The 57671-nt window shown below is 37.2% G+C and carries 60 protein-coding genes, 1 tRNA gene, 1 other RNA gene and 2 pseudogenes (1 of these 64 running past the window's edge); 18 read left to right on the top strand and 46 right to left on the bottom strand.

Going from position 1 to position 57671, the window contains the following annotated elements:
- Positions 1–262: 262 nt before the first annotated feature.
- Complete coding sequence (locus A6J74_RS18960) at positions 263–1228, top strand: DUF4822 domain-containing protein (protein WP_001036596.1); 966 nt, start codon at positions 263–265, stop codon at positions 1226–1228.
- Between the two features lie 340 nt (positions 1229–1568).
- On the opposite strand, the gene A6J74_RS18955 is transcribed toward A6J74_RS18960, so the two are convergent.
- Positions 1569–2000, bottom strand: coding sequence for an Lrp/AsnC family transcriptional regulator (locus A6J74_RS18955; protein ID WP_002039967.1), 432 nt, complete (start codon positions 1998–2000; stop codon positions 1569–1571).
- 166 nt (positions 2001–2166) lie between these two features.
- Between A6J74_RS18955 and A6J74_RS18950 the strand changes: the two genes are divergently transcribed.
- From A6J74_RS18950 to A6J74_RS18940, 3 genes are all read left to right on the top strand, one after another.
- Positions 2167–2748, top strand: coding sequence for a beta-class carbonic anhydrase (locus tag A6J74_RS18950; RefSeq protein ID WP_000926486.1), 582 nt, complete (start codon positions 2167–2169; stop codon positions 2746–2748).
- Positions 2749–2779: 31 nt separating this feature from the next.
- The gene (gene cynS, locus A6J74_RS18945) at positions 2780–3229 is read left to right on the top strand and encodes a cyanase (RefSeq protein WP_001081568.1); all 450 of its coding nucleotides are present in this window, start codon (positions 2780–2782) and stop codon (positions 3227–3229) included.
- 127 nt (positions 3230–3356) lie between these two features.
- A complete protein-coding gene (locus tag A6J74_RS18940) occupies positions 3357–4637 on the top strand; it encodes a purine/pyrimidine permease (protein ID WP_001037029.1) in 1281 nt (426 codons plus the stop codon).
- Positions 4638–4805: 168 nt separating this feature from the next.
- Here the strand turns inward: A6J74_RS18940 and A6J74_RS18935 are convergent, their stop codons facing one another.
- From A6J74_RS18935 to A6J74_RS18870, 13 genes are all read right to left on the bottom strand, one after another.
- Entirely contained in the window at positions 4806–5171 is a 366-nt protein-coding gene (locus A6J74_RS18935; protein WP_000871137.1) for a YxeA family protein, read from the bottom strand.
- A 769-nt stretch (positions 5172–5940) separates the two neighbouring features.
- A complete protein-coding gene (locus tag A6J74_RS18930) occupies positions 5941–6693 on the bottom strand; it encodes an iron ABC transporter ATP-binding protein (RefSeq protein ID WP_000590045.1) in 753 nt (250 codons plus the stop codon).
- Positions 6690–7754 (bottom strand): iron chelate uptake ABC transporter family permease subunit, encoded by a 1065-nt coding sequence (locus A6J74_RS18925; protein ID WP_000631247.1) that lies wholly within the window; start codon positions 7752–7754, stop codon positions 6690–6692. The genes A6J74_RS18930 and A6J74_RS18925 overlap by 4 nt, the downstream gene beginning before the upstream one ends.
- On the bottom strand, positions 7751–8767 hold the full coding sequence (locus A6J74_RS18920) for an ABC transporter permease (RefSeq protein ID WP_000041828.1): 1017 nt from the start codon (positions 8765–8767) through the stop codon (positions 7751–7753). Before A6J74_RS18920 ends, A6J74_RS18925 begins: the two co-directional genes overlap by 4 nt.
- A gap of 19 nt (positions 8768–8786) precedes the next feature.
- A complete protein-coding gene (locus tag A6J74_RS18915) occupies positions 8787–9803 on the bottom strand; it encodes a siderophore ABC transporter substrate-binding protein (RefSeq protein ID WP_000749444.1) in 1017 nt (338 codons plus the stop codon).
- A 385-nt stretch (positions 9804–10188) separates the two neighbouring features.
- Positions 10189–10866 carry a response regulator transcription factor gene (locus A6J74_RS18910; protein WP_000815822.1) on the bottom strand — a complete coding sequence of 226 codons (678 nt, stop codon included), beginning with the start codon at positions 10864–10866 and terminating at the stop codon, positions 10189–10191.
- A gap of 440 nt (positions 10867–11306) precedes the next feature.
- Positions 11307–11661, bottom strand: a transfer-messenger RNA (tmRNA) gene (gene ssrA, locus A6J74_RS18905).
- A 126-nt stretch (positions 11662–11787) separates the two neighbouring features.
- On the bottom strand, positions 11788–12255 hold the full coding sequence (smpB, locus tag A6J74_RS18900; protein ID WP_001123917.1) for an SsrA-binding protein: 468 nt from the start codon (positions 12253–12255) through the stop codon (positions 11788–11790).
- A 307-nt stretch (positions 12256–12562) separates the two neighbouring features.
- Entirely contained in the window at positions 12563–14950 is a 2388-nt protein-coding gene (gene rnr, locus A6J74_RS18890; RefSeq protein ID WP_370115456.1) for a ribonuclease R, read from the bottom strand.
- Positions 14951–15139: 189 nt separating this feature from the next.
- Positions 15140–15880 (bottom strand): carboxylesterase, encoded by a 741-nt coding sequence (gene estA / locus A6J74_RS18885; RefSeq protein WP_000761983.1) that lies wholly within the window; start codon positions 15878–15880, stop codon positions 15140–15142.
- A 162-nt stretch (positions 15881–16042) separates the two neighbouring features.
- Positions 16043–16276 carry a preprotein translocase subunit SecG gene (gene secG / locus A6J74_RS18880; protein ID WP_000557263.1) on the bottom strand — a complete coding sequence of 78 codons (234 nt, stop codon included), beginning with the start codon at positions 16274–16276 and terminating at the stop codon, positions 16043–16045.
- Between the two features lie 94 nt (positions 16277–16370).
- A complete protein-coding gene (locus tag A6J74_RS18875; RefSeq protein ID WP_000078356.1) occupies positions 16371–17063 on the bottom strand; it encodes an LrgB family protein in 693 nt (230 codons plus the stop codon).
- Complete coding sequence (locus tag A6J74_RS18870; protein ID WP_000673221.1) at positions 17063–17428, bottom strand: CidA/LrgA family holin-like protein; 366 nt, start codon at positions 17426–17428, stop codon at positions 17063–17065. The genes A6J74_RS18875 and A6J74_RS18870 overlap by 1 nt, the downstream gene beginning before the upstream one ends.
- Positions 17429–17780: 352 nt before the next feature.
- On the opposite strand from A6J74_RS18870, the gene A6J74_RS18865 reads away from it, so the two are divergent.
- A complete protein-coding gene (locus A6J74_RS18865; protein ID WP_001125061.1) occupies positions 17781–18731 on the top strand; it encodes a nucleoside hydrolase in 951 nt (316 codons plus the stop codon).
- A 51-nt stretch (positions 18732–18782) separates the two neighbouring features.
- Here the strand turns inward: A6J74_RS18865 and eno are convergent, their stop codons facing one another.
- From eno to rpoN, 8 genes are all read right to left on the bottom strand, one after another.
- Positions 18783–20078 carry a phosphopyruvate hydratase gene (eno, locus tag A6J74_RS18860; RefSeq protein WP_000103945.1) on the bottom strand — a complete coding sequence of 432 codons (1296 nt, stop codon included), beginning with the start codon at positions 20076–20078 and terminating at the stop codon, positions 18783–18785.
- Between the two features lie 30 nt (positions 20079–20108).
- Entirely contained in the window at positions 20109–21638 is a 1530-nt protein-coding gene (gpmI, locus tag A6J74_RS18855; protein WP_001231145.1) for a 2,3-bisphosphoglycerate-independent phosphoglycerate mutase, read from the bottom strand.
- A complete protein-coding gene (gene tpiA / locus A6J74_RS18850) occupies positions 21635–22390 on the bottom strand; it encodes a triose-phosphate isomerase (protein WP_001231042.1) in 756 nt (251 codons plus the stop codon). Before tpiA ends, gpmI begins: the two co-directional genes overlap by 4 nt.
- A 32-nt stretch (positions 22391–22422) precedes the next feature.
- Positions 22423–23607 carry a phosphoglycerate kinase gene (locus tag A6J74_RS18845; RefSeq protein WP_001036333.1) on the bottom strand — a complete coding sequence of 395 codons (1185 nt, stop codon included), beginning with the start codon at positions 23605–23607 and terminating at the stop codon, positions 22423–22425.
- 139 nt (positions 23608–23746) lie between these two features.
- Positions 23747–24751: a type I glyceraldehyde-3-phosphate dehydrogenase gene (gap, locus tag A6J74_RS18840; RefSeq protein ID WP_000161234.1), complete on the bottom strand. Its 1005-nt coding sequence runs from the start codon at positions 24749–24751 to the stop codon at positions 23747–23749.
- Positions 24752–24777: 26 nt separating this feature from the next.
- Entirely contained in the window at positions 24778–25806 is a 1029-nt protein-coding gene (gene cggR / locus A6J74_RS18835; RefSeq protein ID WP_001258184.1) for a gapA transcriptional regulator CggR, read from the bottom strand.
- Between the two features lie 136 nt (positions 25807–25942).
- Entirely contained in the window at positions 25943–26188 is a 246-nt protein-coding gene (locus A6J74_RS18830; RefSeq protein WP_000869745.1) for a glutaredoxin family protein, read from the bottom strand.
- Positions 26189–26197: 9 nt separating this feature from the next.
- Positions 26198–27505: an RNA polymerase factor sigma-54 gene (gene rpoN, locus A6J74_RS18825; protein ID WP_000647943.1), complete on the bottom strand. Its 1308-nt coding sequence runs from the start codon at positions 27503–27505 to the stop codon at positions 26198–26200.
- A gap of 370 nt (positions 27506–27875) precedes the next feature.
- On the opposite strand from rpoN, the gene A6J74_RS18820 reads away from it, so the two are divergent.
- Complete coding sequence (locus A6J74_RS18820; RefSeq protein WP_001169541.1) at positions 27876–29333, top strand: glycosyltransferase family 39 protein; 1458 nt, start codon at positions 27876–27878, stop codon at positions 29331–29333.
- Positions 29334–29423: 90 nt separating this feature from the next.
- On the opposite strand, the gene A6J74_RS18815 is transcribed toward A6J74_RS18820, so the two are convergent.
- The 3 genes and pseudogenes from A6J74_RS18815 to A6J74_RS30475 form a co-directional block, all read right to left on the bottom strand.
- Positions 29424–29499, bottom strand: a tRNA-Arg gene (locus A6J74_RS18815).
- A gap of 209 nt (positions 29500–29708) precedes the next feature.
- A pseudogene (locus A6J74_RS30480) lies at positions 29709–29765 on the bottom strand (YxeA family protein); the annotation flags it as partial.
- 51 nt (positions 29766–29816) lie between these two features.
- Positions 29817–29993, bottom strand: coding sequence for a hypothetical protein (locus tag A6J74_RS30475; protein WP_000522888.1), 177 nt, complete (start codon positions 29991–29993; stop codon positions 29817–29819).
- Between the two features lie 203 nt (positions 29994–30196).
- On the opposite strand from A6J74_RS30475, the gene A6J74_RS18805 reads away from it, so the two are divergent.
- From A6J74_RS18805 to clpP, 8 genes are all read left to right on the top strand, one after another.
- Positions 30197–30403 carry a DUF1657 domain-containing protein gene (locus tag A6J74_RS18805; protein ID WP_000216160.1) on the top strand — a complete coding sequence of 69 codons (207 nt, stop codon included), beginning with the start codon at positions 30197–30199 and terminating at the stop codon, positions 30401–30403.
- A gap of 106 nt (positions 30404–30509) precedes the next feature.
- Entirely contained in the window at positions 30510–30998 is a 489-nt protein-coding gene (locus A6J74_RS18800) for a YhcN/YlaJ family sporulation lipoprotein (protein ID WP_001228524.1), read from the top strand.
- Positions 30999–31026: 28 nt separating this feature from the next.
- Positions 31027–31503 (top strand): stage V sporulation protein AC, encoded by a 477-nt coding sequence (gene spoVAC / locus A6J74_RS18795; protein WP_000095411.1) that lies wholly within the window; start codon positions 31027–31029, stop codon positions 31501–31503.
- On the top strand, positions 31504–32520 hold the full coding sequence (gene spoVAD, locus A6J74_RS18790; RefSeq protein WP_000938947.1) for a stage V sporulation protein AD: 1017 nt from the start codon (positions 31504–31506) through the stop codon (positions 32518–32520).
- A complete protein-coding gene (gene spoVAE, locus A6J74_RS18785) occupies positions 32517–32867 on the top strand; it encodes a stage V sporulation protein AE (RefSeq protein ID WP_000575919.1) in 351 nt (116 codons plus the stop codon). Before spoVAD ends, spoVAE begins: the two co-directional genes overlap by 4 nt.
- Before the next feature lie 11 nt (positions 32868–32878).
- The gene (locus A6J74_RS18780) at positions 32879–33085 is read left to right on the top strand and encodes a DUF1657 domain-containing protein (protein ID WP_000215895.1); all 207 of its coding nucleotides are present in this window, start codon (positions 32879–32881) and stop codon (positions 33083–33085) included.
- A gap of 20 nt (positions 33086–33105) precedes the next feature.
- The gene (locus A6J74_RS18775; protein ID WP_000018941.1) at positions 33106–33975 is read left to right on the top strand and encodes a DUF421 domain-containing protein; all 870 of its coding nucleotides are present in this window, start codon (positions 33106–33108) and stop codon (positions 33973–33975) included.
- A gap of 241 nt (positions 33976–34216) precedes the next feature.
- On the top strand, positions 34217–34798 hold the full coding sequence (gene clpP, locus A6J74_RS18770) for an ATP-dependent Clp endopeptidase proteolytic subunit ClpP (RefSeq protein ID WP_001049156.1): 582 nt from the start codon (positions 34217–34219) through the stop codon (positions 34796–34798).
- A 400-nt stretch (positions 34799–35198) separates the two neighbouring features.
- Here clpP and A6J74_RS18765 read toward each other — a convergent pair whose 3' ends face one another.
- The 21 genes and pseudogenes from A6J74_RS18765 to A6J74_RS18665 form a co-directional block, all read right to left on the bottom strand.
- Positions 35199–35447, bottom strand: a complete 249-nt coding sequence (locus A6J74_RS18765; protein ID WP_000250300.1) for an HPr family phosphocarrier protein — start codon at positions 35445–35447, stop codon at positions 35199–35201.
- Between the two features lie 23 nt (positions 35448–35470).
- Positions 35471–36421, bottom strand: a complete 951-nt coding sequence (gene whiA / locus A6J74_RS18760; RefSeq protein WP_000006571.1) for a DNA-binding protein WhiA — start codon at positions 36419–36421, stop codon at positions 35471–35473.
- A gap of 89 nt (positions 36422–36510) precedes the next feature.
- The gene (locus A6J74_RS18755) at positions 36511–37464 is read right to left on the bottom strand and encodes a gluconeogenesis factor YvcK family protein (RefSeq protein ID WP_000712174.1); all 954 of its coding nucleotides are present in this window, start codon (positions 37462–37464) and stop codon (positions 36511–36513) included.
- 3 nt (positions 37465–37467) lie between these two features.
- On the bottom strand, positions 37468–38349 hold the full coding sequence (rapZ, locus tag A6J74_RS18750) for an RNase adapter RapZ (RefSeq protein WP_000138467.1): 882 nt from the start codon (positions 38347–38349) through the stop codon (positions 37468–37470).
- A gap of 20 nt (positions 38350–38369) precedes the next feature.
- A complete protein-coding gene (locus A6J74_RS18745) occupies positions 38370–38828 on the bottom strand; it encodes an NUDIX hydrolase (protein ID WP_001190080.1) in 459 nt (152 codons plus the stop codon).
- 230 nt (positions 38829–39058) lie between these two features.
- Positions 39059–39865, bottom strand: coding sequence for a DUF368 domain-containing protein (locus tag A6J74_RS18740; protein ID WP_000455191.1), 807 nt, complete (start codon positions 39863–39865; stop codon positions 39059–39061).
- Between the two features lie 162 nt (positions 39866–40027).
- Complete coding sequence (trxB, locus tag A6J74_RS18735) at positions 40028–40984, bottom strand: thioredoxin-disulfide reductase (protein WP_001288066.1); 957 nt, start codon at positions 40982–40984, stop codon at positions 40028–40030.
- Between the two features lie 85 nt (positions 40985–41069).
- Positions 41070–42581: a tetratricopeptide repeat protein gene (locus A6J74_RS18730; RefSeq protein WP_000517710.1), complete on the bottom strand. Its 1512-nt coding sequence runs from the start codon at positions 42579–42581 to the stop codon at positions 41070–41072.
- A gap of 145 nt (positions 42582–42726) precedes the next feature.
- Positions 42727–43233, bottom strand: a complete 507-nt coding sequence (locus A6J74_RS18725; protein ID WP_001255056.1) for an acyltransferase — start codon at positions 43231–43233, stop codon at positions 42727–42729.
- A 17-nt stretch (positions 43234–43250) separates the two neighbouring features.
- Positions 43251–43901 (bottom strand): pyrophosphatase PpaX, encoded by a 651-nt coding sequence (ppaX, locus tag A6J74_RS18720; RefSeq protein WP_001166732.1) that lies wholly within the window; start codon positions 43899–43901, stop codon positions 43251–43253.
- 67 nt (positions 43902–43968) lie between these two features.
- Positions 43969–44781, bottom strand: coding sequence for a prolipoprotein diacylglyceryl transferase (lgt, locus tag A6J74_RS18715; protein ID WP_000924230.1), 813 nt, complete (start codon positions 44779–44781; stop codon positions 43969–43971).
- A gap of 24 nt (positions 44782–44805) precedes the next feature.
- Positions 44806–45735, bottom strand: a complete 930-nt coding sequence (hprK, locus tag A6J74_RS18710) for an HPr(Ser) kinase/phosphatase (RefSeq protein ID WP_001127251.1) — start codon at positions 45733–45735, stop codon at positions 44806–44808.
- Between the two features lie 156 nt (positions 45736–45891).
- Entirely contained in the window at positions 45892–46272 is a 381-nt protein-coding gene (locus A6J74_RS18705) for a phage holin family protein (protein WP_001267312.1), read from the bottom strand.
- A gap of 114 nt (positions 46273–46386) precedes the next feature.
- Positions 46387–46835, bottom strand: a pseudogene (locus A6J74_RS18700) (DUF4275 family protein).
- A 59-nt stretch (positions 46836–46894) separates the two neighbouring features.
- A complete protein-coding gene (uvrA, locus tag A6J74_RS18695; protein WP_000030985.1) occupies positions 46895–49765 on the bottom strand; it encodes an excinuclease ABC subunit UvrA in 2871 nt (956 codons plus the stop codon).
- An 11-nt stretch (positions 49766–49776) separates the two neighbouring features.
- Positions 49777–51753, bottom strand: a complete 1977-nt coding sequence (gene uvrB / locus A6J74_RS18690; RefSeq protein ID WP_000401002.1) for an excinuclease ABC subunit B — start codon at positions 51751–51753, stop codon at positions 49777–49779.
- Between the two features lie 240 nt (positions 51754–51993).
- Entirely contained in the window at positions 51994–52614 is a 621-nt protein-coding gene (locus A6J74_RS18685; protein ID WP_000025214.1) for a hypothetical protein, read from the bottom strand.
- On the bottom strand, positions 52611–53372 hold the full coding sequence (locus A6J74_RS18680; protein WP_000268449.1) for a MerR family transcriptional regulator: 762 nt from the start codon (positions 53370–53372) through the stop codon (positions 52611–52613). Before A6J74_RS18680 ends, A6J74_RS18685 begins: the two co-directional genes overlap by 4 nt.
- A 99-nt stretch (positions 53373–53471) precedes the next feature.
- Positions 53472–53705, bottom strand: coding sequence for a hypothetical protein (locus A6J74_RS18675; protein ID WP_000524133.1), 234 nt, complete (start codon positions 53703–53705; stop codon positions 53472–53474).
- A 148-nt stretch (positions 53706–53853) separates the two neighbouring features.
- A complete protein-coding gene (locus tag A6J74_RS18670; RefSeq protein ID WP_000538368.1) occupies positions 53854–54051 on the bottom strand; it encodes a helix-turn-helix transcriptional regulator in 198 nt (65 codons plus the stop codon).
- 292 nt (positions 54052–54343) lie between these two features.
- Positions 54344–55366: a YeiH family protein gene (locus A6J74_RS18665; RefSeq protein WP_000438410.1), complete on the bottom strand. Its 1023-nt coding sequence runs from the start codon at positions 55364–55366 to the stop codon at positions 54344–54346.
- A gap of 152 nt (positions 55367–55518) precedes the next feature.
- Here A6J74_RS18665 and A6J74_RS18660 point away from each other — a divergent pair, with 152 nt between their 5' ends.
- From A6J74_RS18660 to abc-f, 4 genes are all read left to right on the top strand, one after another.
- A complete protein-coding gene (locus A6J74_RS18660) occupies positions 55519–56412 on the top strand; it encodes a LysR family transcriptional regulator (RefSeq protein WP_001099968.1) in 894 nt (297 codons plus the stop codon).
- A 51-nt stretch (positions 56413–56463) separates the two neighbouring features.
- The gene (locus A6J74_RS18655; RefSeq protein WP_001219224.1) at positions 56464–56832 is read left to right on the top strand and encodes a MerR family transcriptional regulator; all 369 of its coding nucleotides are present in this window, start codon (positions 56464–56466) and stop codon (positions 56830–56832) included.
- Positions 56833–56836: 4 nt separating this feature from the next.
- Positions 56837–57382: a flavodoxin family protein gene (locus A6J74_RS18650; protein ID WP_000497644.1), complete on the top strand. Its 546-nt coding sequence runs from the start codon at positions 56837–56839 to the stop codon at positions 57380–57382.
- Positions 57383–57646: 264 nt separating this feature from the next.
- Positions 57647–57671, top strand: the start of a protein-coding gene (abc-f, locus tag A6J74_RS18645; protein WP_000153742.1) for a ribosomal protection-like ABC-F family protein. 1610 nt of this gene lie beyond the right edge of the window; 25 of the gene's 1635 nt are visible here — the first part of the coding sequence; its start codon is at positions 57647–57649; its stop codon lies off the right edge, out of view.

Raw genomic sequence — 57671 nt, 5'->3', positions numbered from 1 at the left:
TCCCTGCTGCAAACTAGCGATTGCTTTTTTATAAATATGAAAATTTTTTAGGAATTAGTTTATCTTTTTTTAATGTTTTATTTAGAGGGAGTTTATACTCTGAGATTAACATAATAAACGTAGCAACTAAGTTCATTGATTCAACCTAAATCTTTTCATATAACAAAGATTCAGAAGGATGAACTACTACTATAATCACAAACCGCACTACTTAAAACCATGTGAATAACATGAAAATCATAAAATGAGGAGACGATAAAAAATGAACAAAAAAACGAAAGCACTATCATCAATACTGCTCGGATTCACATTAGCATTAACAGGGTGTGCTGGTACTAAAGCCGAAGAAAATCATGGTAAACAAAAACAAGAACAAGCTGCTAAAGAGACGAAAAAGGAAAACAAGTTAACGAAAGGCCAAAAAATGGCTAACATTCTTAGCGATACTAATTGGCAAGGTACAAGAGTATATGACAAAGATAAGAATGACTTAACAAAAGAGAATGCAAACTTCATTAGTCTTGCAAAATATGATGCGAAGTCCGGCAGATATGAATTCTTTGATGCTAAGACAGGTGCAAGTCGTGGCGATAAAGGAACTTTCTTTGTCACAAATGATGGGAAGAAGAGAATATTAATTTCAGAATCAATGAAGTATCAAGCTGTTGTTGACATGACAAAACTAAATAAAAATGTATTTACTTATAAACGAATGGGGAAAGACGCTAACGGTAAAGATATAGAAGTTTTCGTTGAACATGTTCCATATAAAGAAAAAGAACTTTCTTTCACTGATCCGGACAAGCAACTAAACACTACTACAGGCGATATTGTTAAAAATGGTGATGGAGATAAAATTTTAGGCGGCACCCTTTGGCATGGAACAAAGGTATTAGATGAAGCTGGTAATGATGTAACACAGTTTAATTCTAATTTTATAAGTCTAGCAAAATTTGATGACAAGTCTAATAAATACGAGTTCTTCAATAGCGAAACAGGTCAAAGCCGCGGTGACTATGGTTACTTCGATGTTGTACACGAAAATAAAATAAGAGCTCATGTATCAATTGGAAATAATAAATATGGTGCGGCTCTTGAACTTACTGAACTGAACAATAAGAAATTTACGTATAAAAGAACTGGTAAAGACCAATCTGGTAAAGACATAACTATATTCGTTGAACATGAACCTTATAAAGGTAATGTTAAACCACAATTTAGTTTTTAATTAGTTTGATTAAAAATCCTGTACTGAACTACAGGATTTTTCTTATGAGTCTACTTTTTATATTCGAAACATGAATTAGCTGTAAAATGAAATAGGATCATGCCCTCAAATAAGTAATAATAGAACCCCCTGTTGCATACAGCGCAGGGGTTTTGATGTTAAAAAATTCCCCTTCACTAGTCAAAGGCAAATAATGAAAAAAGAAAAATCAGATGTAAAATAATCAATAATTATTAAAAACAAATAAAAGGAGTATCTCTTATTTAATAAGAGATACTCCTTTTATTTTTGGAAACATGTCTTAGCCACAAGCAAAAGGAACCATAAACTTACATAAAGTTTATTTTAACTTCCCTATTGATAGGTTAACACGGTAATTCCCATACTTTAATAGTCGTCCTAGAAAGTTATCCAATTCTTCATTGGAAGCAAAATGTGTTTTTAATAAATAACATCCGTCACCACTTATACGATGTACTTCAGAAATCCCTTCTTCTCCTTGAAAGAAATTCATAAACTCTTGATGGTTAGCTGTTGTTACGAACAAAGTAACAAACGCAGTCACTACTTGTCCTAATTTGATTCGGTTTATTGCGATTGTGTATTGCTCAATAATCCCTAAATCCTCTAACCTTCGAATTCGATTTCCTACCGCCTGTCCCGTCATATGTATTTTTTGACCAAGTTCTTTCCATTGTATTCTTGAGTTTTCTCCTAATAATTTCAGTATCTCAAAATCTGTTTGATCAATGATATAAACCAATCCTTTCACCGTGAAAGTAGAAAGCCAGAAAGTGTTTCGCCAGCTTATTCTGCTTATCGATACAATTCACTATACTTAGTTTATCCTCTTACATCACATTGTTTATCAGTTATATTCACTTATAACATAGAGGACGCAACAAAAAATACATCTAGATTTAAAGGAGGTTACAAATATGTTATTACAAGAAATCCTATCGTTCAATGAACAATTTGTAGAAAATAAGGAATACGCTCCTTTTGAAGCGACAAAAATGCCTAAAAAACGTATGGTTGTTGTTTCTTGCATGGATGCTCGTTTAATTGAGCTACTTCCAAAAGCTTTAGATATACACGATGGTGATGCAAAAGTTATCAGAAATGCAGGTGGTAAAATTGCTTCTCCTTTCGATAGCGTTATGCAAAGTGTTATAGCATCAGTATATGATCTAAATGCAGATGAAATCTTTCTTATCGGACACCATAAATGTGGTGCAAGCCAAACTAATCCAAAAGGAACACTTCAAAAAATATTAGATCGTGGAGTAGCTTCATCCGAAATTTTATCAGCAATTGAATATGCTGGTGTTGATCTTGAAAATTGGTTATTTGGATTCGATGATGTCTGCGACTCAACTCAAGCTAATGTTGATTTAGTAAGAAATCATCCACTTATTCCAAAAGATGTTCCTGTACATGGTTTAGTCATTGATCCCCACACAGGTAAATTAGATTTAGTAGTTGATGGATATAAAACATTAAATGGTATGAAAAATTAATTATTACTCAAATGAAGGGAAGTTATTAAGTATGAATAGACAAGAAGCTACACAAAAAATTATGGAAGCAAAAATTGCAAAAGGTTTAACATGGGAAGAAATTTCAAAAGTAAGCGAAAACTCCGAGACTTGGGTTGTAACAGCATTATTAGGACAAGCTACAATGACACGTCCGGAAGCAGAAAAAATCGGTAAACTATTAGAATTAGATGAGGAAGTGGTTCAGGCATTAACAGTAGTTCCACTTAGAGGTCAAGTAATGCAAATGCCTCCTACTGACCCAATCTTATATCGATTATATGAAATGATGTTACAATACGCACCAACTCTTAGAGAATTAATCTTAGAAAAAGCTGGCGAAGGTGTAATGAGTGCAATTAACTTCAATCTAGGTGTGAATACACAAGAAGATCCAAAAGGTGGCGATCCTCGTATCGTTATTACACTTAACGGTAAATTCTTACCATTCCGTACATGGTAATTAATTTTAAATCTATATATATAATTAAAATAATTTTATAGATTTACAAAATCCATCCTTTTTAATCTAACTGTATAGAAAGGATGGATTTTTACTATGAGATTCTTTTTCGACAAAGGAGAATAATATGAACAAAAAATACTTTAATACGAGCTTTAGTATTCTACAGTGGTTTGTGTTTCTATTAGCAAATGCAATTGCATTGCCTATCATTATTGGTGGCATATTTCATTTATCAATAGAAGATATCTCAACATTAATGCAGCGAACTTTTTTAGTCGTGGGAGTAAGTTCATTTATACAAGCATGGTTTGGGCATCGCTATCCCATAGCAGATGGTCCAGCAGGTTCATGGGTAAGTATATTTGTCATACTGGGACAAGTTGCTATGCATCAGGGACAAAGTGCAAAAGACGTGTTGCAAATTTTAGAAGGCGGGTTAATTATTGCAGGTATATTACTCTTCGTACTTGGTATAACAGGGCTTGTACATCGAATCTTACGTTTATTTACCCCTTTAGTTACAGGAACTTTTCTTTTAATCTTAGCACTTCAGCTTAGTGGTGTGTTACTAAAAGGAATGATGGGATTACAAGGATCTGTAACTCATCCTGATTATACAACAACTACTATTGCACTCTTTGTTTTTACCATGGTTACCTTCTTATCAATTAAAGGGAAAGGCTGGATGAAAAGTTACGCTGTGTTACTTGCCATTTCATTTGGTTGGCTTTTGTATGCTTTATTAGAAAAATCGTCTCATATGCCTTCACACACACCGTTAGTTAAGTTACCACAGATATTTGCTTGGGGCATGCCTAGATTCGATATTGGAATGACTCTAACTGCAATTTTATTTACATTTCTTTTAGTTGCAAATACGATTGCTGCTATTTCGGCTGTAAAACAAGTGGCTCCATTATCTAAAGAAAATGAAAAGCAAACACTGAACCGTGGTGTATGGGTCGGAGGTATATCACATATTATCTCGTCGTTGTTTTCTACAATTGGAATTGTACCATTACCTGCATCAGCAGGATTTATTCAACTAACAGGACAAAGAAAAGTGAAGTCATTCCTTATAGCAAGTCTCATATTAGCAGGAATTTCTTTTATCCCCTCAATTGTAAGCTTTATATCCTTACTTCCAGGCCCTATTGCTAATGCTGCACTTTTAGCAACATTTGTCCAAGTAATAGGCCTTTCATTTCAATCAATTTTACGTGAAGAATTAAATCAACGCCGATTAACTATATTAGGAATTACATTATTAATCAGTTTAGGAATAATGTTTCTTCCAGAAAGTGCATTTAGCGGTATTCCTTCTTCCTTACAATATGTTTTAAGTAACGGATTACTCGTAGGCACTATGATCAGTATTCTGCTAGAACAGTTTTGGAAAGAGTAAAGGGTTTATACAATGCAATAATACTCCTTGCTCAGTCCTAACAAAAAGGGATCACACCAGACGGTTGATCCCTTTTGTTTTATAATAACCTCTCTTATTTTTCTACAATATCTTTTGCTTATAAAGCTTTATGTTAACACAGCTATTGGTTTAGCTTGTCCTGACATATTATGAATTTCCGTTCAATTTATCTAAGATACTCTTATCTATTTTTGTTTGATCCACTTTAGCTATTTTAGAAACAATCCCACGGCGATCTTCCCAATCAATCAAATAATATTGATTTTTTTCCAATTTATTTTGCACGGAAATTTTCAGTTTTCTTTCTTCCCCTTTTTTATCGTACACCTTCTCATCGTAAACATGATACGTAAGAATTTCTCCATTACTCAATTTTTCGTTTTCTACTGTAGAATCAGTCATTACCTTTACATAATATTCTTTAGTTGAATAGTACCCATTACCTGATTTCAGATAGTAGAAAGCACCTCCTATTATAGCTAATAACACAAAAATCCTAATGATCCATTTCATATGATAATACCTAACCTTTCTATCCTACTTGTAAAATTTATATTCATTCACATATAAATCTTCCTTACTTTAAGTATGCTTTATCTAAAAAGAGGGTACAATCCAGTTTCCTTACACCCACATTACACTTTTGTAATCCTATCATTTTGGATTAAAACATTTTTATCATTTTACAAAGCAAGCATAATTTTTTCGCAAACAAAAGAACCATACCCCTGCCAACCTGGAAAAGTTATGGTTCTTATCATATAAAATTGTAATTTGAATATTATTGCCGTAAACGCCAATCTCACAGGATTATTTGCATAAGGTGTTCAGCAATTTTGTCTCCACTTATCTTTTTATTTTTTTCTTTTCTACCAGGGCTGCCGCCCACATTTTAACGAAAATATACGCTAAGGATTATCTTGCAGCGTAACAAGCTACTTCTCCCTTACATGTAGACACACTATACCGAATCCTAACTACATCACAACTTCTTATATGAGAACGGACGAGACCTACTTTGTCTAACACAATTGTGTTAGCTTATGAGTGGATAACCAAACCAGAATATAATGATTCCCTTACATTCACCGTCCGAGTGTTCAACACGTCGCAGGACTGGGAGTAATGACATATCTGTGGAGCTATTACCAACAGCCAGAAAAATTAAGAGTTATCACGATGGGCAATCGCATAAAAAAAGCTGCTGCCTATAAAATACAGACAGCAACTTCAACTAGAGTAGCTAGCATAATTTACGCAAGCTACAGTATACATTTTGTAACTAATAAACAGCGATTGGCCCATAAGGACCCTTGATAATTTCTATTTTTGTTTCAAAAATATCTGTCAAAAGTGTTGGATCCATTACCTCTTCTACTGTTCCAAAAGCAGCAATTTGACCATCTTTCATAGCACAAATTTTGTCAGAGTACTTAGCCGCAAAATTTATATCATGCATAACTGTCAAAATTGTTCTTCCAAATTCATTAGCTGCACGTCTCAAATGCTCCATCATTTGAACAGAACGAGCAACATCAAGGTTGTTCAGAGGCTCGTCCAAAAGTACATATTCCGTCTCTTGGCACAATACCATCGCTACATATGCCCTTTGTCTTTGACCACCAGAAAGTTCATCTAAATATCTATTCTCTAAATTAGTTAAATCCAAAAAATCGATATATTTAGAAATAATAGATTCATCCTCTTTCGTTAATCTTCCTTTTGAATAAGGAAAGCGCCCAAATCCAACTAGTTGTCTAACAGTAAGCCTAGTTACAAAATGATTTTCTTGTCGCAATATAGTCAAAACTTTTGCTAAGTCTTTTGATTTGGATTCAGAAACATCCATATTTGCTACTTGAATGTGACCTTCATCCATATCTAAGAGTCTTCCAATCATCAAAAGTGTCGTGGACTTTCCAGCGCCATTTGGTCCAATTAAAGAAGTAAAGCCTGCTTTTGGTATTTCAATATCCAAAGGTCCTATTTTTACCTTATCACTATAGAACTTTTTAACGTTATCAATTTTTATCATAAAGCCCTCTTCCTTAAAACTATAGTTAAGAATATGATTCCACCAAATAATTCAATAATAACTGAAACTACACCTTGAGCATGGAATACATGATACATTAAAAAGTATGCACTCGTCATTATCAAAAATCCTATTGCAAAAGCCATTGGAAAAATATATCTATGATCATAAGTTGACGCCGCCTGATAACTCAAAGTTGCTACTAAAAAGCCATAGAAAGTAAGTGGCCCAATTAGAGCTGTTGAGATGGACATTAAAATAGCTACTAATACAAGCGTATAAATTACACTAGGTTGATATTTAACCCCGAAAGAAGTAGCAACATCCTTTCCTAGTGACAAAACATTCAAATTCTTAGAATGAGCAAAAATTAATACTGCTACAATTATGATCATAGGAATTACAATAGGAAAATATGCAGGATCTGCATGATTAACAGAACCAAATAATCTTGCTTGTAAAATATCAAATTCTGAAGGCGCAAGTAGTTTTCTCATAAAAGTTGACACAGAATTTAGCCCGGTACCAATAATAATTCCAACTAAAAGCATAAGTTGTAAATTCCCGTATTTACCGGAAAGTAACCATCCATAAAGTATCAAACTCATGAAGACCATAACAACAACTTGGAATAAAAATGATCCAATTCCATTAAAATTTATCAACGCACTAGCACCAAAGAAGAATACTGTACTCGTTTGAATTGCTGAATAAAGTGATTCGAAACCTAAAAGTGAAGGAGTAATAATTTTATTATTCGTAATAGATTGGAAAGCAACTGTCGACAAGCTATGGCAAACCGCAGCAATAATCATTGCAACAATAGCTACTATCCTTCTCTTAACAACTGGGATAAAAGATGGTGAATCTATCGGAACTGGATTGTTATACACTAAAAGTCCATATGAAGAAAGGAGACCTAAACCAATCAATGTTATCAGTAAAATCCAATAACGTCTTGCTTCCTTCTTAGAACGAAAAGCGCTAGCTGATCTACTTTCATTATGAAGGCTAGAATCGATTTCGACATTTTCTTTTTTTCTATATTCTAATGTGATCATCGTAGCCTCCTTGGTTTTCTTTGTCTCAATAAAATAGTAATAAACACGACTGCTCCCACTGTTGCAAGTATTAAAGAAACAGGTAATTCAAAAGGCTGTATAATTGTTCGAGAAATGATGTCACAGGCAGTTATTGATCCCATTCCGATCACACAAACCCAAGGTAAATTACTCCTAAGATCATCACCTCTAAACATTGAAACGATATTTGGCACAATTAATCCTAAGAAAGGTAAGTGTCCAATAACAGCTGCAACAATTCCAACTGCAACAGAGATAAGACCAGTCCCAAAAAGAACAATTCTATTGTAATTAACTCCAAGGCTTGTTGCGACATCTTCTCCTAGTCCAGCTAAAGTCAATCTATTAGCATACATAAAAATAAGAAAAGTAATGATAACAATCAGCCATAAATATTCATATCTTCCCACCTGAATGTTAGCAAATGAACCTACGAACCAAGTTTCAATACTTTGTGTCTTTTGAAAAAGGAGTCCCAAAAAAGTAGACACTGCAGAAATAACTGCTCCAAGCATCAATCCAATAATCGGGACAATTAAAGACGAACGAAGTTTAACTCTTCTTAAAAATAAAAAGAAAATCATAGTTCCTATAAAAGAAAAAATGATTGCACCAGTCATTCTTTGCACTAAAGTCGGGGCAGGGAATAATAAATATACAAAAAGCAGGCCTAAGCCTGACCATTCAATAGTCCCCGTTGTAGTAGGTTCAACAAAACGATTCTGTGTAATAAGTTGCATGACGAGCCCTGCCATCGCCATTGCAGCTCCAGTAAGCATTAATGCAACTGTTCTCGGAACACGAGTTATGAAAAACATCTCCATTCCGTCCTCTTGTCCACGTATATCATAAACTCCAGTAAACAGTGATATAATCCCTAAAATTATAACAACTATAATCGCTATTATAAAAGATTTTGTCCATAATTTATTGTGATTATAAAACTGGGGTTGAGAAATATTCTCAACCCTAGAAATTATATTTTTTGACACTGTTTCGTACTCCTTTACACTACTTAGCTAAAGTTTTTGCAAGATTTCCAAACAACTCTATATAAGTCTGAATTGATTCATTTGTGTAAGTATCTTCTGGTGCATAAACAACTTGTTTTTTAGAAACAGCAGTTGTGTTTTGAAGAGCTGGTGATTTAGAAATAACATCCTTAGCAGGTGTTGAAGTAGCTGCATCAGATGTTGCAGCATCACGATCTAATACGAAAAGCCAATCAGGATTTGTTTGTGCAATAGCTTCAACAGAAACGTCATCACCTTTATGACCTGCAGTAGAATTTGAAACTTCTAGTGCTGGAACCCAACCGAAAATTTCATACATTGGTCCCCAAACACGACCAGAATGTGGAGCAGCAAAACCAATATTCCCACCAGTAACGATAACACTCATAACTTTATCTTTCCCGTTATAAGCAGATTTTGCAGTTTCAATAGATTTATCAAAATCAGCCACTAATTTTTTAGCTTCTTTATCTTTATCAAAGATTTTCCCTAAAGTAATTGTAGAATCTTTAAGTCCTTTTACTAAGTTTTTCCCAGGCGTAGTAGATTTCTCAGAAACATCAAAATTAAGATCAATAACAGCTGCTTTTGGCACTAATTTTTTGATCTCTTCGTAATGATCAGCAAATCTTTGACCAACGATTACAAGGTCAGGGTTTGCAGCTGCAATAATTTCTAGATTTGGTTCACGGTGATTCCCAATATTTTGAACTTTTTCATCCTTTTTATATGCTGAATCAGCAGGCATGATATCCTTTGGAGCAGCCGCTAATTTAATTCCCCAATCAGATAAAGTTTCAAAAGTTCTGTTATCCAAAGCAACTACATTCTTTGGGTTTACAGGGACTTTAACAGTTCCATGAGCATCAGTGATTTCAACCGTTTTTGGCTTATCACTACCATTATCTTTATTATTAGCCTTCGAAGTTTCTTTACTTGAATCTGAGCAAGCTACTAACATTAAAGTGAAAACTGCTAGAATACTCACTAATTTTAAAAGCATAGATTTTTTCATATGTATACTCCTTATAGTGTGATTTATTTCGAAAATGATGACATCCATAGATTGAATTAGAAGGTAACTTTTATTCAATTGAATCGCTATTGATAATCATTTTCATTTGAACATCCTGTTAATTAGTATAGTCATTAATTCTGTGAAAATCTTGTGAATGGTGTGAATTCATAAAATCAGGCATAAAAAGTAATATGTGACGTCAGGCGTGTTGATTAACCATGATTTCCTCTACAAAACACGCTCATTAATAGCTAATATTTTCATAATCCATTTTTTTACGTCTTTTAATACTTCTAAGAAACTATTTGATTATCACATTTAATAAAAAAACGAGTAAAACGGAATGAAATAGTTTTACTCGTTTTTTATTATCTTATTTTTATCAGTCAATCATTGAATAGCCTCTGCCATGTATCGTTTGAATATATCTGTCTTTCTTCTCGCACTTTAACTTTTTTCTTACATACCCAATATATAAATCTACTACATTTGGATTTACTACTACGTTATATCCCCAAACTTGATTCAAAAGCATCTCACGGCTCAATATTGTGTTTTTGTTTTTAATTAAAAATACAAGTAAATCATACTCGCGCTTAGTAAGTGAGAGATTTTCGCCACCTTTTTTCACAATATTGCTAGATGCATCAACAAAGAGATCTTTAAACTGAAAAAAATTCATCTCATTTTGCTGGATATAGTCACTTCTCCTTAAAATTGCTTGAACCCTTGCTACTAATTCTTCTTTCACAAATGGTTTTCTTATATAATCATCTGCTCCTGCTTGTAGCCCTGCTATGCAATCCTTACTAGAAATATTGTCGGTCACAATAATGATCGGTGTCGTTTTAACAAGTCGTATTTGTCTGCAAATTTCTGGTCCCGATATACTTAATGAGTCCCAATCCAATATGATAATATCCCAATCTTGTTCATATATTATATTTAAACCTTGGTTTTCATTGTGAAGTTTTAAAATGAAATAGCCTTCTTGCGTTAGACCGCTTACAATTTTCTTTGCTGAAGACCGTTCATTTTTAATCACCAACACCTGCTTCACCGATGGTTCACCTCTACTTCAATATAACTTATTTAGATAAAAAATTATCCCCAAAAAACAATTTAAGATTTATAAATTTAAAACCCCTAATTAATCCACTAAAACAGTTTATTAGGAGAACTCTATATAATCTTACAATAGGTATGGATAAAAACACAAAACATATGAAGATTCAAATAAAGCGAAGTGTTAATTAAATAGAGATGTTCATCCCCCACTGCTTATGAGTCCTCACCAATCAGGCTTTTACTGGATAAAATTGTGATAGTTAAGGGATAACACACAAGATGCATTGATGATGTAATTGAAAGAACCAAGAAATTAGATACATTCTATTTTTAGAACCATAACTTTGCCACAAACAAAAAGAACCATAACCTCGCCAACCTGGCAAAATTATGGTTCATATCACAAAAATAAAAAAACCACCAAATATGTATTGGTGGAGACGGTGGGAGTCGAACCCACGTCCAAAAATATCGGCACTTAAGCTTCTACGAGTGTAGTCGATATATTAGCATTTCGCAAACTCTTCGGCCTATCGACAGGCTTCCAAGTTGCTAGTCTGATTGTTCTCTTCCTTCGCCCTCAGACGGCGAACTCCGGCGTAGTCCACTTAGTTTGAGTCCCTTACCCTACCACATGGACGATGGAGGGAGGAACCTTTAGTGCAATTAAGCAGCTAAAGAAAGATTGTTTTGTTTGCCAATTATAGGCTTTGACGTTTTAACGAGGCCGATCCCCTCGACTCGCAACCTAAGCTCGAACTATCCCTGTCGAATCCGTAACGTCCCCATGATAAAAATGGAGCATACGAAGAAAATATCGTGATAGCTACTAAGAGCTGTTTTTCAATGTGCAATAACCTTACATAAGTTATTATATCATACGCGCGCCGTTTTACAAATGTAAATATCTGTATTACATCTTTTGGCGATCACGGAACACGCGTGCAATTTCACGTTTCGCTTCTTTCTCTTTTAAATCATGACGTTTATCATATTGTTTCTTACCTTTTGCTAAACCAAGTGCCATCTTTGCAAATCCATTTTTCAAATAGATTCTAAGTGGAACTAATGCGTAACCTGTTTCTTTTGCAGCTCCCGCTAGTTTATCAATTTCTTTTTTATGAAGAAGTAATTTTCTCGTGCGAAGCGGATCATGGTTGAAACGATTCCCTTGCTCGTACGTATTAATATGCATATTATGAACCCATACTTCACCATTATGTATACGTGCAAACGCATCTTTCAAGTTCACGCGACCAGCGCGAATCGACTTAATTTCCGTTCCTTGAAGGACAAGCCCTGCTTCGTATGTTTCTTCGATGAAATAATCATGAAATGCTTTTTTATTTTGTGCAATAACCTTACCTGTACCTTTTGGCATATAACGTCCCTCCTCTATTTTTACTATTGTAACAAATGTAAACAAAAAGCGAAAGTGGCTCGTTCAGAATGTGAGGTGGATGGAGCTTCTGACCTTGAGGCGCCCTTTGCCTCTGGGGAAGAAGCGAAGTCGCCAAACATTCTAGCCACTGTAGCTGGATTACACAAAAAGCGAAAGTAGCTCGCTCAGAATCTTTGGACATTGGAACTCCCGACAGAGAAGCGCTTTTTGCTTCGTTCGAGGGAGTGAAATGACCAATAAAAAGAAAAACGGCCCCGCTTTTCATCAAAGCGAAGCCACTCTTTTCTTACTTACGCTTTTTCTTTTTCTTCTTGAATCCTGGTACGTTTTCAAAGAATCCTTTTTTCTTCTTGCCATTACCATCTTTTTTCCCTGGCTGACTAGCGGACGTGGATGCTGATGCGGATCCTCTTCCTGTGCTGTTACCTTTGCCACCACGGTCAAATTTTCTACCTGTACCGCGTTCGCCGCCGCGCTCATTACTGCGCTCGCTACGTCCACCCCGTTTCTTTCTGCCTGTTCTTGGCTGTTCGATAACGACTGGACGATCTTTGAACTTACGGCGAGGTGTACCTTTCATGCCAACGATTTCAAAGTCAATTGCGCGCTCGTCTTTGTTTACGTTAATAACACGAATTGTAATTTCGTCACCGATGCGGAATACGTTACCTGTACGTTCTCCGATCATTGCGAAATGCTTCTCGTCGTAACGGTAGTAATCATCCGTTAAGTAACTAACATGTACAAGACCTTCAATTGTATTTGGAAGCTCTACGAATAAACCGAAGTTTGTTACAGAGCTAATCATACCGTCATACTCTTCACCGATCTTATCGACCATATACTCTGCTTTTTTCATTTCGTCTGTTTCACGCTCTGCTTCAACAGCACGACGTTCCATATTAGAAGAGTGCTCTGCAATCTCTGGTAAGTTTTCACGCCATTTCGCTTGTGTTTCACTGTCGACTTTACCGTTAATGACGTATTCACGAATCAATCTATGAACGATCGTATCTGGATAACGACGAATCGGCGATGTGAAATGCGTGTAGAACTCAGTTGATAAGCCGAAATGTCCTAAGCTTTCCGAATCGTAACGTGCTTGCTTCATAGAACGAAGCATAACCGTTGAAATTACTACTTCTTCAGGCTGTCCTTGAACCATTTCAAGAATTTGTTGCAATGCACGAGGATGTACTTCATTCGCACGTCCTTTTACCGCATATCCGAAGTTCGTTACAAACTCGAAGAATCGCTCTAACTTATCTTCTTTCGGATCTTCATGGACACGGTACATGAATGGTACGTTCATCCAGTGGAAGTGTTCTGCTACGGTTTCGTTCGCAACAAGCATAAATTCTTCAATTAACTTTTCTGATACAGAACGATCACGCATTACAACATCAGTCGGTTTTCCTTCTTCATCTACTAATACTTTTGCTTCTTTAAAGTCAAAGTCGATTGCACCACGGCGCATACGCTTTTCACGTAAAATTTGTGCCAATTGGCCCATCTCTTTAAACATTGGTACTAACGGTTCATAGCGCTTGATTAACTCTTCGTCCTCATCTTCTAAAATGCTTCTTACGTCAGCATATGTCATACGCTCTGTCGTTTTAATCACACTTTGGAAAATCTCGTGTTTGACAACATCACCTAAGTTGTTGATTTCCATTTCACAAGACAGTGTCAGACGGTCTACTTTCGGATTTAATGAACAAATACCGTTAGATAGACGATGTGGAATCATTGGAATTACACGATCAACAAGATATACACTCGTCGCTCTTTCCGCTGCTTCAACATCAATTGGAGAACCTTCTTCAACGTAATGACTTACATCCGCAATATGAACACCAAGCTTGTAATTACCGTTCTCAAGCTTCGTTACTGTAACAGCATCATCTAAGTCCTTCGCGTCTGCACCATCAATCGTTACAATCATTTGGTCACGTAAATCACGGCGATCTTTCAAGTCTTCTTCTGAAATCGTTTCTGGTACACTGTTTGCATGCTCCATCACTTCCTCAGGAAATGCTAAAGGTAAATGATGTTTATGGATGACCGATAAAATATCTACTCCTGGATCATTTTTATGACCTAAAATTTGAATAACTTCACCTTCCGCACTTAAACGATTCTCTGGATAGCTCGTAATTTTAACAACTACTTTATGGCCTTCTACAGCACCCATGGATGCGCTTTTCAAGATGAAAATATCACTTGTCCAACGCTTATTGTCAGGTATAACAAACCCAAAGTTTTTCGATTCTGTATATGTACCAACTAGTTCTTTCGTTCCACGTTCTAAAATGCGTACAATTGAACCTTCTTGACGTGAACCACTTGATTGTGAACTTAGGCGTGCTAATACTGTATCACCGTGAAGTGCACCGTTTAATTCTGTAGGAGGAATGAAAAGATCATCATCTCCCGTTTTCTTCTCTTCTGGCACAACGAAAGCAAAGCCACGCGCATGTCCAATTAACTTACCACGCACTAAATTCATCTTTTCAGGAAGACCATAACGATTGCTACGTGTACGAATAACAAGTCCCTTCTCTTCCATCATTACAAGTGCCTTTACAAAATCTTTAAAGCCCTCAGAACCTTCAATTCCAAATGCCTCTTCTAACTCTTGTATCGTTAACGGTTTATACGCTTCTTCTCTCATAAATAATAACAACTTATCAATATTTTCTTGTATGATTTCTTCCAAGCAAAAATACCTCCTTTAAACCCTTATATTATTTAGTGTATCCGAAAGATGGGGGATGTATAAAGCGAAAATTCAATACTCCCCTAATGATTTTTTTACAGTTTCCATAAAAATTTCCTTATGAAAAAAAGAGGCAACTAGATCTTACCAATCTAGTTGCTCCAAGAAGTTATATACATCCTCATGTAGCTCGTCACGTTGCTTATCAAGTGTAATGACATGCGTAGAGTCTTCATACCATTTAATGTCCTTTAACGTTGATTCTACACCGTTATAAATAATGTTAGCACTATCCGTATTAATCATTTCATCATGACGCGCTTGTACAACAAACGTCGGTGCATAAATCATATCAACATTATTACGTACATCAGCAATTAGCTCTTGTAATGCTTTTAATGTATTCATCGGTGTCTGTTGGAATTCCAACATTTCTTGTTCAATTTGCTCTGGTGATTTTTGCTCACGCTTTTTATATTCGCGAGCATATGCCAATATACCTTGGTACATTGTTTCTTCACTCTTAATATACATCGGTGCACACATTGGTACCACACCTAAAACAGGGATTGTATATGCTAATTTCAGAGAAAATACTCCGCCTAGTGACAAACCAACGACAGCAATTTTCTCAAAGCCTTTATCTTTTAAAAGCTGATATGCCTCCGTTACATCTTGCCACCAATCTGTAGGACCTGTATGAACAAGTTCTTCTGGTGGTACGCCGTGTCCTTTATAAATTGGCGCATGACAAGTATAGCCTTTCTTTTCTAAGAAACGCCCTAACATACGTACATCAGCTGAGTTTCCTGTGAATCCATGTAGTAATAAAACAGCGCGGTCTCCACCCTCAAATGTAAATGGTTTCGGAGATGCTAATTTCATCATGTACTTCTCCTCTTTCTCTTCTGTAATCTAGTCGTATTCTTTCTATATCTTAGTGTACCATATTTATATTTCTATAATCTAATTAGAAACTTTTTTCAAATAACAAAATAAAAAAAGAAGAACCATTAGTACAAACTACTAACGCTTCTTCTTTCAATTCTATAAGTTTAAGTACGTAACAGCAATTGTTAATACAAAGAACAATACAGCTAAAACAATTGTAATACGGTTTAATACCGCTTCAATTCCACGTGCTTTTTGCTTACCAAATAATTGCTCTGCACCGCCGGAAATTGCACCTGAAAGGCCTGAGCTATTACTAGACTGCATAAGTACCATAACAATCATTAAAATCGATACAATAATAAGTAAAACGGATAATAACGTATGCACTTGGCGTACCTCCTACAAAGATTCAGTTATTTTAACTGTAGCATAAATCCTATAGAAAAGCGAGAGCTATAGAGTCGCTCTCGCTTTTCTTCTATTACATAAACATCATTGCAAATAACGGTCCGAGCAAACATGTCAAAATTGCTGTTAATGTCATTGTTACCGATCCAATAACACCTTCATGTTCGTTATTTTTCATTGCTCTCATAACACCCATAATATGAGAAGCACATCCAAATCCGATACCTTTACCAACCGAGTTTGTAACGCGGCTCCATTTTAATAAAATTGGACCTGTAATCGTTCCAGTAATACCTGCGATAACTACGAATGCCGCTGTTAAGGATGGAACACCACCAACTTGTTCAGAAACGCTCATCGCAACCGGCATTGTCACTGATTTTGGTAATGAAGATAAAATTAAACTTTTATCTGTTCCCATAAGTGAGGCAATAGCAAAATCACTCGCAATCGCAACTGTTGTACCTACTAATACTCCGCCCGCAATCGGTACAACATATTTTTGCAGCACATGACGTTGTTTGTAAAGCGGGATTGCAAATGCTACAACACCTGGTCCAAGTAACTTCGCAATCCAGCCACCACCGCTTTCCATATAATGTTGATATGGTATATCAAGCACAATAAATAAGAAAGCCATTAATCCTGTCGCTACAAGCATTGGAATAGTAAATGGTGTTGGAAATAATTGATAGATTTTTTTAGATAATTGATATAATAGCACCGTAAAAAGAACCCAACCGATTCCGGTTAATATTTGACTCATCACGACTCTCTTTCCTTTCTATTCGCAAGATATTGCCCTGTATGTCCTGCGACAATGATAATTAAAAACGTACTCGCTACAACTGTAATGAAAAGAGAAATTCCTTTACTCATAAAAAAAGCACCGTAATTCATTAAGCCAAGCGTTGGCGGAATTAATAAAAACGGCATAATAGCGACGAGTGTTTCCGCTCCTAAATCAAACCATTTCACTGGAAGTACTTTTAGGCTAAGTAAAACAAGTAAAAGAAACATCCCAATCAAGCTTCCTGGAATTGGAATATTCAACATTTCTTGCACCCAAGTTCCAACCATATAAAACACATAAAGAGCAGCAATTTGGACAAGGATCTTTGTAAATTTCATGTTCATCATCCCTCATGTTTATACGATCTTCTGTTAATATCTTTATCATAGTATAAATTGTAAAAAGCTGCAATTTATCAACTTGACAGCAAAAACAGCCTATGTTATACGCTTACAACCTTGATATGACTGCATTTCCAAACAAAAATTACGTCAAAAACATTGACCTAATATAAAAAGTTTTTATTTTCTGAATTTCCGATACTATTATTTCAATAAAATAATCTTTTTATCCTTAAACTTACATATATATAAAGTGAAACTTTAATCAATGAGGGTGTCCTCATCCCTATTGATTATTAGCCCTCACCAAGCAAGTTTGTACGGGATAAACAAGATAGGTGGTGAACATATGCCCAAAAAAGTTCTTATTTTTTGTGATCCTGGAATCGATGATACGATGGCTCTCCTCTTAGCATTCTTTATCGATGAAATAGAAATAGTCGGTATCGTTGCTGATTACGGCAATGTTCCAAAAAAAATGGCCGTAGAAAATGCTCATTTTCTTACAAACGAAGTAGAGGGTAGAAATATCAAAATCTTTGGTGGATCAGAACGGCCAATTACTGGTGCCCCTCCTGCTTTTTTTACAGATGTACACGGGAAACAGGGACTCGGCCCAATTATTCCAAAGGAGAATGTGACTAACGAAGAAATGGAGAATTTTTTTGAAGTTATTCCTCTTATTGAACAGTATAAAGATGAATTAATCATCGTAAGTTTAGGAAGACTTACCTCCCTAGCAATTTTATTTATCGTATGTAAACAATTAATGGAGCAAATTAAATCTTTCTACGTAATGGGCGGTGCTTTTCTCCATCCTGGTAATGTTACCCCTATTTCCGAAGCAAACTTTTATGGCGATCCTACTGCCGCTAATATAGTCCTTCAATCCGCAACTAACATGTACATATACCCATTAAACGTCACCCAATACTCCATCATTACACCAGAAATGGCCGAATACATCGAGGCAAAAGGAAAAGCTCCACTTGTCAAACCGTTATTCGATCACTATTACTACGGATATTATAAAGACGCCCTACCACATTTAAAGGGCAGCCCCTTCCATGACACAATACCAATACTCGCTTTACTTGATAACGCTATGTTTACATATCACAAATCACCTATCGTTGTCATGACAGAATCTTATGCACAGGGGGCAAGTATTGGAGAATTTCGCTCTTTAGGAGAATCTAAACCATTTATTGATTGGCCGAGTCATCAAATAGCAATTGATTTTGATTATAATCGCTTCTTCAAACATTTCATGTCATTTATGACGGGCGAACAATTTTAGCATAAAAAAACAGACCGTGATTTCTCACGGTCTGTCGTTTATTTTCTACAATTATCGTTTGATGTTATAGAAAGATTTGATACCATCGTAAACAGCGATTTCGCCTAATTCGTCTTCGATGCGTAATAATTGGTTGTACTTAGCAATACGGTCAGTACGGCTCATAGAACCAGTTTTGATTTGGCCAGCGTTAGTTGCAACTGCGATGTCAGCGATTGTAGCATCTTCAGTTTCACCAGAACGGTGAGATACAACTGCTGTGTAACCAGCACGTTTAGCCATTTCGATAGCTTCGAAAGTCTCAGTTAAAGTACCGATTTGGTTAACTTTAATTAAGATTGAGTTAGAGATACCTTTTTCGATACCTTCAGCAAGTTTTTGAGTGTTAGTTACGAATAAATCGTCACCAACTAATTGTACTTTATCACCGATACGCTCAGTTAATAATTTGTGACCATCCCAGTCGTTTTCGTCTAAACCATCTTCGATAGAGATGATTGGGAAGTCTTTGCAAAGCTCTTCGTAGAAATCAACCATTTCTGCAGAAGTTAAGCCAGTACGGCCTTCGCCTGCAAGGTCATATTTACCAGTTTCTTTGTTGTAGAACTCAGAAGAAGCAACGTCCATTCCTAAGAATACGTTCTCGCCAGCTTTGTAACCAGCTTTTTCGATAGCTTCGATGATTACTTCTAGAGCTTCACGGTTAGAACCAAGGTTTGGAGCGAATCCACCTTCGTCACCTACTGCCGTATTAAGACCTTTGTCATGTAATACAGCTTTAAGTGCATGGAATACTTCAGCACCCATACGGATTGATTCTTTGAATGTTGGAGCACCAACTGGTAAGATCATGAACTCTTGGAAGTCTACGTTGTTATCAGCGTGAGAACCACCGTTGATGATGTTCATCATTGGAGTTGGTAATTGTTTTGCATTGAATCCACCAAGGTAACGGTATAATGGAAGACCTACGAAGTCAGCTGCTGCATGAGCTACTGCCATAGATACACCAAGGATAGCGTTAGCGCCTAGTTTACCTTTGTTTGGAGTGCCATCTAATTCGATCATAGCACGGTCGATACCAGCTTGGTCAGTTACATCGAAACCAGCGATTTCTGGAGCGATAATTTCGTTAACGTTGTTTACTGCGTTAATAACACCTTTACCAAGGTAACGAGATTTGTCACCGTCACGTAATTCTACTGCTTCGTGCTCACCAGTAGATGCACCACTTGGTACGATAGCGCGTCCGAAAGCGCCGCTTTCTGTGTAAACTTCTACTTCTACAGTTGGGTTACCACGAGAGTCAAGGACTTCGCGAGCATAAACATCAATAATTGTTGACATAATAAATTCTCTCCTTTTTATATAAGCAAATTATTTAATAATTGTTTTACCTGTCATTTCTTTCGGTTGTTCCACATTTAAAAGTGTAAGCATTGTTGGGGCGATATCTCCTAAAATACCACCTTCACGAAGCTCTACATCATTTTTTGTAACGATGAAAGGAACCGGGTTAGTTGTATGAGCTGTCATAGGCCCGCCATCAGCAGTTAACTCCTGATCAGCATTACCATGGTCAGCAGTAATAAGTGCTACACCATCTTTTGCAAGAATCGCTTCTACAACTTTTCCTAAACATTCGTCAGTTGCTTCTACTGCTTTAATTGTTGGTTCCATCATCCCAGAATGGCCAACCATATCACAGTTCGCAAAGTTAAGAATGATAACATCATGTTTATCATTTTCGATTTCATTTACTAAAGCGTCCGTTACTTCGTAAATGCTCATTTCAGGTTTCAAATCATACGTTGCAACCTTTGGTGAGTTAATTAAGATACGCTCTTCTCCTGGGAATTCAGCCTCACGACCACCGCTAAAGAAGAATGTAACGTGCGGATACTTTTCAGTTTCCGCGATGCGAAGTTGCTTTAATCCCGCTTGCGCAACAACTTCACCTAAAGTGTTATCAAGGTTCATTGGCTTAAATGCCACGTAACCATCTACAGTTTCACTGAAGTGTGTCATACAAACGAATTCAGGAATGTGAGGTACTTTTTCACCACGATCGAACTCACGGAAGTCTTCGTTTGTAAATACACGAGCAATTTGAATTGCACGGTCTGGACGGAAGTTATAGAAAATAACTGCATCATCATCATTGATTGTTGCAACTGGCGTGTTATCTTCGTTAACAATTACAGACGGCAATACGAATTCATCATAGATACCGTTCGCATAAGAGTCTTCTACACACTCTTCTGCTGATTTATAAGTAGGGCCTTCACCATTCACCATAGCACTGTAACATTTTTCTACGCGATCCCAACGCTTGTCACGGTCCATGGAGTAATAACGACCAGAGATAGTCGCGAATTGTCCTACACCTGTTTCTTTAATTACTTCATTTGTTGCATCGATATAACCTTTTGCTGTTTGTGGTCCAACATCGCGGCCATCTAAGAACGCATGGATATAAACTTTCTCCACGCCTTCTTTTGCTGCTAAGCGAAGAAGAGCAAACATATGGTTCATGTGACTGTGCACACCACCGTCAGAAAGTAAACCGAATAAATGAAGAGCAGTACCTTTTTCTTTCACGCTTTTAATTGCATTTTGGAATGTTTCGTTCTGATCGAACTCACCTTCACGAATTGCAACGTTTACGCGTGTTAAGCTTTGGTATACGATGCGGCCAGCACCGATATTTAAGTGACCAACCTCAGAGTTACCCATTTGACCTTCTGGAAGACCTACTTCCTCACCACAAGCTGTAAGCGTTGTATGAGGGAATTTGTTCCAGTAACCATCAAAATTAGGTTTCTTAGCTTGTGCTACAGCATTCCCATGAGTTTCTTCACGAAGTCCGAAACCGTCAAGAATGATTAAAGCTGTTGGCTTTCTCATTTTACCGCCCCCAGAAGACCTAAGAACGAAGCAGGCTCTAAGCTAGCACCGCCAACTAAAGCGCCGTCGATGTCAGATTGTGCCATATACTCTTTAATGTTTTCTGGTTTTACGCTACCGCCGTATTGAATACGAACAGCTTCTGCAGCTTCTGGAGAAACAGCTTCTGCAACAACTTTACGGATGTGCGCACATACTTCGTTTGCATCTGCAGAAGAAGATGATTTACCTGTACCGATAGCCCATATTGGCTCATAAGCGATAACAGTTGCTTTAACTTGCTCTTCTGTTAAACCTGCAAGTGCTTTTGTCACTTGACCTGCTACTAGATCAAATGTTTTTCCGCTTTCGCGCTCTTCTAAAGTCTCACCACAACATACGATTGGTGTTAAACCATGTTCAAATGCTGCAAGAGTCTTTTTGTTTACTGATTCGTCTGTTTCAGCAAACATTTCACGACGCTCAGAGTGGCCAAGTACTACGTAGCCTACTTTTAAGTCGCTAAGTGCTACTGGGCTAATTTCGCCAGTGAATGCACCATTTTTTTCGAAGTGCATGTTTTGTGCACCTACTTGTAAGTCAGTTCCTTCAGTTGCTGCTACTAAGCGCTCTAAGAATAGAGCTGGAGAGCAAACTACTGCATCAACAGCTGAAGCTGCTGGGATTTGACCTTTAACTTCCTCTACGAAGCTAACTGCTTCAGATAGAGTTTTATTCATTTTCCAGTTACCTGCGATAATTGGTTTACGCATGCTTTGCACCGTCCTTTTTCTTTGGCTGCTACTTATTTGTCGTTAAGACAAACTACACCTGGAAGCTCTTTACCTTCCATGAATTCTAATGACGCACCGCCGCCAGTAGAAATGTGGCTCATTTTATCAGCCATACCGAATTTTTCAACAGCTGCTGCAGAGTCACCACCGCCGATAACAGAGTATGTATCTTCTGCATCTGCTAATGCTTGTCCTACTGCTTTTGTACCTTCTGCGAATGGAGTCATTTCGAATACACCCATTGGTCCATTCCATACAACAAGCTTAGAGTTTTTAATTACATCTGCATAAATTTCACGTGTTTTAGGACCGATGTCCACACCTTCCCATGTAGAAGGAATAGAGTCGATACCAACGATTTGAGTTGTTGCAGTTTCAGAGAATTCCTCTGTGATTACAACATCAACTGGCATGTAGAAGTTTACGCCTTTTTCTTTTGCAAGTTGCATAAATTCTTTAGCTAGTTCGATCTTGTCGTCTTCACATAGAGATAGACCAATTTCATGACCTAAAGCTTTAACGAATGTGTAAGCAAGTCCGCCACCGATGATTAAGTTATCTACTTTGTCTAATAGATGACGAATTACACCGATTTTATCTTTTACTTTCGCACCACCAATGATAGCTGTGAATGGACGTTCTGGGTTAGAAAGTGCTTTACCAAGTACATCTAACTCTTTTTCCATTAATAAACCAGATACTGCTGGTAGGTAGTCTGCGATTCCTGCTGTAGAAGCGTGAGCACGGTGAGCTGCACCGAATGCATCGTTTACGAAGATGTCAGCAAGAGCTGCAAATTCTTTCGCAAGTTCTGCATCGTTCTTTTCTTCGCCGGCATAGAAACGTACGTTTTCAAGAACTAATACGTCGCCTTCGTTCATTGCTGCAACCATTTCTTGTGCAACTGGTCCGAATGCTTCGTCTGCTTTTTTAACATCTTTACCAAGAAGCTCGCCTAAACGTGCTGCTACTGGAGTAAGACGTAATTCTTCTACTGCTTGACCTTTTGGACGGCCTAAGTGGCTTGCTAAAATAACTTTCGCACCTTGCTCTACTAAATATTGAATTGTAGGAAGAGCTGCACGGATACGAGTTTCATCTGTAATTTTGCCTTCTTTCATAGGTACGTTGAAATCAACGCGGCAAAATACACGCTTACCTTTTAAATCTACGTCACGAATTGATTTTTTGTTCATTGGATTTCCCTCCGACTACTAGTTAGGATTGACAAAACCCATTCAAAAGCTTAACACATTTGCTTCTAAAACGAAAGAAGAGAGAGAGGGAACAAACCCTCTCCCTCGTTTTGTCATTGATTGCTTATATACTTAAGAATTAAAGACCTTTAGAAGTCATGTATGCAGCTAGGTCTACTACGCGGTTAGAGTAACCAGTTTCGTTATCGTACCAAGAAAGTACTTTAACCATGTTACCTTCCATTACCATTGTAGATAATGCATCGATTGTAGAAGAAGCTGTACATCCGTTATAGTCGATAGATACTAATGGCTCTTCGCTGTATCCAAGGATACCTTTTAATTCGCCTTCAGCTGCTGCTTTGAATGCTGCGTTTACATCTTCAACTGTTACTTCTTTGTCAAGTTCAACAACTAAGTCAACAAGAGAAACGTTAGCAGTTGGAACACGTACAGCGCCACCGTTTAATTTACCTTTAAGTTCTGGTAATACTAATGCTACAGCTTTAGCAGCACCAGTAGATGTTGGGATCATGTTTTCAGCTGCTGCACGAGCACGACGTAAATCTTTGTGTGGTAAGTCTAAGATTTGTTGGTCGTTAGTGTAAGAGTGAATTGTTGTCATCATTCCGCGTTTTACGCCGAATTTTTCGTTTAATACTTTAGCGAATGGAGCTAGACAGTTTGTAGTACAAGAAGCGTTAGATACTACATTGTGGTTAGCTGCATCGTATTGTTCGTGGTTAACACCCATAACTACAGTGATATCTTCGTCAGAAGCTGGAGCTGAGATGATAACTTTCTTAACTGATCCACCTAAGTGTTTCTCAGCGTCTGATTTTTTAGTGAAACGGCCAGTAGATTCTACTACTACTTCTACTCCGTAGTCGCTCCATGGTAATTGAGCTGGGTCACGCTCAGCGATAACTTTAATTTCTTTACCGTTAACAACGATGCTGTTTTCGTTAGCAGATACTTCTGCATTTAAAGTTCCGTGAACTGTGTCATATTTTAAAAGGTGAGCTAATGTTTTAGCATCTGTTAAGTCGTTGATTGCTACTACTTCTACCTCAGAGTTGTTAAGAGCTGCGCGGAATACGTTACGTCCGATACGTCCAAATCCATTAATACCAATTTTAGTCATTTGAATTTCCTCCTTGGGGGATTATATTAAAGGGTAATACCCTTTGTTAATTGTTTTGCTGCACCTTCATCTGTAATTAGAATTGAAGTGTGCCCTTGCTTTATTACAGCCTGTATTGCCTTTGCCTTTGAAGAACCTCCAGCGACTGCAACAACGTGAGATACATTTTGTAAATCTTCAAGTTGCATACCAACTGTTCTTACTTTATGAACAACATTTCCTTGTTCATTAAAGTAGTAACCGAAAGCTTCGCCAACTGCTTCGTTTGCTTGAATCTTTAACCAATCTGCTTCCGAAGTACTTCTGCGACGTGCCATTGTTAACGCATCACCGATTCCATGAATGACGATATTGGAAGATCGAATCAACTCAAGAACTTCTTTCACGGAGGGCTCTGTCACAATAGACGCATATGCTTCGCTACTAACATGGTCTGGAACATACAATAAGCGATAATTACTCATCGTATTTTGCGCCATCTTGGCACAAATGGTATTGGCTTCTAATTCAACACCTTCTCCAATTCCACCACGTGCTGGGACAAATAGCATATGTAAATCTTTGCAATCAAGTTGCATCATGTCCGCAGCAGCAGCTAGCGTAGTTCCTCCAGCCACAGCAACGATATTATTCGCTGTCAGACGGTCTTTTATACAAGTCACACAAGCACGGCCCATCTCCAGTTTGACCCACGGCGATTCATCACTATCACCAGGGACAACGAAAACTTCATCCAAGTCTAATGTTTCCTTAAGTTGCTTTTCTAAAACCTTTAACCCGGAAATTTCTTTCATAAAGTCTTCCAAAGCAAGAACTAAAGCTGTTCCTTCTTCTGTCAAAGTCATTCCAGAAGAAGCGACGTGAACTAAGTTTTGTTCTTTCAAAACTTGAACTTCACTTCGCAATACTCGTTCTGTCATACCGAGACTTGCTGATAAGTTTCTTCTTCCAATCGGCTGCATGAGCCTAATGTATTGAAGAATTTGCATTCTCGTTTGCATAACAGGTAGCAGATCAGGTAATAATTTTTTTGTGTTCTGAATCCATGAGCGCATATCTTTTCTCCTCACTACATTGGTTCATTTTCCCCTCGTGGTCACTTTACGTCCCGTAGTGACATTTTGTGTCCCACATAGGTTAAAAAAATAATCCCTGCTACGTGTATTATTGTAACAGGAGATAGAAACTTATTCAACTCTTAACTGCATTCTTTATATAGTTTATTATGACACCTTTGTGAATGTTACCATATTCTACTTGTTTTCCGCCTATTTCTACAACCGGAATCATTAAATGATATTTTTCTAAAAGGTCATTATCTTCATATATATCTATTTCCTTGATTTGAAAAGAATATTCACATTGTACTTCTTGTAAAACTTGTTTCGCCTGCACGCAAAGACCACAATCTACTTTTGTATATAGTACAACTTTCATCTTCTTCACCTATCCGATCGTTTTTCGTAATGATGAAGCTGGGATATGCATTTGTTCTCTATACTTCGCCACTGTTCTTCGAGAAATAACAATTTCATGCTCTTCTTCTAATAATTTTGAAATCTTTTGATCTGAGAGTGGCTTTTTCTTGTTCTCTGCTTCCACAAGCGTTTGAATAAACTGTTTCACTCGCTTCGTTGAAACTGCCTCATCCTCTGTCGTCGAAACTGCATTACTAAAGAACGATTTCATCTCAAATAAACCGTGTGGTGTTTGCACATACTTATTTCTTGTTGCACGACTAATCGTAGACTCATGCACACTTAGCTCTTCCGCCACCTCTTTTAAAGCGAGTGGCTTCAAATACGCTGGACCTTCCCAAAAGAAATCACGTTGTTTTTCCATAATAATCGTCATCACTTGCAGAAGTGTTTGTTTTCTCTGTTTCAAACTGCGCATAATCCATTGCACATGCTGATACTTTTCTGAAACGTAAGATGCTACTTCACTTTCACTATTATTAAGAAGTGCACTGTACTCAGAGTGAATTTCAATTCTCGGCATATTTCTCTCATTCATCTGTAAAACGAGGCGATCGCCTTCTTTTTTCACTGCCATGTCAGGCACAATATACAGTGGTTTATCCGAAGAATACGCAAGGCCTGGTTTCGGCTGCAATGATGTAATACAGTTCACCGCCGATTGTAATTCTTCATTACTACACTTCAGCACATGAACGAGCTTTCGCCAATCCTTCTTCACGAAATAAGCAAAGTGCTCCTCTACAATATCTTCCGCTAATCCATCCCTTCTTTGTAAGCGCTTCAATTGTAAAATTAGACATTCCTGAATATTACGTGCTCCTACCCCTGCTGGCTCAAGTGATTGGACAATCTCTACAGAGCGATCGACTACATGAAGCGGTGCAGAAAGGAGATCTGCTAACTCTTCATTCGTTTCTTGTAAATACCCATTTCCATCCATGTTCATAATAATGAAAGAAGCTACTTTTCGCTCTTCTTCTTCTATTTTATAATACTGTATTTGATTTAATAAATGTTGCTGAATCGTCATGGAATCCACACTGTAGATTTCCATCTGATTATCGACTTGTTTGCTGGTACTTTTACTTTTGTTAGAGCTCTTCTTCTTCTCCCTCTCAAAACCACCTAACTCAATAAGGGGATTCTCTAACGATTGCTCATACAAAAACTCCGATAATTCTTGTACATTATACTGAAGCATTGTAATCGCTTGCCTTAACTCTTGTGTCATTGCCAAACGTAAGCTTTGTTCTTGTAAAAGACTTGCCTTCAAACTAATCTCCCCCTTGTTTCTATTGTACAATAAGTTTGGTAAAAGGAGAATCCTATCGCAGACACCCATTCCAAAATATTATTAATTTATATGTATTAATGAGATTTACAACTTACAACCGAAATTTGAATAATATTGAAAGAAAATAATAGTGCACAAAAATTAGAACCACATACTAATAGTAAATCTTATCACTAGATATAACAATAGGGAAATAAAAAAAGAAGATAGAATACAACTCTATCTTCTCGTGTATAAAACAATAAAATTTCATAGAAAACAACAAATCTTTAACTATAAATATTGAAATAACTAAATTTATAACGTAAAATTTTCCATTATATACAACAATTAGAACGGGAGATGAATCATGCAAAAAATACTTCGAAGTATACCTTCATTAGGAGTTAACCTGGCATCATGTATCATTCTGCTAATCATGTGTTGGAGTATCTTTCAACAACAAGATTTGGCATTTAGTCCTTTTATCATCTTTGGGATATGTGCTTTCATCATTTTCATATATGCCCTCGTTTTCTTAACAAGAAATATAAGTACAAAAAAATACGTCTATACGATAAGCATCGTTTATCTACTGATATCTATCATAATTATTAAATTAGTCCCTTCGTCTCCAATTTCTGATTTTCAGTACATGTTGGATGGAGCTAAAGAATTAGCCGCTGGCAACATGAAAGCCATTAAGGATAATCAGTACTTCTTTTGGAATACTACTCAGTTGGGCTTTACAATTTACGAGGCACTTGTTCTTACATTAACCTCACATAGTTACTTTGCCTTACAGTTCTTAAATATTGTGTATACATTGCTAACAGGTTTAGCTATTTTTCACATAGCTAAACACCGATTAAACAATGAAACCTTCGGGCGATTTGGTTTCATTTTATACGTAACATCTATTAACTTATTTTTACTAGTCCCTGTGCTCACAAATCAGCATCTTTCTATGATGTTGTTTTCTTGGGGAACGTATCACCTATTAGCACGCGATGCAAATAAAAATTACATAAATATGGTTTTTGGTGGTCTGCTATTCGCTTTAGGAAATATTATTTATCCTATTGGGATCCTATTTTTAATAGCTGCCGGGCTTTTCCTTTTATTCTTTCACAGCAATATTTTAAAAAGGAATTTCATTTCTTCTATAACATTTATTTCTACATACTTAGTTATCTTATATACTTTAGCCTATATTCCTGTAATGCTTAATATTTCACATAACCCAATAACCAATGCGGATTCTGGCTGGAAATTTGTTATAGGCTTGAATAAAGAATCTAACGGCCAATATTCCTTAGAGGACTTCGCTAAATTAAGACAAAGTATTGTCGATTTTGATATAGAGGAACATAATCGAATTCAAAAACAATTAATTAAAGAAAGAACCGAAAATTTAACCGACCTTATCCCTCTTATGAACAAAAAAAATATTATTATGTGGGGTAGTCCAACAGATTCTTATGCATATATCCCTATAAATGATATCGCCAGAAATACTATCAACGATGTTTCATTTATAAAACTAGACTTTATACACTATGTATCGATTATGTTGCTGAGCATGGGTTCTGTCTTTATTTTTCTTTTCAGTTCTCCATTTAAAAATTTAAACATGAAGTATTTTCAAATTCTGATTATCGGTGCTTTTCTCATTTACTTAGTGACTGAAGTTCAAATTCGTTATCGCTATTTCTTCTTCCCGATCTTCATTATACTTGCAGCCTTTACTTTGCAATATATAATGAATTTATCATTATTTAAAATGAATAAAGCGCAATCTGGTTCAACGGCATCCACTGATTCATAACCCTTACCAATCTGGTATTTACGGGACAAACAATACAATTATGAATAAAAAAACCCCTAACTTACAACGATGTAAGTTAGGGGTTTTTAACGCGCCCAGAGGGATTCGAACCCCCGGCAGACGTGGTACCGGAAACCACCGCTCTATCCGACTGAGCTATGGGCGCATGATTATAAAATATACTTCATTTTCTCTTCATAATAATAGCAATAAAAACCATTTAAATCAATAAAAACTCTTTGATAACACATTGTACGTACGCTTTTTCCTGCATAAAAACGCCCCCTAATTTCTACATTTAGGAGGCAATTCTTAACCATCTTATTTATCTAGTTTCTTTTTAATCCCTTTTGGAATTTCATTTGGCTGTACTTCTTAGTATGTTTCAATATATTCACCTTTTGTTTTAACCTTTACATATGCCCCTTCTCTAAGTCCACGCGGCGCATAAAACTTAACATCTCTTTCTTCACCCGAAGCGGATTAACCAGTAAATTTATAGTCTCCAGCTACCTCTCCAACTGTGGATAATCGGCCGGATTCTTTCGCTTTTACATATACAAAGTCTTCTTTCACAAGCGGATTATATCTATCAATCACCTCATTATGAGAAAAGCTTGCCACACCAATAACTAATATAAAAATTCCAATTAAACCCATTTCCCTCTCCTTAACATATCCTTTTAACTTGCTTTACATTCTTTATTCTATGAGAAAAAGTTTTTCCACTATCGCTTACCCTTACGTATTCATTACAAAATTGTAATCTACACGTGTAATACACCTAAATTTTCCAATCATAAATTCACCTCAACTCACAAATTATAAACTTTGAATTGATATTCCAAAGGGGGCTTCATTCAATGACTGTAATTACAAAACTAAAGCAAACTGTTTCTGGATTAAAAAGTGCACAAGCTAGCTTAGAGGGATTCGCTCTTGATACGGATAACCAACAAGCAAAGCAACTTTTCCAAACAGCTGCAGAGCAAACGCAAACTATTATTGATTCTTTAAACCCACGCGTTGAAGAAGTCCAACAAGAAGAACCACAATATTCACAGCAATAACCGAAAGTACCATTTCATCTAATGGTACACAATTTGAGAAAAAGGGTGATATGCAATCATCCTTTTTCTCACATTACATAATGCAGATAGAAATGGAATGATTATAATGCGAAAACTCGGAATCATAACCGCGTTATTTATACTGCTATTCGGTTCACTTACCGGATGTGATAATAGCCCGTTAGATAAAAAGGTAAAGAAAGAAGAAGCGAAGCGAACAGATGAGAAAAAAGGTCCTAAATTAACAAAAATGAGTACAGAATCCTTTAATCAATCTATATCGCAAGACGCTAAGAAAAGAGCTCTTGCTATGGAGGGAATTATAGAAGCTACCGCAGTTAATACAAATTTAGATCTTTACATAGCCATCGAACCTGAACATCACGAAAGATTTGGTTTAAAACCTTTACGAAGTAAATTAAAAAAGAAACTAAGTGATGAAAATCCTACTTTTGATATTCATGTAAGTACAGACAAAAAGATCTTTATGCTCATAGAAGAACTTGAAAACAAAATTAAGAAAAAGAAAGTAAGTAACGACGGCATCAAAAAACAATTGAAGCTCATTCAATCAGAAATGGGATCTAATATTTAAGCTTTCTAATAGAGAAGGAAGGATTCAAATGTCTAGTAAAGATAAAAACTTAACACCTGTACAACAAGAATATAAAAAATTCGAACAACAGCGCGAACCGAAGCGCCCCGTTTTAAAAAATTGTATAAAAGCTTTTTTCGTCGGCGGATTCATTTGTCTAATAGGCCAACTGATTTCTACCTTTTATATTACGTATTTTGATTTCACTGAGCGCTCTGCCGGGAACCCTACCGTTGCAACTCTTATTTTTATCTCCATGCTACTTACGGGATTTGGCGTCTACGATCGCCTTGGACAATTTGCTGGTGCTGGTACCGCAGTTCCCGTCACTGGATTTGGTAATTCTGTTATTGCCGCATGTATTGAACACCGTACAGAAGGATTCGTTCTCGGCGTTGGTGGTAACATGTTTAAACTAGCAGGATCAGTCATCTTATTTGGCGTATTTTCCGCTTTCGTCATCGCACTTATTAAAACGATTCTCGTTCAATGGGGAGGGTTATAAATGTTACAAGGACACCGAACATGGGTATTCGAAAACAAACCAGTTATTATTTCAACAGGTGTAATCGGTGGCCCCTTTGAGGCAAAGGGAAAAATCCCTGAAGACTTCGATACCCTTCATGAAGATTTATGGCTCGGACAAGATTCCTACGAAAAAGCACATAAAATTTTGTTTGAAGAAGCTTGTAGCCGTGCTACAGAAAAAGCGAGACTTAGGAAAGATGATATTCAATTCGTTCTCGCTGGAGATTTAATTAACCAAATTACGCCTACTAGCTTTGCATGCCGCACACTTGGCACACCTTATCTCGGATTATTTGGCGCTTGCTCTACTTCTATGGAAGGTTTAGCGCTCGGTGCAAGTATCGTAAATGCAAAAGGCGCAAAATATTTATTAACTGGAGCTTCAAGCCATAACGCTGCCGTGGAAAAACAATTTCGTTATCCAACTGAATATGGTGGTCAAAAACCTCCTACGGCCCAGTGGACAGTAACTGGTGCGGGCGCAGCTATTTTAAGCGATACAGGACATGGCCCAAGAGTAACTTCCGCCACAATTGGGCGCATTGTTGATATGGGATTAACTGATCCATTTAATATGGGAGGTGCAATGGCCCCTGCTGCTGTCGATACAATTGAAGCTCATTTAAGAGAAAGAAATCTTGATGCATCTCACTATGATTTAATCGTAACAGGCGACCTCGGACATGTTGGACGCGAAATTGCTTATGACTTACTACATAAACATGGAACAGAAGTAACGAGTGAACAATTTCAAGACTGCGGACTACTCATTTATAGAGAAGGTCAACCTGTAATAGCCGGCGGAAGTGGTCCAGGCTGTTCAGCGACAGTCGTATACGGTCACTTATTAAACCGAATGAAAAGAGGAGAATTCAAAAAAATACTTGTCGTTGCGACAGGCGCTTTACTATCTCCACTTACATTCCAACAAGAAGAAACGATTCCGTGTATCGCCCACGCCGTTTCGATTGAATTTGGAGGTGCAACGCAATGATTTTCTTCTGGGCTTTTGTAATCGGTGGACTTATATGTGTAATTGGACAACTTATGTTTGATGTCGGCAAACTAACACCAGCTCATACAATGGCAACACTCGTTGTTGCTGGAGCTATATTAGACGGATTCAATTTGTATGAACCACTAATTGATTTCGCCGGAGCTGGGGCAACTGTACCTATTACAAGTTTTGGAAATGCCCTCGTTCACGGCGCGATGGAAGAAGCTGCAAAACATGGAATCGTCGGCGTAATTACTGGTATGTTTAAAGTAACGAGCGCAGGTGTATCCGCAGCGATTATTTTCGGCTTCATTGGAGCATTACTATTTAAACCGAAAGGATAAGAGGTGTTTGCATGACTGTTATCGCTAGCGTAAAAACTTGTCTTGCTAGTTTAAGGGGTGCTCAAGCAAGTTTAAGTTCCCTTTCATTAAATTCACAGGATGAAGAATCAAAACGCGTATTTCATGAATGTATGTTAGAAATGGACAGCGTCATCGCTGATGTTAAGGATAGAGTTTCAGTATTAGAACGTGAAGAACCTCAATATAAAGGGTTTTAAGCAGACTGGAGGAAATCGCTATGTCTCACCTACCTGAATGGACACTTGTCATTCTCCGTTCTGTTTTTATATTAATCATGTTATTCGCTATTACAAAATGGTTAGGGAAAAGACAAATCTCCCAACTTTCCTTTTTTGAATACATAGCTGGAATGACGATTGGTGACATCGCTGCCCAAGTATCTACAGGGCTCGATCAAAAGTTTTTCCATGGCGTCTTTGCGATACTCATTTTTGCTGCGGTACCCTTTTTCACAGGAATCCTCTCTTTAAAGAACAAAACAGCTCGAGATTTTTTTGAAGGGAAGTCTACCGTATTAATAAAAGATGGAAAAATACTTGAAGATAACTTAAAGAAAGAAAAATATACAAGTGACGAATTACTTGAACTACTCCGAGGAAAAAATGCATTCAGCGTAGCGGATGTTGAATTTGCTGTACTAGAACCGAGCGGTGAATTAAATGTATTATTAAAGAAAGATCGCCAACCACTTACAGCAAAAGACGTAGGTTTAAAAGTACCAAACGAGAAGGAACCACAAACTGTTATTATGGATGGAAATGTACTAGATGAACCTCTGTCATCAAGCGGGCATAACCGCGCTTGGCTACATTCAGAATTAGAAAAGCTCGGCGTTGTCATTGAAAATGTTTTTCTCGGTCAAGTTGACTCGTACGGGCAACTTACTATCGACATTTATAATGACAAACTCCAAATGCCTTCTCCTCAAAACAAACCTTTATTATTGGCATCTTTAAAAAAATGTCATGCTGATCTTGAGCTATTTTCTTTAGAAACAAAATCGAAATCAGCAAGCGAAATGTATAGTAAAAACGCGAAACAAATCGAAAAGATTTTAAATAGAGTAACCTATCTTTTAAAAGAATAAATATCGAAAGAACGCTTCAATCAAAAGGCGTTCTTTTCTTTTTTTCTACAGTTTTCATGACGTTTAAATTTATGTAATTCGGTTATGATGTTGAAGATACATAAGCAGGGAATTTCAAAAACATAGCGAATATTTCATGGTACAACTACATATTTTTTTGATTTAAAGTGGTTTCGTTTGACCTTTATTGACCATAATTGTATTATAAGACTAAGAAAGCTTTAGAAGGAGGAAATAACAGATGAATTTAATTCCTACAGTAATTGAACAAACAAATCGTGGAGAACGCGCTTACGATATTTACTCTCGACTATTAAAAGACCGCATCATTATGCTTGGTAGTGCAATTGATGACAACGTAGCTAACTCAATTGTTTCCCAGCTTTTATTCTTGGAATCTCAAGATCCAGAAAAAGATATTCACATCTACATCAATAGCCCTGGTGGTTCTATCACAGCAGGTATGGCAATTTACGATACAATGCAGTTTATTAAACCACAAGTATCAACAATCTGTATCGGTATGGCTGCATCTATGGGTGCATTCTTACTTGCAGCAGGTGAAAAAGGAAAACGTTTCGCTCTTCCTAACAGTGAAGTAATGATTCACCAACCACTTGGCGGAGCACAAGGTCAAGCGACTGAAATCGAAATCGCTGCAAAACGTATCCTATTCTTACGTGAAAAATTAAACCAAATTCTTGCTGACCGCACAGGTCAACCACTTGAAGTACTACAACGCGACACAGACCGCGACAACTTCATGACAGCAGAAAGAGCTTTAGAATACGGCTTAATTGATAAGATCTTTACAAATCGTTAATAGATTTAAAGCGGAAGCGGCTCGTTTAGCTCTGACTGGCTAAGGTTCTTTCGCGTAAAAGGCGCTTTTTGCCTTCTTATGCGGAAGGTTCTTAGACACGAAGAGCTAGATACACTTAAAAGCAGAAGCGCCCTATTACAGGGCGCTTTTTTATTATCATGCCCTCCGTCTGTATACCCATCCTGGTATCCCCCTAAATATATCAACGATTTTTCAATTATATCGAACAAAACTCAAATTATATCAACGATTTTTTTAATATATCAACGGTTCGACACAACATATCGATTTACCGACAATCTACGACAAGGACAAACCAGCTACATACCCCCTATCCCGCAAACTCCCCTTAAGTAAACAGCAAAAACAAAAAAGCTATCGCACATGCGCGATAGCCATTTTATTGTACATATGCAGCTAATGCTCCTAAAGCCTCTTCTGCATCTGAACCTTCTGTTGTAATTGTTATCATGCTACCAGTTCCGATTGCTAAGCTCATAATCCCCATTATGCTCTTTGCATTTACTGTCTTTCCATCTTTCTCGATAAAGATATCTGCATGAAAGCGATTTGCCTCTTGTACAAACAACGCAGCCGGACGTGCTTGCAAGCCGTTTTTTAATGAAACTTTAACCTGTTTTTGAACCACAGCTCCATTTCCCCTTTAACCTCTTATTTTTTTGCCATCGTTTCCCCCGCGCGTAATTTCTCTGCAATATCATCGATTTTACGCAAACGATGATTAATACCCGATTTACTAATTTTCCCCCCGGATACCATCTCACCTAACTCTTTCAATGTTACATCTTGATAATCTCTTCGTAGTTGCGCAATTTCTCTTAGTTTATCTGGCAAAATATCTAGACCAACTGACTCATCAATATAGCGGATATTTTCAATCTGCCTTAGCGCTGCACCAATTGTTTTATTTAAATTAGCTGTTTCGCAGTTCACTAGTCGATTCACTGAATTACGCATATCACGAACAATTCGAATATCTTCAAATCTTAAAAGTGCGTTATGAGCACCTATAATATTTAAAAATTCCGTAATTTTTTCTGCTTCTTTCAAATACGTAATGTACCCTTTTCTTCTTTCCAACGTCTTACTATTTAAATCAAATCCGTTCATCAGTTCACATATAGCATCATTATGTTCCTTATATAACGAAAAGATTTCTAAATGATAAGATGATGTTTCTGGGTTATTTACTGAACCACCTGCTAAAAATGCACCTCGTAAATACGATCGTTTACAACATTTCTTCTCAATTAATTCTTGTGATATATTTCGAATAAATGAAAAGTCGTCCCGGACAATATGGAGATCTGCTAATATTTCACGAGACTTCTCAACAAGCCGCACAATATATACATTATTTTTCTTCAATCGCATTTTTTTACGAACAAGTAATTCTACCGTTACGTCATATCCTTTTTTCAAAAGCGTATAAATCCTTCTTGCAATTGCCGCATTTTCCGTTTGAATATCGATAGATAGACGACGATTTGAAAAAGAAAGCGACCCGTTCATTCGAAGTAATGCTGATAATTCTACTTTCTCACAGCATTCCTTCACCTCAAGATTCGTCAACTCTTTCTTTGTTTCCGATGCAAATGACACAGTCAACACCTCCTTATACGATTATTATGGAACAAAAATCTTGTCCTATATGAATGAGGAGCGTTACCTCAAAACGAGGTAACGCACATTTATAACAGTGAATATAAAATAGAAGCTAACTTTAACGTATCATGCCTTACAACACGCTCATCATACTTCGCTAATCTATCTTGAATGACATCAATATTATTTTCAGTAAAACGCTCTTCATCCACTACAACTGGTGTCGACATTTCTTCCTCATATAACTTGCGTAATTCACAAGGAATATCACGATTATTTACAATTGCAGTATCGATAAATGGTTGCCCTAAATGATCATGTAACGCCTGCACATGATCAAACGCAGTATACCCCATCGTTTCACCCGCTTGTGTCATAACATTACATACATATACCTTCTTTGCTTTTGCAGCAAGAACAGCGTCCCCAATTTTATTAACAACTAAATTCGGCAATATACTCGTATACAAACTTCCTGGACCGAAAACAAGTAAATCAGCTCGTTTAATCTCAGCTAACGTTTCATGTAACGGCTCTACATCTTCTGGAGTTAAAAAGACACGGTTAATCTTCTTTCCGAAATACGGAATCTTTGATTCACCTGTTACAATTTCTCCATCCTCTAGTTCTGCATGCAGTACTGCACTTTGATTCGCTGCTGGTAATACACGTCCTCTGACATTTAATACTTTACTCGTTTCTGTAATTGCATGGAAAAAGTCTCCTGTAATCGAGGTCATACCTGCCAATAACAGATTTCCTAACGCATGACCTTTCAGTCCGTCTCCCGTTGTGAAACGATGCTGAAATAAAGCTTCCACCAGGGGCTCTACATCCGACAGTGCAACAAGTACGTTACGAATGTCACCTGGGGGTGGAATTTCTAGCTCATCACGTAATCTACCTGAACTGCCACCATCATCAGCGATTGTAACAACTGCTGTAATATCAACAGGATATTGCTTTAATCCTCTTAATAAAACAGAGAGTCCAGTTCCTCCTCCCATGATGACAATTTTAGGTTTTCTCTCTTTTTTCATCCCCTAATGGCCCTTTCTCTTCTCCACATCACGATGAGATACATGAACGCTATACTCTGGTTTCAAATGTTTCCCAAGGTACTCTGTAAGCGTAACAGAACGATGCTGTCCACCTGTACATCCAATTGCAATTACAAGTTGACTTTTGCCTTCTCTTTTATAATGAGGCAGCATGAAAGTAATGAGATCTATCAGTTTCTCTAAAAACTTATGTGTCTCATTAAATTTCAGTACATACGACGAAACTTCTTCATCTAGTCCTGTTAATGGCTTCATATGTGGAATGTAATATGGATTTGGTAAAAAACGAACATCAAATACTAAATCTGCATCAATTGGAATACCGTACTTAAATCCAAAGGACATAACATTTACACGAAATGCTTGCTCAGTTTCAGTAGAAAACAAATGAACAATTTTTTCACGTAATTCTTTCGGTTTTAAATCCGATGTATCAAGCACAATATTCGCTCGTGCCTTCATATCTGTTAATAAACTACGCTCCGCTTCGATTCCCTTTAACGGCAAACCAGTCGGCGCAAGCGGATGCGAACGTCTCGTTTCTTTATAACGAGTTACAAGCGTACTATCTTTCGCATCTAAAAATAAAATATGAGGAATAATCCATGTACGTTCTGATAAATCATCAAGCGCTCCCCATAAATGTTCGAAAAACTCTCGGCCACGTAAATCAACGCCAAGCGCTACTTTATTCATTTTCCCTTTTGAATCCGACATAAGCTCAATAAACTTCGGCAATAACATCGGCGGTAAATTATCTACACAAAAATATCCTAAATCTTCAAAACTTTGTAAAGCTACTGTTTTTCCGGCTCCAGACATTCCTGTAATAATCACCATTTTTATATCATTATTCTCTGTCATCGTATCCTCTCCTTGGCAATTTAACTCGGATCTAATCGATATGAAAGCAGCTCAAAATCTGGGGTATATACAAATGTACCGTAGATTATACCATTCCCTTTAATTAAATAATCAATAATGTGATAATCTCCTGGCGCCATTGCTAAATCATCAATCTTATCAAATGTATGCCAACCAATGATGCCTTCTTCGCTCTCTAGTTTGTTTTCTCCTGCAAAATCTGTCGCTAAAAAGGAGAACATCATCCATTCAGAAACAACTTTATCACCTTCTTGGATGACAAAGGTGAAGACCCCTTTTAACGCTGGGTTCTTTAAATAAATACCTGTTTCTTCACGATACTCGCGAACAACGGAATCTCTTACTGTCTCACCACGCTCCATCTTCCCGCCTGGTGCAACCCACCAATTTCGGCGAGGTTTTTGGAGTAAGAGTACTTCATTATCTCTAATTAACACACAGTTTGTCACTCTTTGCATGTTTCTTCACCTCAGCTACTTGCAGCAAAATTTATCACTGCATACTCATTTCATTATACTATCAAAAACAGTTTGCTACAACGAAGGAGCCAGTCCTCTTTCGCTAAACACATAGTCCTCAACAATTGTAAAAAAGCTTTCTATAACAAGCAATCTAAATGCTTGCAATTACAATGAATCACACATAAAAATCCCCTTAACGATTTTTATCGCTAAGGGGATTACATTCTTTATTTCTTACCGAAATAAGTAACAATCGTAAATCCTAAAATGAAGGTAATGATCGAACTTACAATTGAAAATCCGCCAGTTGGAATACCAGGGAAAACAATTACAATCGAACCGATAACAAGTCCAATAATTACTGCAAATGTCATATTTTTATAACGATCTAATAAAAAGCTAATTCCTTTACTACTTACAACAAATCCGACCATAACACCAGCACCAATAACCATAATTAATGGTAAATTAAGTGTAGTTAAAGCGTTAATTGCCGTTGGATAAACACCAATAATTAATAAAATAAACGATCCGCTAATTCCAGGAAGGAGCATAGCCATACTAGCCATCCATCCTGCGAAAAATAAACCGATTGCATTTAAAATTGTTAACGTCGTAATTGGATCTGCTGCCTTATCTGGCTTAAAGAACGCTGTTATCGCAACAAGAATAGCTGCAATTATTAATAAAGCGATGTGCTTACCTTTAAACGTCGCCTTTGCATCAGCTTCTCTCATTAACATCGGTAATATACTAATAATTAAACCGAGGAAGAAAAATTGAGTCGGTTCATAATGATTTGCAAGTAAATATTTAATAACGTGACTTAACGTTAAAAACGCTGCCGCCACACCAGCTGCAAGGGGAATTAAAAATCCTAAATGTTTTTTCCATTCACGACTAAAGAACCCGCTAATTGCCGCAAGCAATTGTTCATAAATCCCTAACACTACAGCGATTGTACCGCCGCTCACACCAGGAATTAAATCACTAACTCCCATACAAAATCCACGATATATATTACGCCATTCCATACTGAATAAATTCCTCATTTCTTATAGTGATTTTTTCCGTAAAGTCCAGTATATCAATAAGAAAGCTTATAATCCTAATTGTTTTTGACAAAACTTTGACATTTTTACATAAAAAAAGAAAGCTCCTATCGGTAGCTTTCTTCTCAAAAGGAGTATTATCCCTTATTTTTCTGTTACAGTTTTTAATTCCTCTAATAATTCTTCTACGTAATGTTGTGCACTTTGTGCAGCAATACTACCGTCACCTGTTGCCGTTACAATTTGACGAAGCATTTTTTCACGAACATCACCTGCTGCGAAAATACCAGGAACTTTCGTTTCCATACGCTCGTTCGTTTCAAGGTAACCATTTTCATTTGTAATACCTAGTTCAACAAATGGTTTTGATAAAGGTAACATACCGATGTATACGAAAACGCCATCAGTTTTTACTTCTTTCTCTTCTCCACTATTTACGTCTACAAGTGTTACACTTCCTACTTTACCATTTGCATCATTAATTTCTTTTATAGTGTGATTCCAAATGAAATCCACTTTCTCGTTTTGGAATGCACGATCTTGTAAAATTTTCTGTGCACGAAGAGTATCACGACGGTGAACGATTGTTACTTTTGATGCGAAGCGCGTTAAGAACACACCCTCTTCAACAGCTGAATCTCCGCCTCCAATAACAACGAGTTCTTTTCCTTTAAAGAATGCCCCATCACATACTGCACAATATGATACACCGCGGCCGCCAAGCTCTGTTTCACCTGGCACACCAATTTTTTTATATTCTGCACCGCTTGCAACGATAATTGCACGTGCTTTATATTCTTTTTTACCAGCAATAATTGTTTTATATTCTTTACCATCGATGACTGCTTTCACATCACCATATGCATATTCAGCACCAAATTTCTTCGCATGCTCGAACATTTTATTTGATAAGTCCGGTCCTAAAATAGACTCATAACCTGGATAATTTTCTACATCTTCTGTGTTTGCCATTTGGCCACCTGGAATACCACGCTCAAGCATTAATGTGCTTAAATTCGCACGAGATGTATATACTGCAGCTGTCATACCAGCTGGTCCTGCACCAATAATAATGACATCATAAATTTTTTCTTCTGACACACCATTCACTCCTATCCATTCCTACACAATTAAGTTACCCTCATTATACTGTTAGCATCATTTTTTTCCCAATGATTTGCTTATACTATGTGTGCGTACGCTTAACAGCTTGCACATACTTTTGAACAGTCGCTACAGATACATTATATACATCTCCAAGCTCCGACTGTGTCATCTTATTTCCTTGTTCGCCGCGCACAATATATTCAATTGCCGCCGACCAACCGTACACGTTTGTAAAAACAGACCCGGATGTATATAAACGTATGAACGTACAAAACCAAAAGTGTAAACACTCTTCGATTAGTTCATCGTCCTTTTTCGTATAATTATATAATGCGTCCGCGATTCGCGCGCATTGTTCAAATTGCTGTAAATCAGCAGGAATACCTTTATGACTATTAAGTAAAAAGAAATACTTTGCAAGTTGCGATACAATTGGAACACCATTTTTCACTTGCGTTACATCAAAAAAGAATCCGACCTTCTCTGGTGTTGACAATTCATTCATTAAATATAAAGCTAGCATTTGCTCCTCTAGCGTCGCACTTTGCTGAAATGACTTTTGTAATTCTTCAAACAACACGTTTTGCCCTTCATCCGCTAAATTTAGTGCGTTCCACGGCTCTTTTCCTTTTTTATCAGGGTGCAATTCTACTACATGTTGCCACATTTTTTCAGCTACTTGCTGATTTTTCACCATATACGCAGAATACGCAAACCAATAATAAAAACTTACGTCTCCCTCATATCCTTGACGCTTTAATACTTTGAACCACTTATATGCATGCTCGAAATAACCAATTGTTGCAAGGGTCGTTCCAAGTTTCAAACGATGTTCAAATGAAATCGGATATACTGAAACTAGCTGTCCCGCTAATGCTTCTACTTGTTTATGTTCCCCAATTGAATATAGAAAAATAAGCGTATTACAAAGCGCATGTATATTACCAGGATTTTTCTCTAAAATCATTTCCGTTAATTTCAACGCTTTGTCTACATTACCAGATTGAAAATGTGCGATGGCTAAATTATTATGACCCGACCAAAATTCCGGATAATCTTTCGTAACAATTTCTAATGTAGCAATTGCTTCTTCTAATTGTCCATTACGAATATAACGATTTGCCTCTTCTTGCATAACAATTAAATCATCTTCATCCTCAATCTCTTCCGCACCCATTGCTTCTTCTTCCATAATCTCAAGCAATTCTAATGTATCTTCTACAAATTCCTTCTCTTTCGCAACTTCTAAATATCGATCCGCATACTTCTTCGCTTGTTGAAATAAACCCATATATGCATAATTATTTGCAATAAAATAATAGCATTGTTCAAGTTCAGGGTTGGATCTAGCAAGCTTTAGAAATATCTGATTCGACTCTTGGTATTCACCAGCCTCAGATAACGCTATTGCTAATTGGCATAAAATAAACGGCTCCTTCTCGCTTTGTGCCGCTCTTCGAAAATATTTAATTGCATCTTGCAATTTTTGCCCTTTGTAAGCCCTCATCCCTTTTTTATAAAAGAAGTCCGCTAATTGGTTAAAAGAGATAACTTGTCCGTTCTCCTTATATATCCTTTGATTTTTCCCCATATATCCTCCAGTTTTTTGTTTTCTTCGCTCACACATTCTTCTATCTATAAGTATAAACGATTCCGTAAAAAACAAAACAGTATATTATACTCAATTATTTCCTTTTTATTCATAAAAAAAGAAAAGAAATGTTACATTTTTAGCATCAACCTTCTCGAGCCGCCATTTCCTCTTTCGTATAAATAATACGCATTGGATTTCCACCTACGAAAGCGCCGCTCGGTACATCTTTATGGACAAGTGTTCCAGCCGAAACAATGGCGCTATCTCCAATCCTTACCCCCGGTAAGATTGTCGTGTTCGCTCCAATCATCACTTCATTTCCTATGACAATCTCTCCAAGTCGATATTCACGAATCAAATATTCATGCGCTAAAAGCGTTGTATTGTATCCGATAATTGAATTGTCACCCACAGTGATTTTTTCGGGAAACATAATATCGGGCATAACCATAAGTGCAAATGATGTTTTTTCTCCTACTTTCATTCCTAAAAACGTACGATATAACCAATTCTTCACAGATAAAAATGGTGTGTAACGTGCAATTTGAATAATAATAAAGTTTTTCATTACCTTCCAAAAAGACACGGTTTTATACACATTCCATAATGAATTCTCTCCTGAAACAGGATAGCGCGTTGTCCGTCGCACTTAATCCTCTCCTCTACTTATGATCGGTTAATACCGGACAAAATCGGCAGTAAATCACTCATTTTATCTAGCATAAAGTCTGGTTTGTAAGATTCTAGATACGCTCTACCTTTCAACGTCCATGAAACCGCAGCTGTTTTCGTACCCGCATTTTGTCCGCCGACAATATCATGGTGATTATCCCCAACCATCACTGTTTCTCCTGGTTTCGCATTTAATAACTCGAGCGCTTTTTGAAGTGGTTCTGGATGTGGCTTCACATGTTCCACATCATCAATTGTCACGACAACATCAAAAAACTCATCAAGCTTTGACAACTTTAATCCCATCTCAACGGTTTGTCTCGCTTTCGTTGTAACAATACCAACTTTATAACCTTGTTTTTTCAACTCTTGAACTGTTTCGTATACAGTTTCATATTCTTCTACTAATTCATCATGATGCTCATGGTTAAATTGACGATAACATGTAATCATCTCTTCAACTTTATTTTCATCAATCTTGCTGAAAGTATCATGCAAAGATGGACCGATAAATGGCAGCACATCTTCACGCTTATATTGATCTGGATAATATGTATTTAAAGTGTGTAAAAAAGAAGAAATAATAAGTTCGTTTGTATTAATTAAAGTTCCATCTAAATCAAATAACACTGTATTTATTTGCATCGCCCTAGTCCTTTCGCTTTCCTGAATATGAAAGAAGCAGCATCTTATAATAAGATGCTACTTGTCTCTAATTTTCTGAATATCTTTTATCAGCTTGCCCCATTTTTCGTCTCACAATAATGAAAATAATAGAAATAACAACAAGTCCAATTGACATTACTTGTGCAATACGAAGTGGTCCTAGCATTAAACTATCTGTACGTAAGCCTTCTACGAAGAAGCGCCCTACTGAATACCAAATTAAATATGTAAAGAATAATTCCCCGCGTCGTAAATTCACTTTTCGTAGTGCGAGTAATAAAATGACACCTGCAAAATTCCATAATGATTCATATAAAAACGTCGGGTGATAATACACACCCTCGATATACATTTGATTAATAATGAAATCTGGTAAATGAAGACCTTCTAAAAACTGTCTCGTTACTTCATCACCATGCGCCTCTTGGTTCATAAAGTTTCCCCATCGGCCAATTGCTTGTCCTAATAAAATACTCGGCGCAGCAATATCCGCCAACTTCCAGAATGAAAGCCCGCGTCGTTTTGCAAAAAGAATACCTGTAATAACAGCCCCGATTAAACCACCATGAATCGCCAAGCCACCTTGACGAATATTAATAATTTGACTCGGATTTTGCGCGTAATATTCCCATTCAAAAATAACATAGTACATTCTCGCAAATAGAATAGCGATCGGTACTGCAATTAATACAAGGTCAACAAATGTATCTTTTGGAATACCTAGCCTTTCTCCCTCACGAGTTGCTAGCCAAAGACCTAATAGCACACCTGTACCGATAATAATCCCATACCAATAAACAGGAAACGGCCCAAGTTGGATGGCTACGCGGTCAAGCTGTGGTACAGAACCTAACAGCATATGTATGACCTCCCTCTCCAATGTTTACTCCTGATTCCCTAACTCAATCGCACTCATTAATCGTTCAGAAAACTGTTGTGCCGCATTCACTCCCATACGTTTTAAACGGAAGTTCATTGCTGCTACTTCAATAATAACAGCCAAGTTTCGACCAGGGCGAACTGGAAGTGTAATCTTCGTAAGTTCTGTATCAATAATCTTCATCTTCTCTTCATCAAGACCTAAGCGATCATAATTTTTCTTTTGATCCCAAATTTCAAGATTAATAACAAGTGTAATACGCTTATAATTTCGCACTGCCCCTGCACCGAATAACGTCATAACGTTAATAATGCCTAGACCACGAATTTCTAATAAATGCTCAATTAAATCTGGTGAGCTTCCTACTAATGTGTCTTCATCTTCTTGGCGAATTTCTACACTATCATCCGCAACAAGGCGATGGCCACGCTTCACAAGTTCAAGAGCTGTCTCACTTTTACCAACACCACTTTGACCTGTAATTAAAACACCAACACCGTAAATATCTACTAATACACCATGAACAGCAGTTGTTGGTGCTAACTTACCTTCTAAATAATTTGTTAAACGACTTGATAATCTCGTTGTCGTTTGAGAAGAACGTAATAAAGGCATGCCTGATTCACGTGATGCTTGTAATAACTCATCTGGTACATCTTGATTACGAGTTATAATAATACATGGCGTCTCCTCGGTACAAAGCGCTTTCATTCTCTCTTGTTTTTGCTCTGTCGTTAACGTATCAAAGAACGTAAGCTCCGTTTTTCCAAGAAGCTGCACGCGATCAGCTGGATAATATGTAAAGAATCCTGCCATTTCAATTCCAGGTCGTGATAAATCACTTGTATCAATCGGACGATGAATTCCTTCTTCACCACTTATTAACTCCAATTGAAATTGTTCAATTAAATCTTTTGTCCTTACTTTTGGCATATGTATAAACCTCCACTCCGCTGCGGGTTCAGTCTCGTTTGATGTAAAACTCCATTCTACCGGATATTGTACCATTTTTTTCTGGAAACAAGAAATACGGTTTCTCATAAATAGAAAAAAACATTTCATACGAATGATGAAATGTTTTTCTTTTTGTCATTTTCTCTTTTTTTCATATAACGGTTCAACAATTGCCTTTTCAATTATCATATTAAAAATAGAAATACAAATTGCCGCAATAATTGCTACGCCAAACCCTGTTATATTAAAAGCATCTCCTAATAATGAATCTGTTATTTTTAACGTAATCGCATTAATAACAATTAAGAAGAACCCGAACGTTACAACAGTAATTGGTAGCGTAATTAAAATTAAAAATGGTTTTACAAACACATTTAAAACCGCCAATATAATACTCGCAATAATTGCAGTTTGTATATTTGCTACGTAAAACGCGTCTGGTGCAATCCCTTTTAAAAGTCCCGATACAGCGATTAACACAACGCTATTTACAAGAAGTGATACAATCCATCTCATTTTCTTACACATCCTTTTGACATATATATTTCATCATACGCTAATAGACAATAAACGCAAGTATCATACAAACACGTATATCAACTTATTCTCCCCTTCATGCTTGTATACCTACTAACATCTCCTAGTAAAATAAGGACCACACCATCTATGTTCATGAGTTTTTACAAAAGTCCAAGTGAAATCTTTATCTACAATATATATATCACCTTTATACATATCATCTGTTTCACGTAATATATCATCCATACTTAATAAACTCGCATCTTTTATTAGTAGTACATCATTACAGTGTTGATAGAAGATACAGCACTCCTTTTTCACTTCATTATGAAACGCGTTCTCCGCTTCTTTCCCCTCTAAACACTTCTTCTTCTCATAACTAAATATGTGCCAAGATACCCACAGCCATACTTATCTCCATAAAGGAAAATGTCTTCTTTTTCTTCATCACTTAAATGGTTTGCAAAATGCTCCTCCCAGCGCTTGCGAAAATAAACACCCCAATTTTGAAACTCTCTTACCTTCATATTTTTCTTTCTTAAAATATCTATAAACTCCATTTTCTCCCCCTATGAACGAAAAACCGAGTGTCATTTCCACTCGGTTTTTCGTAATAAACTTATTGCGATAGCTCTACTTCTTTTATTTTCTCTTTCATTCTTGCTTTATCACGATTTAAAATCTCTTTTAAATACTTACCTGTATACGAGCGTTCTTCTTTTACTACTTGCTCTGGCGTTCCAGAAGCGACGATTTGTCCACCTTTGTCCCCGCCCTCTGGTCCAAGGTCAACGATATAATCAGCTGTTTTAATTACATCTAAATTATGTTCAATTACAAGTACCGTCTCACCACTCTCTACAAGACGTTGCAACACTTCTAGAAGACGTGCAATATCATGTGCATGTAAACCCGTCGTTGGTTCGTCTAAAATGTATAACGTACGCCCTGTAGAACGACGGTGTAATTCAGAGGCTAATTTCACGCGCTGTGCTTCACCACCTGATAACGTCGTTGCCGGCTGTCCTAATTTCATATAACCTAGCCCAACGTCTACAAGCGTTTGAAGTTTACGCTTAATTTTTGGGATATTAGCGAAGAACTCTACCCCATCTTCAATTGTCATTCCTAATACTTCAGAAATGTTCTTATCTTTATATTTCACTTCTAACGTTTCACGGTTGTAACGTTTACCATGACAAACTTCACACGGCACGTATACGTCTGGTAAGAAGTGCATTTCGATTTTAATAATTCCATCACCACGGCACGCTTCACAACGTCCGCCTTTCACATTAAAGCTAAAACGTCCTTTTTGATATCCGCGCACTTTCGCTTCATTCGTTTGAGCAAACACATCACGAATATCATCGAATACACCTGTATACGTCGCTGGGTTAGAACGTGGTGTACGACCGATTGGCGATTGATCAATATCAATTACTTTATCTAAATGCTCAAGACCTTTAATCTCTTTATGAGCACCTGGCTTCGCTTTCGCTTTATATAACTTTTGCGCTAACGATTTATATAATACTTCATTAATCATCGTACTTTTACCTGATCCAGATACACCCGTTACCGCTACAAACGTACCAAGTGGGAATGACATCTTCGCATTCTTTAAGTTATTCTCTTTTGCACCGACAATCTCCACTTTACGTCCGTCACCTTTACGTCTTTCAAGTGGAACTGGAATAAACTCTTTACCGCTTAAATATTTTCCTGTTAACGAATTCTCATCTTGCATAACTTCAGCTGGTGTACCTGCTGATACAACTTGACCACCATGAATACCTGCACCAGGTCCGATATCAAGTAAATAATCAGCAGCCATCATCGTATCTTCATCATGCTCAACAACAATTAACGTATTTCCTAAGTCACGCATTTCCTGCAATGTACGAATAAGACGATCATTATCGCGCTGATGTAAACCGATAGAAGGCTCATCAAGGATGTAAAGTACGCCAGTGAGTCGAGAACCAATTTGTGTTGCTAGGCGAATACGTTGTGCCTCACCACCTGATAAAGTACCAGCCGCACGACTTAACGTTAAATAATCTAAGCCAACGTTTACTAAGAAACCTACACGTTCTTGAATTTCTCTTAAAATTAAATGAGCAATTTTTTGTTGTTTCTCCGTTAACTCAACATTTGAGAAGAATTCCTGTACTTCTTGAACAGAATATTTCGTTACGTCAGCAATCGTTTTATCACCAACGAAAACAGCTAAACTCTCAGGCTTTAAGCGTCCGCCTTTACACTTCGGACAAGCTTGCTCCGCCATATATTTCTCCATTTGTTCACGAACATAATCAGAACTCGTCTCACGATAACGACGCTCTATATTCGGAATAACACCTTCAAATAAAATCTCATTTTCCTTTACTTGACCAAATTCATTTACATAGCGGAAATAAACTTTCTCTTCACCGCTCCCGTACAACACTTTATCAAATAAATCTTTCGGTATATCTTTCACAGACATATCCATGTCAACGCCGTAATGATTACACACAGATTGTAAAAGTTGTGGGTAATATTGTGAACTTGTCGGTTCCCAAGGAGCAATCGCATGTTCATTTAATGTTAAATCCCAGTTCGGAATGACAAGCTCTAAATCTACCTCTAACTTTGAGCCAAGTCCATCACAAGAAGGACATGCACCGAACGGACTGTTGAATGAGAACATACGTGGCTCTAATTCACCAATTGAAAAACCACAATGCGGACATGCATGATGTTCACTAAATAGAAGTTCCTCTTCTCCCATAACATCGATTAACACTCGTCCCCCGCCAAGCTTTAATGCACTTTCAAGAGAATCCGCAAGACGACTCGCAATTCCTTCCTTTACAACAATACGGTCAATTACAACTTCAATAGAATGCTTTTTATTTTTATCTAACGTAATCTCTTCTGACACATCTAGCATTTCACCATCAACACGTACACGAACATACCCTTGCTTCTTAATATCTTCAAGTACTTTCACATGTGCACCTTTACGTCCAGACACGATAGGAGCTAACACTTGTAATTTCGTACGTTCAGGATATTCAAGAACACGGTCTACCATCTGTTCCACTGTTTGTGATGTAATTTCAATTCCGTGATTTGGACAAATCGGCGTACCAATTCGTGCGAATAATAAACGTAAATAATCATAAATCTCCGTCACTGTCCCGACAGTTGAACGTGGATTACGACTCGTTGTTTTTTGATCAATCGAAATCGCTGGTGACAACCCTTCAATCGTATCGACATCCGGTTTATCCATTTGTCCTAAAAATTGGCGTGCATACGCAGATAACGATTCTACATATCTGCGCTGCCCTTCTGCATAAATTGTATCAAACGCTAATGATGATTTCCCTGAACCAGACAATCCCGTTACAACAACAAGCTGATTTCTCGGAATGGTTACATCAATATTTTTTAAGTTATGTGCTCTAGCACCTTTTACAACGATAAAATCCTTGCTCATGCTCACTCTTTTCACCCTTCCGCTTTTAATTCTAATAGTAAATCTCTTAATTCAGCTGCACGCTCGAAGTCTAACGCTTTTGCTGCTTCTTTCATCTCTGCTTCGATCTTAGCGATTGTTTTCTCACGTTCTTTCTTCGTCATCTTCTTAGCAGGAGTTGCTTCATATGTTTCCGGTTCTTCGGCCGCTGTCGTTGCACGGATTACATCACGAACGCCTTTTTGAATCGTTTTCGGCGTGATACCATGCTCTTCATTGTAAGCTTCTTGTATAGTACGACGACGCTGCGTTTCTTCAATTGCAATTCCCATCGATCTCGTTATGCGATCTGCGTACATAATAACGCGGCCGTTTTCATTACGCGCCGCACGACCAATCGTTTGAATTAACGAACGTTCTGAACGCAAGAATCCTTCCTTATCTGCATCTAAAATAGCTACAAGTGATACTTCTGGAATATCTAATCCTTCTCGTAATAAGTTAATACCGACAAGTACATCAAACTTACCAAGGCGAAGGTCACGGATAATTTCAATACGTTCTAACGTTTTAATTTCAGAGTGAAGATAGTTCACTTTAATTCCTACATCTTTTAAGTAATCCGTTAAATCCTCTGACATTTTTTTCGTTAAAGTCGTAATTAATACACGTTCATTTTTTGCAATGCGATCTTGAATTTCTCCTAATAAATCGTCAATTTGACCTTCAATTGGTCGTATATCAATTGGTGGATCTAAAAGCCCTGTTGGACGAATAATTTGTTCTATTACCTCCGGTGACTGCTCTAATTCGTATGGTCCTGGCGTTGCCGAAACGTAAATAACTTGATTCGTTTTCTCTTCAAACTCATCGAACGTGAGCGGTCTATTATCTAAAGCTGATGGCAGACGGAATCCATGATCCACAAGTACTTGCTTACGTGCTTGGTCCCCGTTATACATTGCTCTTACTTGCGGCACTGATACGTGCGACTCATCCATAACAATTAAGAAATCCTTCGGAAAATAGTCTAATAACGTATACGGCGTTGCACCCGCTGGACGAAGTGTTAAATGACGGGAATAGTTTTCAATCCCTGAACAAAAGCCCATCTCGCGCATCATTTCTAAATCATAACGTGTACGTTGCTCTATACGCTGCGCTTCTAACAACTTACCATTATCATTTAATTCTTTTAAACGCTCTTCTAATTCTTTTTCTATATTTTCAATAGCAACCTTCATTTTTTCTTCACGTGTAACGAAGTGAGATGCTGGGAAGATTGCTACATGATCACGTTCTGCTAATACTTCACCTGTTAACGCATTTACTTCACGAATACGATCGATTTCATCACCGAAAAATTCAATTCGAATACAATGCTCGTCAAGTGATGCCGGGAAGATTTCAACTACATCTCCGCGCACACGGAATGTCCCACGCTTGAAATCAATATCATTACGTCCGTACTGTACATCAACAAGTTCACGAAGCAATTGATTGCGGTCCTTTTCCATACCAACTCGAAGTGAAACAACTAACTCGCGGTATTCTTCCGGAGAACCTAAACCATATATACACGAAACACTCGCAACGATAATTACATCGTCCCGTTCAAATAATGCAGACGTTGCTGAGTGACGCAATTTATCGATTTCATCATTAATTTGCGCATCCTTTTCTATAAAAGTATCCGTTTGCGGTACATACGCTTCTGGCTGATAATAATCGTAATAACTAACAAAATATTCAACTGCATTATTCGGAAAAAAATCTTTCAGCTCACTATATAATTGTCCTGCTAACGTTTTATTATGAGCCATCACAAGTGTTGGCTTCTGTACTTCTTTAATGACATTTGAAATCGTAAATGTCTTACCCGTCCCTGTCGCTCCAAGCAACACTTGCTTTTTCTTTCCACTATCAAGTCCCTCTACAAGCTTCTCTATAGCTACCGGCTGATCACCTTGCGGGGAATACGCTGAGATAATTTCAAATTGATGTTCCAAGTAAAATCCGACCTCCTCATAAAAATCTGTATTATTATTTTACCACGAATGCCCATAAAAAACCTAAAAAAACGAACGGACATTCGGTAAAATTTTCGACAATATATATGGAAAAAGGAAGGATTTACACTAACTCCCTCATTAAAACCTCATTTTAAAGAGACATATAAAACTAGCTCTTTTCCTACTGTCATCCTCTCCTATACAAACTATTGGTATACCAGAAAAAGCTACCTTCCTCTATGAAAGTAGCTTTTCTTTCCCTTCCTCCTTCTTCGGAAAAATAACATATGAAAATGAAATTGCTGTATCAACTAAAAATATAATTGCCCACACTTGGCTCACTCGACTCGCAGTTTTATTTAAAACGATTCCTGACTCTAACCAATTGCCCCATTGTTCAAATGGAATAAGCCCATACGCGAAGAAAAAGAAAGTATGCACAACAACGAATAAAACAAGATGTAATACCCAATTTTTTATTTCCTGCTTTGCATAGGCCATACCTGTTAATTCTATATGTTCTTCAATAACAGGCGCTGGTTCATTCCGCCATTTCGCAGCTAACTTTTGCACAAATATATCAAGCTTCTTCAAATCCTTTTTCCCGTAGAAGACCGCATACAATAAAATGATCACGGTAATAATCTGAAAGTTAGAAAACTTTCCTGTTTGATAATAGTCCACTACCCCTAAGGTTAAAATGAACACTTCATTTACGAGTAGTACAATCCCCATAATAAAGCTTGCCTTCTTCAAACGGAATCCGTAACGAAGTAAAAAGAAACCGATAGCCGATAACCAAAATACAATCTCTGCCCCAATTAAAAAGTACCAACGATATTCTGCGAGTATACTCATTTATCCTTCTCCTTTTCATCATATATACGAAAAGCTTCATCCATATATAATAAAAATTCTTCTTCGATTGGATACATGCTCATTTTCTGTGAATCTTCCTTCGATTTTCTAACTTCCCATAACTTATCTAAAAACGCTTCATCACCATTGGCCATTTCTAAACACTTCTGCATTAATCTCTTCATTGCCCCTTGCACCTCATCACTTGCAGTTTCTTTACCGTCTTTCATAAAAGTGCGTAATTGCTTTAATAAATCTACCCACTCTAACACATTGGGATCTTCCTCACTCATATTTGGCAAATTATGAAGCAACTTTTGTTCTTCCTTTGAAAATACTTCATTTTGAAATATTTCACGTATACGAGAAGACTGTTTCGAAAGCTGGATCAGTTCAAACATAACTTTCCAATCGAGCTCTCCCTCCACATCCACCGAATAAACAACTGCTTGTAAAACGCGCTCCATTCGATTGAATTTCTTTTGTTCTTCCTGTACAAACCGAAGTTGTTTTTCAAGCGAATCCTTTAAGTTAAGCTCACCTTTTACTAACATATTCGCAGACTCTTTTAGTGAAAATCCCATTTCTTTTAAAAATAAAATTTGTTGGAGACGTATTACGTCAGCTTCACTATATAAACGATGCCCGCCTTCTGTTTTCCCGCTCGGCTTTAATAAATCTATTTGATCATAATAACGTAATGTACGTACTGTTACCCCTGTCTCTCTCGTCAATTCTTGTATTGAAATCACTGCCATCACCTCTTCCCCTTCATTATAAAAGATGACGTTACGTAACTTTCAAGACTTTTGTAAAAAAATACAAAAAGCTGTTTATACTCATTGTATAAACAGCTTTTACGGAAATAATCCTTTTTGTACAGCGCGCCCACAAAATAAAATAAGCGCTCCAACAACAACAACAACACTTGTTGCTGTTTTATGGTAATGAGTTGAAACTAATAAATAATACGATAAACCAACAGTACCAATCATAATACAAATACTTGGCACTGGATTACGAGAGAAATTTTGCATTCCCCAAAGAAGTGCAAAAATAGCTGTAGCGACACATAACACCGGTAATCCCATTCCGCTTCCCCTTTATATATCTATTTGCTAGTCTTTGTTAATACGCTCATTGATAACATACTAATTAATACCCCAAAACCAGTCCTTATATATTTAAACGTTTAATCTAATTGAAATCTCTCAAACTTATCATGTATTTCCTCTCCCCTTACTCCAGCGTAAAGATTTCCTCCACCTTCATCCCAAAATATTTGGCGATTTTTAGGGATAACTCTAGACTCGGATTGTAATGGTGATTTTCAATCGCTATAATCGTCTGACGCGTTACCTGCATCACCTTTGCCATTTCAACTTGTGTTATATGATTTTGCTTTCTTAATTCTTTAATTTTATTTTTCACACCCATAGGATCCACCTTCAAAAGTAAAGATATCTTTACTTGAATTATAAATATTTTCCAATTACAAGTAAAGATTATTTTACAAATTTTAGAAAAACATTCCACTGAACACCTTCTCTAACAAAGTACGATAGTAGTTAAGTTTATATCGGCGATTTTCTAAATATATCAGCGCAACTCCATTTATATCGGCGATTCTCCCAATATATCGACTTACTAACAAATACTGAAATCCATAGCGCTATAATCATAAGAAAAAGCTGTCCCAAAATATCTTTTGGAACAGCTTTCTCCTCTACTACATAAATCCTAATACCCATACAAGAACATATCCAAGAATAGAAAGACAAACCGAGCCAATCAGCCCCGCCACGAATGCTTTGCTTCCTAACTTACGGAACGTTTTAAACTCTACATTTAAACCGAGACCTGCCATCGCCATTGCGATAAGCATGTACGCAATTATTACAATATAGCCGGCAACAACTTCGGGGATAATCCCGAGTGAATGCACCGCACTCATCGCTAAAAATCCGAATATAAACCAAGGAATCGGAAGCTCCTTCCACGATTTCTTTTCTTCGCTTCCCTCGCTCTTACCAAACCATAACCCAATTAAAATCGCTACTGGTACAAGCATCGCAACGCGCGTTAATTTCACGATAACTGCGATGTCGACAGCCGTGCTACCGCCTGGTGCCGCAGCCGCAATTACGTGAGCAATTTCATGCAGCGTCGCTCCCGAGAATACACCGTAACCGTACGGAGATAAGCCAAGCACTGGATATAATAATGTATAAATAAGCGTAAATATCGTGCCTAAAATAGCAATAATTGCGGCACCAACCGCCGTTTCATCGTCCTTTGCTTTCACTTGTGGTGCAATTGCCACGACCGCTGCCGCACCACAAATCGCCGTTCCACACGCCGTTAAAATCCCAAGTTTCTTTTCTACTTTAAATACTTTTGTCAATCCATATACAACGAAAATGGTGAATGTAATAACTACCGCTGCGATGACCAATACTTTCGGCCCAGCCTTCGCAATATCAACCAGATTTAATCGCATTCCAAGTAAGATAATCCCAAAGCGAAGCAACTTCTTACTCGCAAAGTTCGTTCCCGCTATCGCTTCTGGAGGGACTCCAATCGCTGCGCGCCAAATCATCCCAATTAGAATAGCAATTACTAATTGTCCCATAATATTTAAAAATGGAAGCTCCGCTAAATATTTCGCAGCAATGGCGATTAATAATGTAATCCCAATACCTTGCGAAAATCCAAAGCCCTTTTTCTTTTGTATAACAAGTGTTTGTTCCACCTTGTACCACCCCAATAATCGTATTGGAACATGCATGTTCTTTCTACTTACATTATAAGAGAGTTTTTATAATAAGTTTAATATCAATATTCAATCTCTATCATCAGAAATACTTATGATAGAATAAAAACAAAAATAAAGGGGCCTAACAAATGAACGTCGACATTTTGAAAATCTTTGTGACTGTCGTTGAACAGAAACATTTCTCTCGTGCAGCAGAACTTTTAAACCTTTCACAACCCGGTGTAAGCATGCACATTCGCAACCTGGAAAATGAATTTGGAACTACACTCATTCAGCGCTCCCCAAAGCATGTACAAGTTACGGAAGCTGGAAACATATTATACATACATGCAAAGCAAATGCTCTCTCTTTATGATGATGCAAAACAGGAAATTAACGAATTACATAACGTTGTAACAGGAACACTTCGCATCGGTGCTAGTTTTACAATTGGCGAATACTTACTTCCCAAAATACTCGCTAACTATGCCAATGAAAATCCGCACGTCGAAGTTCATACCCTTATCTCTAATACAGAAGAAGTTTTGCAAAGCCTTCGCTCTAATCAAATTGATATCGGCTTAGTAGAGGGGCAAGTCGTATATGCTGACGTAGAAGTTGAAGCGTTTATGCAAGATGAAATGAAGCTCGTCGTCCCTCCAAATCACCCATTACTTCACATCAAGGATATAAACGAAGCTACTCTCCAAGACCAAGTATGGGTATTAAGAGAAAGTGGCTCTGGGACACGTGCCTATAGCGATCGTTTTATTCATCAACATCATTTAAAAATGAAACGATTCTTTACATTTAGTAGCATTCAAAGTGTAAAGGAAGCCGTCGCTGCCGGGCTTGGCATCGCTATACTTTCTGATTGGACCGTGCGGAAAGAACTACTAGCCCAAGAACTATTCCACGTCGAAGTTCCAACTGAAAAACTAATTCGTCCATTCTCCATCGTGCGTGGCAAATATTTCATTCCATCTAAAGCCATTCAAGTGTTTTTAAATCATGTAGATTCTTTTGCGAAAAAACAGAGTTGACCTTCACATTAGTGTGAAGGTTTACAATACATGTAAAAGGAGTGAAATGCAGTGCGAATTGGAGAGTTATCAAAAGAAACTGGCGTTAGCGAAAGATCACTAAGACATTATGAAGAAAAGGGATTGCTCCCTTCAAATCGCCTCACAAACGGCTATCGTGATTTCGATAAAAGTGCCATTGAAAAAGTAGAGCTTATCCAAATGTACTTACAGCTCGGCTTAAATTTAGAAGAAACCGCAAGAATGCTGCGCTGCCTCGAAATCGAACCACATCTATACGAAAATCCATGCAGCAGTATCCTTGCACTTTACGAAGATAAGCTCAATGAAGTAACAAGGCAAATCTCATTACTTTCCAACATTCAAACGAATTTACAAAAACACGTTTCACTCCTAAAACAAGAAAAAGAAAAGGGATGATTGCATGTTTGTTATACACGGCAGTTCAAGACAAAATGGGAATACGGAAGCCTTAACATATATGATGATTGATGGAATGAAAGCAGAACAAATTTATTTACGTGACCATACCATTTACCCTATTACAGACCAACGCCATGATACTGAAGGATTTCAACCTGTAAATGATGACTACGAGCAATTAACCAAACGCATGCTAGAGCACGACACGATTATCTTTGCTACACCACTATACTGGTACGGAATGAGCGGCCATATGAAAAACTTCGTTGATCGCTGGTCACAAAGCTTACGTGATACCTCTCTTCATTTCAAAGAGAAAATGAAAGGTAAAAAAATGTACGTCGTCATCGTTGGCGGAGACAATCCGAAACTGAAAGCATTGCCACTTATTTCTCAATTCCAGTATATCTTTGATTTTGTTGGTTCATCATTTGAAGGGTATATTATCGGGGATGGGAATGGATTGGATGAAATCAAAAATGATGCTGAAGCACTTACAAAGGCACAACTGTATAATAGCAAATTTAAAAATAGCCAACAGAAATAAGTTTGACAAACCCATTTGTATGCGCATACAATAAAAATAATATTATGAAAGGAAGGTACTTTGACCAATGAAGTTCTAATTCTCTTATTTATTTCATCCATCACAAATAGTGAACAAAAATGATGAAAACTAGCAGGGGATTAGTCTGTCCATTTGTCGATACTTTCTTTCGAGACGATCATGTGAAAAATCGTTTATTTATGTACGATTTTTACATTGAAGGGCGACGTTTATCCTCTCTAGTGAAACTAGGGAGGTTTTTTTATGACTATTTTATTCGCACGTAATA

This window comes from Bacillus sp. FDAARGOS_235 (assembly GCF_002073415.2).
Lineage (GTDB): Bacteria > Bacillota > Bacilli > Bacillales > Bacillaceae_G > Bacillus_A > Bacillus_A toyonensis.
Note: the sequence above shows the minus strand (reverse complement) of the source record. Positions and strands in the feature narration are given on the sequence as shown.

Coding starts and splice junctions, on each gene's coding strand:
- A6J74_RS18675 (WP_000524133.1), bottom strand. CDS start 53,705: ATGGGATTACCGGTGTTATGTGTCGCTACAGCTATTTTTGCACTTCTT.
- A6J74_RS18680 (WP_000268449.1), bottom strand. CDS start 53,372: ATGGCAGTGATTTCAATACAAGAATTGACGAGAGAGACAGGGGTAACA.
- uvrA (WP_000030985.1), bottom strand. CDS start 49,765: ATGAGCAAGGATTTTATCGTTGTAAAAGGTGCTAGAGCACATAACTTA.
- A6J74_RS18870 (WP_000673221.1), bottom strand. CDS start 17,428: ATGAAATTTACAAAGATCCTTGTCCAAATTGCTGCTCTTTATGTGTTT.
- A6J74_RS18730 (WP_000517710.1), bottom strand. CDS start 42,581: ATGGGGAAAAATCAAAGGATATATAAGGAGAACGGACAAGTTATCTCT.
- A6J74_RS18875 (WP_000078356.1), bottom strand. CDS start 17,063: ATGAGTCAAATATTAACCGGAATCGGTTGGGTTCTTTTTACGGTGCTA.
- gap (WP_000161234.1), bottom strand. CDS start 24,751: ATGACTAAAATTGGTATTAATGGATTTGGACGTATCGGACGTAACGTA.
- ppaX (WP_001166732.1), bottom strand. CDS start 43,901: ATGCAAATAAATACAGTGTTATTTGATTTAGATGGAACTTTAATTAAT.
- A6J74_RS18800 (WP_001228524.1), top strand. CDS start 30,510: ATGCGAAAACTCGGAATCATAACCGCGTTATTTATACTGCTATTCGGT.
- estA (WP_000761983.1), bottom strand. CDS start 15,880: ATGAAATTAGCATCTCCGAAACCATTTACATTTGAGGGTGGAGACCGC.
- A6J74_RS30475 (WP_000522888.1), bottom strand. CDS start 29,993: ATGGGTTTAATTGGAATTTTTATATTAGTTATTGGTGTGGCAAGCTTT.
- cggR (WP_001258184.1), bottom strand. CDS start 25,806: ATGCGCTCATGGATTCAGAACACAAAAAAATTATTACCTGATCTGCTA.
- cynS (WP_001081568.1), top strand. CDS start 2,780: ATGAATAGACAAGAAGCTACACAAAAAATTATGGAAGCAAAAATTGCA.
- A6J74_RS18845 (WP_001036333.1), bottom strand. CDS start 23,607: ATGAACAAAAAATCAATTCGTGACGTAGATTTAAAAGGTAAGCGTGTA.
- A6J74_RS18745 (WP_001190080.1), bottom strand. CDS start 38,828: ATGCAAAGAGTGACAAACTGTGTGTTAATTAGAGATAATGAAGTACTC.
- smpB (WP_001123917.1), bottom strand. CDS start 12,255: ATGCCAAAAGGTACAGGTAAGGTTATTGCACAAAATAAAAAAGCATTT.
- A6J74_RS18705 (WP_001267312.1), bottom strand. CDS start 46,272: ATGAGATGGATTGTATCACTTCTTGTAAATAGCGTTGTGTTAATCGCT.
- A6J74_RS18820 (WP_001169541.1), top strand. CDS start 27,876: ATGCAAAAAATACTTCGAAGTATACCTTCATTAGGAGTTAACCTGGCA.
- A6J74_RS18775 (WP_000018941.1), top strand. CDS start 33,106: ATGTCTCACCTACCTGAATGGACACTTGTCATTCTCCGTTCTGTTTTT.
- gpmI (WP_001231145.1), bottom strand. CDS start 21,638: ATGAGAAAGCCAACAGCTTTAATCATTCTTGACGGTTTCGGACTTCGT.
- A6J74_RS18940 (WP_001037029.1), top strand. CDS start 3,357: ATGAACAAAAAATACTTTAATACGAGCTTTAGTATTCTACAGTGGTTT.
- A6J74_RS18865 (WP_001125061.1), top strand. CDS start 17,781: ATGCCCAAAAAAGTTCTTATTTTTTGTGATCCTGGAATCGATGATACG.
- rapZ (WP_000138467.1), bottom strand. CDS start 38,349: ATGACAGAGAATAATGATATAAAAATGGTGATTATTACAGGAATGTCT.
- A6J74_RS18660 (WP_001099968.1), top strand. CDS start 55,519: ATGAACGTCGACATTTTGAAAATCTTTGTGACTGTCGTTGAACAGAAA.
- A6J74_RS18650 (WP_000497644.1), top strand. CDS start 56,837: ATGTTTGTTATACACGGCAGTTCAAGACAAAATGGGAATACGGAAGCC.
- A6J74_RS18960 (WP_001036596.1), top strand. CDS start 263: ATGAACAAAAAAACGAAAGCACTATCATCAATACTGCTCGGATTCACA.
- spoVAC (WP_000095411.1), top strand. CDS start 31,027: ATGTCTAGTAAAGATAAAAACTTAACACCTGTACAACAAGAATATAAA.
- A6J74_RS18755 (WP_000712174.1), bottom strand. CDS start 37,464: ATGAAAAAAGAGAGAAAACCTAAAATTGTCATCATGGGAGGAGGAACT.
- A6J74_RS18950 (WP_000926486.1), top strand. CDS start 2,167: ATGTTATTACAAGAAATCCTATCGTTCAATGAACAATTTGTAGAAAAT.
- clpP (WP_001049156.1), top strand. CDS start 34,217: ATGAATTTAATTCCTACAGTAATTGAACAAACAAATCGTGGAGAACGC.
- A6J74_RS18685 (WP_000025214.1), bottom strand. CDS start 52,614: ATGAGTATACTCGCAGAATATCGTTGGTACTTTTTAATTGGGGCAGAG.
- A6J74_RS18780 (WP_000215895.1), top strand. CDS start 32,879: ATGACTGTTATCGCTAGCGTAAAAACTTGTCTTGCTAGTTTAAGGGGT.
- A6J74_RS18935 (WP_000871137.1), bottom strand. CDS start 5,171: ATGAAATGGATCATTAGGATTTTTGTGTTATTAGCTATAATAGGAGGT.
- A6J74_RS18805 (WP_000216160.1), top strand. CDS start 30,197: ATGACTGTAATTACAAAACTAAAGCAAACTGTTTCTGGATTAAAAAGT.
- A6J74_RS18670 (WP_000538368.1), bottom strand. CDS start 54,051: ATGGGTGTGAAAAATAAAATTAAAGAATTAAGAAAGCAAAATCATATA.
- rnr (WP_370115456.1), bottom strand. CDS start 14,950: ATGAGAGAAGAAGCGTATAAACCGTTAACGATACAAGAGTTAGAAGAG.
- A6J74_RS18930 (WP_000590045.1), bottom strand. CDS start 6,693: ATGATAAAAATTGATAACGTTAAAAAGTTCTATAGTGATAAGGTAAAA.
- eno (WP_000103945.1), bottom strand. CDS start 20,078: ATGTCAACAATTATTGATGTTTATGCTCGCGAAGTCCTTGACTCTCGT.
- spoVAE (WP_000575919.1), top strand. CDS start 32,517: ATGATTTTCTTCTGGGCTTTTGTAATCGGTGGACTTATATGTGTAATT.
- A6J74_RS18740 (WP_000455191.1), bottom strand. CDS start 39,865: ATGGAATGGCGTAATATATATCGTGGATTTTGTATGGGAGTTAGTGAT.
- A6J74_RS18915 (WP_000749444.1), bottom strand. CDS start 9,803: ATGAAAAAATCTATGCTTTTAAAATTAGTGAGTATTCTAGCAGTTTTC.
- spoVAD (WP_000938947.1), top strand. CDS start 31,504: ATGTTACAAGGACACCGAACATGGGTATTCGAAAACAAACCAGTTATT.
- lgt (WP_000924230.1), bottom strand. CDS start 44,781: ATGCTGTTAGGTTCTGTACCACAGCTTGACCGCGTAGCCATCCAACTT.
- tpiA (WP_001231042.1), bottom strand. CDS start 22,390: ATGCGTAAACCAATTATCGCAGGTAACTGGAAAATGAATAAAACTCTA.
- hprK (WP_001127251.1), bottom strand. CDS start 45,735: ATGCCAAAAGTAAGGACAAAAGATTTAATTGAACAATTTCAATTGGAG.
- A6J74_RS18925 (WP_000631247.1), bottom strand. CDS start 7,754: ATGATCACATTAGAATATAGAAAAAAAGAAAATGTCGAAATCGATTCT.
- A6J74_RS18830 (WP_000869745.1), bottom strand. CDS start 26,188: ATGAAAGTTGTACTATATACAAAAGTAGATTGTGGTCTTTGCGTGCAG.